This is a genomic window from Virgibacillus halodenitrificans JCM 12304 (assembly GCF_001310895.1).
GTDB classification, from domain to species: Bacteria; Bacillota; Bacilli; order Bacillales; family Amphibacillaceae; genus Virgibacillus_Q; species Virgibacillus_Q halodenitrificans.
In genome coordinates this window covers 1-57,671 of record NZ_BAZS01000008.1, presented here as the reverse complement: position 1 = coordinate 57,671, position 57,671 = coordinate 1, and the positions used below count along the sequence as shown (strand labels likewise).

General features: G+C 36.6%; 57 protein-coding genes, 2 pseudogenes, 1 riboswitch and 2 other annotated features (1 of these 62 running past the window's edge). Of the genes and pseudogenes, 46 read left to right on the top strand and 13 right to left on the bottom strand.

The features are described 5' to 3' along the window. Window positions 1-255, bottom strand: partial view of a prepilin-type N-terminal cleavage/methylation domain-containing protein gene (locus JCM12304_RS06540; protein WP_060679202.1) — the start only. 609 nt of this gene lie to the left of the window's left edge; 255 of the gene's 864 nt are visible here — the first part of the coding sequence; it begins with the start codon at window positions 253-255; the stop codon falls past the left edge of the window. A gap of 80 nt (window positions 256-335) precedes the next feature. On the opposite strand from JCM12304_RS06540, the gene JCM12304_RS06535 reads away from it, so the two are divergent. The 12 genes and pseudogenes from JCM12304_RS06535 to JCM12304_RS06480 all read left to right on the top strand — a co-directional run bounded on the left by JCM12304_RS06535 (window position 336) and on the right by JCM12304_RS06480 (window position 10,233). Then, window positions 336-737, top strand: coding sequence for a prepilin-type N-terminal cleavage/methylation domain-containing protein (locus JCM12304_RS06535; protein ID WP_172675260.1), 402 nt, complete (start codon window positions 336-338; stop codon window positions 735-737). Beyond that, a complete protein-coding gene (locus tag JCM12304_RS06530; RefSeq protein ID WP_060679200.1) occupies window positions 734-1,153 on the top strand; it encodes a hypothetical protein in 420 nt (139 codons plus the stop codon). Before JCM12304_RS06535 ends, JCM12304_RS06530 begins: the two co-directional genes overlap by 4 nt. A gap of 13 nt (window positions 1,154-1,166) precedes the next feature. Beyond that, entirely contained in the window at window positions 1,167-2,795 is a 1,629-nt protein-coding gene (locus tag JCM12304_RS06525; RefSeq protein WP_019378584.1) for a GspE/PulE family protein, read from the top strand. A gap of 12 nt (window positions 2,796-2,807) precedes the next feature. Beyond that, window positions 2,808-3,848: a type IV pilus twitching motility protein PilT gene (locus JCM12304_RS06520; protein ID WP_019378585.1), complete on the top strand. Its 1,041-nt coding sequence runs from the start codon at window positions 2,808-2,810 to the stop codon at window positions 3,846-3,848. Window positions 3,849-3,850: 2 nt separating this feature from the next. Beyond that, a complete protein-coding gene (locus JCM12304_RS06515; RefSeq protein WP_060679198.1) occupies window positions 3,851-5,050 on the top strand; it encodes a type II secretion system F family protein in 1,200 nt (399 codons plus the stop codon). 43 nt (window positions 5,051-5,093) lie between these two features. After that, window positions 5,094-5,177: riboswitch (cyclic di-GMP riboswitch) on the top strand. A 34-nt stretch (window positions 5,178-5,211) separates the two neighbouring features. Beyond that, window positions 5,212-5,571, top strand: a complete 360-nt coding sequence (locus JCM12304_RS06510; RefSeq protein ID WP_060679196.1) for a prepilin-type N-terminal cleavage/methylation domain-containing protein — start codon at window positions 5,212-5,214, stop codon at window positions 5,569-5,571. Window positions 5,572-5,657: 86 nt separating this feature from the next. Beyond that, window positions 5,658-6,413 (top strand): prepilin peptidase, encoded by a 756-nt coding sequence (locus JCM12304_RS06505; protein WP_060679194.1) that lies wholly within the window; start codon window positions 5,658-5,660, stop codon window positions 6,411-6,413. Between the two features lie 18 nt (window positions 6,414-6,431). Further along, window positions 6,432-7,349 (top strand): type IV pilus biogenesis protein PilM, encoded by a 918-nt coding sequence (gene pilM, locus JCM12304_RS06500; RefSeq protein ID WP_060679192.1) that lies wholly within the window; start codon window positions 6,432-6,434, stop codon window positions 7,347-7,349. Window positions 7,350-7,361: 12 nt separating this feature from the next. Beyond that, window positions 7,362-7,913 (top strand): hypothetical protein, encoded by a 552-nt coding sequence (locus tag JCM12304_RS06495; RefSeq protein WP_060679190.1) that lies wholly within the window; start codon window positions 7,362-7,364, stop codon window positions 7,911-7,913. Continuing rightward, window positions 7,894-8,436: a type 4a pilus biogenesis protein PilO gene (locus JCM12304_RS06490; protein WP_060679188.1), complete on the top strand. Its 543-nt coding sequence runs from the start codon at window positions 7,894-7,896 to the stop codon at window positions 8,434-8,436. The genes JCM12304_RS06495 and JCM12304_RS06490 overlap by 20 nt, the downstream gene beginning before the upstream one ends. Before the next feature lie 191 nt (window positions 8,437-8,627). Then, window positions 8,628-8,855 (top strand): hypothetical protein, encoded by a 228-nt coding sequence (locus JCM12304_RS06485; RefSeq protein ID WP_019378592.1) that lies wholly within the window; start codon window positions 8,628-8,630, stop codon window positions 8,853-8,855. A gap of 71 nt (window positions 8,856-8,926) precedes the next feature. Next, window positions 8,927-10,233, top strand: a pseudogene (locus JCM12304_RS06480) (DRTGG domain-containing protein). A 154-nt stretch (window positions 10,234-10,387) separates the two neighbouring features. On the opposite strand, the gene JCM12304_RS06475 reads toward JCM12304_RS06480, so the two are convergent. Then, entirely contained in the window at window positions 10,388-10,681 is a 294-nt protein-coding gene (locus JCM12304_RS06475) for a YtpI family protein (protein ID WP_019378594.1), read from the bottom strand. A gap of 157 nt (window positions 10,682-10,838) precedes the next feature. Between JCM12304_RS06475 and JCM12304_RS06470 the strand changes: the two genes are divergently transcribed. Beyond that, window positions 10,839-11,780 carry a DHH family phosphoesterase gene (locus tag JCM12304_RS06470; protein ID WP_060679186.1) on the top strand — a complete coding sequence of 314 codons (942 nt, stop codon included), beginning with the start codon at window positions 10,839-10,841 and terminating at the stop codon, window positions 11,778-11,780. Between the two features lie 64 nt (window positions 11,781-11,844). Here JCM12304_RS06470 and JCM12304_RS06465 read toward each other — a convergent pair whose 3' ends face one another. The 3 genes from JCM12304_RS06465 to ytrH all read right to left on the bottom strand — a co-directional run bounded on the left by JCM12304_RS06465 (window position 11,845) and on the right by ytrH (window position 13,003). Beyond that, a complete protein-coding gene (locus JCM12304_RS06465) occupies window positions 11,845-12,042 on the bottom strand; it encodes a YtzJ family protein (protein ID WP_019378596.1) in 198 nt (65 codons plus the stop codon). A gap of 122 nt (window positions 12,043-12,164) precedes the next feature. Then, entirely contained in the window at window positions 12,165-12,671 is a 507-nt protein-coding gene (ytrI, locus tag JCM12304_RS06460) for a sporulation membrane protein YtrI (RefSeq protein WP_019378597.1), read from the bottom strand. Beyond that, entirely contained in the window at window positions 12,671-13,003 is a 333-nt protein-coding gene (gene ytrH / locus JCM12304_RS06455) for a sporulation membrane protein YtrH (protein WP_019378598.1), read from the bottom strand. The genes ytrI and ytrH overlap by 1 nt, the downstream gene beginning before the upstream one ends. A gap of 141 nt (window positions 13,004-13,144) precedes the next feature. On the opposite strand from ytrH, the gene dnaE reads away from it, so the two are divergent. The 8 genes and pseudogenes from dnaE to JCM12304_RS06415 all read left to right on the top strand — a co-directional run bounded on the left by dnaE (window position 13,145) and on the right by JCM12304_RS06415 (window position 23,901). Beyond that, a complete protein-coding gene (dnaE, locus tag JCM12304_RS06450; protein ID WP_060679184.1) occupies window positions 13,145-16,495 on the top strand; it encodes a DNA polymerase III subunit alpha in 3,351 nt (1,116 codons plus the stop codon). A 122-nt stretch (window positions 16,496-16,617) separates the two neighbouring features. Further along, the gene (gene ystJ / locus JCM12304_RS06445) at window positions 16,618-17,853 is read left to right on the top strand and encodes an NADP-dependent malic enzyme (RefSeq protein ID WP_019378600.1); all 1,236 of its coding nucleotides are present in this window, start codon (window positions 16,618-16,620) and stop codon (window positions 17,851-17,853) included. 23 nt (window positions 17,854-17,876) lie between these two features. Beyond that, the gene (locus JCM12304_RS06440) at window positions 17,877-18,500 is read left to right on the top strand and encodes a FadR/GntR family transcriptional regulator (RefSeq protein ID WP_082387995.1); all 624 of its coding nucleotides are present in this window, start codon (window positions 17,877-17,879) and stop codon (window positions 18,498-18,500) included. Window positions 18,501-18,665: 165 nt separating this feature from the next. Continuing rightward, window positions 18,666-19,538 carry an acetyl-CoA carboxylase, carboxyltransferase subunit beta gene (accD, locus tag JCM12304_RS06435; protein WP_060679182.1) on the top strand — a complete coding sequence of 291 codons (873 nt, stop codon included), beginning with the start codon at window positions 18,666-18,668 and terminating at the stop codon, window positions 19,536-19,538. Beyond that, complete coding sequence (accA, locus tag JCM12304_RS06430) at window positions 19,522-20,493, top strand: acetyl-CoA carboxylase carboxyl transferase subunit alpha (protein WP_139342797.1); 972 nt, start codon at window positions 19,522-19,524, stop codon at window positions 20,491-20,493. The genes accD and accA overlap by 17 nt, the downstream gene beginning before the upstream one ends. 202 nt (window positions 20,494-20,695) lie before the next feature. Continuing rightward, window positions 20,696-21,655 (top strand): 6-phosphofructokinase, encoded by a 960-nt coding sequence (pfkA, locus tag JCM12304_RS06425; protein WP_019378604.1) that lies wholly within the window; start codon window positions 20,696-20,698, stop codon window positions 21,653-21,655. A 25-nt stretch (window positions 21,656-21,680) separates the two neighbouring features. Then, a pseudogene (gene pyk, locus JCM12304_RS06420) lies at window positions 21,681-23,440 on the top strand (pyruvate kinase). Window positions 23,441-23,511: 71 nt separating this feature from the next. Next, a complete protein-coding gene (locus JCM12304_RS06415; RefSeq protein WP_060679178.1) occupies window positions 23,512-23,901 on the top strand; it encodes an FxsA family protein in 390 nt (129 codons plus the stop codon). A 2-nt stretch (window positions 23,902-23,903) separates the two neighbouring features. Here JCM12304_RS06415 and ytvI read toward each other — a convergent pair whose 3' ends face one another. Continuing rightward, the gene (gene ytvI / locus JCM12304_RS06410) at window positions 23,904-25,013 is read right to left on the bottom strand and encodes a sporulation integral membrane protein YtvI (protein ID WP_060679175.1); all 1,110 of its coding nucleotides are present in this window, start codon (window positions 25,011-25,013) and stop codon (window positions 23,904-23,906) included. A gap of 286 nt (window positions 25,014-25,299) precedes the next feature. Here ytvI and citZ point away from each other — a divergent pair, with 286 nt between their 5' ends. The 22 genes from citZ (at window position 25,300) to JCM12304_RS06300 (ending at window position 48,167) form a co-directional block, all read left to right on the top strand. Continuing rightward, window positions 25,300-26,415 (top strand): citrate synthase, encoded by a 1,116-nt coding sequence (citZ, locus tag JCM12304_RS06405; protein WP_019378608.1) that lies wholly within the window; start codon window positions 25,300-25,302, stop codon window positions 26,413-26,415. Between the two features lie 163 nt (window positions 26,416-26,578). Then, window positions 26,579-27,850 carry an NADP-dependent isocitrate dehydrogenase gene (icd, locus tag JCM12304_RS06400; RefSeq protein WP_019378609.1) on the top strand — a complete coding sequence of 424 codons (1,272 nt, stop codon included), beginning with the start codon at window positions 26,579-26,581 and terminating at the stop codon, window positions 27,848-27,850. A gap of 30 nt (window positions 27,851-27,880) precedes the next feature. Then, complete coding sequence (mdh, locus tag JCM12304_RS06395; protein ID WP_019378610.1) at window positions 27,881-28,819, top strand: malate dehydrogenase; 939 nt, start codon at window positions 27,881-27,883, stop codon at window positions 28,817-28,819. Window positions 28,820-29,068: 249 nt separating this feature from the next. Next, window positions 29,069-29,545, top strand: a complete 477-nt coding sequence (locus tag JCM12304_RS06390; protein WP_019378611.1) for a MaoC/PaaZ C-terminal domain-containing protein — start codon at window positions 29,069-29,071, stop codon at window positions 29,543-29,545. Window positions 29,546-29,802: 257 nt separating this feature from the next. Further along, complete coding sequence (locus tag JCM12304_RS06385; protein WP_019378612.1) at window positions 29,803-30,498, top strand: response regulator transcription factor; 696 nt, start codon at window positions 29,803-29,805, stop codon at window positions 30,496-30,498. Then, complete coding sequence (pnpS, locus tag JCM12304_RS06380; RefSeq protein ID WP_019378613.1) at window positions 30,495-31,871, top strand: two-component system histidine kinase PnpS; 1,377 nt, start codon at window positions 30,495-30,497, stop codon at window positions 31,869-31,871. The genes JCM12304_RS06385 and pnpS overlap by 4 nt, the downstream gene beginning before the upstream one ends. A 243-nt stretch (window positions 31,872-32,114) precedes the next feature. Next, entirely contained in the window at window positions 32,115-34,754 is a 2,640-nt protein-coding gene (polA, locus tag JCM12304_RS06375; protein ID WP_019378614.1) for a DNA polymerase I, read from the top strand. Between the two features lie 14 nt (window positions 34,755-34,768). Next, window positions 34,769-35,596 carry a DNA-formamidopyrimidine glycosylase gene (mutM, locus tag JCM12304_RS06370; RefSeq protein WP_019378615.1) on the top strand — a complete coding sequence of 276 codons (828 nt, stop codon included), beginning with the start codon at window positions 34,769-34,771 and terminating at the stop codon, window positions 35,594-35,596. Window positions 35,597-35,610: 14 nt separating this feature from the next. Beyond that, the gene (gene coaE / locus JCM12304_RS06365; RefSeq protein WP_019378616.1) at window positions 35,611-36,210 is read left to right on the top strand and encodes a dephospho-CoA kinase; all 600 of its coding nucleotides are present in this window, start codon (window positions 35,611-35,613) and stop codon (window positions 36,208-36,210) included. Window positions 36,211-36,752: 542 nt separating this feature from the next. Then, complete coding sequence (locus JCM12304_RS06360) at window positions 36,753-37,784, top strand: glyceraldehyde-3-phosphate dehydrogenase (RefSeq protein ID WP_019376727.1); 1,032 nt, start codon at window positions 36,753-36,755, stop codon at window positions 37,782-37,784. Window positions 37,785-38,006: 222 nt separating this feature from the next. Next, window positions 38,007-38,387, top strand: coding sequence for an adenosylmethionine decarboxylase (speD, locus tag JCM12304_RS06355; protein WP_019376728.1), 381 nt, complete (start codon window positions 38,007-38,009; stop codon window positions 38,385-38,387). Between the two features lie 257 nt (window positions 38,388-38,644). Next, window positions 38,645-39,034, top strand: a complete 390-nt coding sequence (locus JCM12304_RS06350) for a hypothetical protein (protein ID WP_019376729.1) — start codon at window positions 38,645-38,647, stop codon at window positions 39,032-39,034. Between the two features lie 34 nt (window positions 39,035-39,068). Further along, the gene (nrdR, locus tag JCM12304_RS06345) at window positions 39,069-39,551 is read left to right on the top strand and encodes a transcriptional regulator NrdR (protein WP_019376730.1); all 483 of its coding nucleotides are present in this window, start codon (window positions 39,069-39,071) and stop codon (window positions 39,549-39,551) included. 36 nt (window positions 39,552-39,587) lie between these two features. Next, a complete protein-coding gene (locus tag JCM12304_RS06340) occupies window positions 39,588-40,922 on the top strand; it encodes a replication initiation and membrane attachment family protein (protein ID WP_060679173.1) in 1,335 nt (444 codons plus the stop codon). 21 nt (window positions 40,923-40,943) lie between these two features. Then, a complete protein-coding gene (gene dnaI, locus JCM12304_RS06335; RefSeq protein ID WP_060679171.1) occupies window positions 40,944-41,870 on the top strand; it encodes a primosomal protein DnaI in 927 nt (308 codons plus the stop codon). Window positions 41,871-42,284: 414 nt separating this feature from the next. After that, window positions 42,285-43,136: a sporulation protein YtxC gene (gene ytxC, locus JCM12304_RS06330; protein ID WP_060679169.1), complete on the top strand. Its 852-nt coding sequence runs from the start codon at window positions 42,285-42,287 to the stop codon at window positions 43,134-43,136. A gap of 57 nt (window positions 43,137-43,193) precedes the next feature. Next, window positions 43,194-43,415 (top strand) — a binding site (T-box leader). Window positions 43,416-43,465: 50 nt separating this feature from the next. Next, complete coding sequence (thrS, locus tag JCM12304_RS06325; protein ID WP_060679167.1) at window positions 43,466-45,409, top strand: threonine--tRNA ligase; 1,944 nt, start codon at window positions 43,466-43,468, stop codon at window positions 45,407-45,409. Window positions 45,410-45,780: 371 nt separating this feature from the next. Next, window positions 45,781-45,906 (top strand) — a sequence feature (ribosomal protein L20 leader region). Window positions 45,907-45,974: 68 nt separating this feature from the next. Further along, window positions 45,975-46,478 carry a translation initiation factor IF-3 gene (gene infC, locus JCM12304_RS06320; RefSeq protein WP_019376736.1) on the top strand — a complete coding sequence of 168 codons (504 nt, stop codon included), beginning with the start codon at window positions 45,975-45,977 and terminating at the stop codon, window positions 46,476-46,478. Between the two features lie 31 nt (window positions 46,479-46,509). Beyond that, complete coding sequence (rpmI, locus tag JCM12304_RS06315) at window positions 46,510-46,707, top strand: 50S ribosomal protein L35 (protein WP_019376737.1); 198 nt, start codon at window positions 46,510-46,512, stop codon at window positions 46,705-46,707. 69 nt (window positions 46,708-46,776) lie between these two features. Then, window positions 46,777-47,133 carry a 50S ribosomal protein L20 gene (rplT, locus tag JCM12304_RS06310; RefSeq protein ID WP_019376738.1) on the top strand — a complete coding sequence of 119 codons (357 nt, stop codon included), beginning with the start codon at window positions 46,777-46,779 and terminating at the stop codon, window positions 47,131-47,133. Between the two features lie 65 nt (window positions 47,134-47,198). Then, window positions 47,199-47,477, top strand: coding sequence for a DUF1294 domain-containing protein (locus tag JCM12304_RS06305; protein ID WP_060679165.1), 279 nt, complete (start codon window positions 47,199-47,201; stop codon window positions 47,475-47,477). Window positions 47,478-47,555: 78 nt separating this feature from the next. After that, entirely contained in the window at window positions 47,556-48,167 is a 612-nt protein-coding gene (locus JCM12304_RS06300; RefSeq protein ID WP_019376740.1) for a TVP38/TMEM64 family protein, read from the top strand. A 182-nt stretch (window positions 48,168-48,349) separates the two neighbouring features. On the opposite strand, the gene JCM12304_RS06295 is transcribed toward JCM12304_RS06300, so the two are convergent. After that, entirely contained in the window at window positions 48,350-48,742 is a 393-nt protein-coding gene (locus JCM12304_RS06295; RefSeq protein ID WP_019376741.1) for a hypothetical protein, read from the bottom strand. Window positions 48,743-48,940: 198 nt separating this feature from the next. Between JCM12304_RS06295 and JCM12304_RS06290 the strand changes: the two genes are divergently transcribed. Next, window positions 48,941-49,426 carry a dUTP diphosphatase gene (locus JCM12304_RS06290; RefSeq protein ID WP_019376742.1) on the top strand — a complete coding sequence of 162 codons (486 nt, stop codon included), beginning with the start codon at window positions 48,941-48,943 and terminating at the stop codon, window positions 49,424-49,426. An 81-nt stretch (window positions 49,427-49,507) separates the two neighbouring features. Then, entirely contained in the window at window positions 49,508-50,593 is a 1,086-nt protein-coding gene (locus JCM12304_RS06285; RefSeq protein WP_019376743.1) for a M42 family metallopeptidase, read from the top strand. A 155-nt stretch (window positions 50,594-50,748) separates the two neighbouring features. Here the strand turns inward: JCM12304_RS06285 and JCM12304_RS06280 are convergent, their stop codons facing one another. The 6 genes from JCM12304_RS06280 to sspI all read right to left on the bottom strand — a co-directional run bounded on the left by JCM12304_RS06280 (window position 50,749) and on the right by sspI (window position 56,783). Further along, complete coding sequence (locus tag JCM12304_RS06280; RefSeq protein ID WP_060679163.1) at window positions 50,749-51,372, bottom strand: lytic transglycosylase domain-containing protein; 624 nt, start codon at window positions 51,370-51,372, stop codon at window positions 50,749-50,751. Window positions 51,373-51,504: 132 nt separating this feature from the next. Beyond that, complete coding sequence (locus JCM12304_RS06275) at window positions 51,505-52,176, bottom strand: ABC transporter ATP-binding protein (RefSeq protein WP_019376745.1); 672 nt, start codon at window positions 52,174-52,176, stop codon at window positions 51,505-51,507. Beyond that, entirely contained in the window at window positions 52,163-53,302 is a 1,140-nt protein-coding gene (locus JCM12304_RS06270; RefSeq protein WP_060679161.1) for an ABC transporter permease, read from the bottom strand. The genes JCM12304_RS06275 and JCM12304_RS06270 overlap by 14 nt, the downstream gene beginning before the upstream one ends. Beyond that, on the bottom strand, window positions 53,299-54,522 hold the full coding sequence (locus JCM12304_RS06265) for an ABC transporter permease (protein WP_060679159.1): 1,224 nt from the start codon (window positions 54,520-54,522) through the stop codon (window positions 53,299-53,301). Before JCM12304_RS06265 ends, JCM12304_RS06270 begins: the two co-directional genes overlap by 4 nt. A 39-nt stretch (window positions 54,523-54,561) precedes the next feature. Continuing rightward, entirely contained in the window at window positions 54,562-56,136 is a 1,575-nt protein-coding gene (locus tag JCM12304_RS06260) for a flagellar basal body-associated FliL family protein (protein WP_060679157.1), read from the bottom strand. Between the two features lie 422 nt (window positions 56,137-56,558). After that, window positions 56,559-56,783, bottom strand: coding sequence for a small acid-soluble spore protein SspI (sspI, locus tag JCM12304_RS06255; protein WP_019376749.1), 225 nt, complete (start codon window positions 56,781-56,783; stop codon window positions 56,559-56,561). Window positions 56,784-56,887: 104 nt separating this feature from the next. Here sspI and JCM12304_RS06250 point away from each other — a divergent pair, with 104 nt between their 5' ends. Next, entirely contained in the window at window positions 56,888-57,625 is a 738-nt protein-coding gene (locus JCM12304_RS06250) for a TrmH family RNA methyltransferase (RefSeq protein ID WP_060679155.1), read from the top strand. Window positions 57,626-57,671: the final 46 nt, after the last annotated feature.

Here is a 57,671-nt window from a genome sequence, read left to right as displayed (position 1 = left end):
AGTGACTTTCAGTGGAGTATCCGGAGGTAAACATATTTTATTGGTATCCTTGGTATAAAATTGACTGCGCAGATCACTCATCACCACATTTGCTTCTTGTTTAAGTGAGATGGATGCGCTTGTTTTCTGTTCACTACCCATTAATTGCACAATGACACCAGAAGACAATGCAACGATCAATCCAAACAGGGCAAGTGCTGCCAGCAGCTCTACTAATGTCATTCCTTTTTCACTTTTAAATTGGCATATTCTCATGTTTCCACTTCCAATACATGCTATAATAGGATAAAAGTCACAGTTAAGGCGTGAATCTATTGTATACTAAATTCAAACAAATGAATAGTAGCGGTTTTACACTTATAGAAATTATAGCAGCGATTACTATATTAGGAATTGTTATTGCCGTTATGTTACCAATTTTTCCACAAATATTTAGTTGGTCAAATATGACAGAGGACGAGCTTAGCTCCAGTAACCTGCTAGGTCAAGTTGCCCATGATATTAAAGAACTGAACATCGAACAACTACCATCTTGTCCCTCTACTAAATCACTGGGGGAATTTATAACATATAAAGCATCCTATGAATTAAACAATAATACGTACACAGCCCGGGTTGAAGTTTGCCAATCTGAAAAAGAAGCGGAATTAGGATTAACGAGGGCAAATATCGAAATTTCCCAAGACGGAAAAAAAATTAGCGAATCATATACATACATAACAGGTGATGACTCATGAAGTATTTAAAGAACAGCAACGGTGCGGCGCTCGTATTGACATTAATGATCATTACCCTGCTTTTATTGTTTATTCTTACGCTTTTTTTACAGGTTACCAACACGAATAAGCAGGTGAATCGAATGGAGCAACAGCATGATGCCAGGTTGATTGCCGAGATGGGGGTAACTTATCTTCGGGCTGCAATGGATAATCTTGAAGAGGATGAACAGGAGATCAGTAATTATCTTGAAGAAATAGTAAAGGAAGCAAATAACATAGGAGACCTTGGAGGCGGGCGTCATTTTACATTAGAGGTAGAAATACCGGAGATAAATGAAGCAGCGAGCCCAATTGAAATTACGTACACCAGTATCGGAGTAAGCGGTGACAGAACAGAAGAAGTGGAAGATACTATTAAGATTACCTATGAATAAGGCGGTGAATGGAATGATAACAAGAAAACGGCTAGGTGACTTGCTGAAGGACGCAGGTTTGGTTACGGAAGAACAGGTCATGGAAGCATTGGAAACCAAGAAAGAGGATCAAAAATTAGGAGATGCCTTACTCGAACACGGCTATATTACGGAAAGACAGTTAATTGAAGTATTAGAATTTCAACTCGGAATACCGCACGTCTCTTTGTACCGTTATCCTGTCGATGAAAATGTCTTACAGTTTGTGTCAAGAGATGTGGCCCAAAAAAATTATATCATCCCATTAAAATTTCAGGATAATAGTTTAATGATCGCTATGAAGGACCCGATGGATTACTATATTATAGATGATCTCGAACTATCTACCGGTTTTCCTATTTCTCCGGTAATTGCTGCTAAAGACGATATTCTTTTTGCTATTAATAAATATTATTTTAAATCGGAGAAAGCTAATATCAGCGATTCGGAGGGAACACCAACAGATGAAGCGCCAATTATAAGGCTATTGGATCAGCTTCTCACCACAGGTATTCAATTAAAGGCAAGTGATATACATATCGATCCACAGGAACAGCATGTCAATATCCGTTATCGTATTGATGGGAGACTTCAGACAGAAAACACAGTACCAAAACAGATGCAAAATGCTTTAATTGCGAGAATTAAAATACTTGCAGATCTTAATATTACCCAAAACAGATTACCACAGGATGGACGAATCAAAACAACAGTAGGAGTCACGCCTGTTGATTTGCGGATTTCTTGTCTGCCGACTGTACACGGAGAAAAAATAGTAGTCCGAATTTTGGATTTAAACAATGCGTTAATGAACCTGGACGATTTAACTTTTTCCAAGCAAAATATGATCACATACCAGGAATTGATTCAACAGCCATCTGGTTTAATTCTGTTAACAGGCCCAACTGGATCTGGAAAAACCTCGACATTGTATGCATCGATTCAGCGTCTTAACAAAGATAATGTGAATATTATTACCGTTGAGGATCCGGTTGAATTTCAGATGGAAGGAATCAATCAGGTGCAAGTAAATAGTGCGGTCGGTTTAACTTTTGCCAATGGATTAAGATCCATCTTAAGACAGGATCCTAACATCATTATGGTCGGAGAGATCCGTGACCAGGAAACAGCGGAGATTGCTATCCGTGCCTCATTGACAGGGCACCTTGTATTTAGCACGATACATACGAACAGTGCGATTGATACCATTCCAAGGTTGATTGATATGGGGGTAGAACCTTATCTGGTTGTTTCCTCCTTGTCAGGTATTGTAGCACAGCGTCTTGTCCGGAAAATTTGCCGGGATTGCAGAACGGAAAGAGAACCATCAAAAATGGAAAAAGAAATATTTGAGAAAAATGGAATGGAAGTAGAGCGTGTATATTATGGCGAAGGATGTAATGTTTGCCATCAGCAGGGCTATAGAGGGAGAATCGCCGTACAGGAGGTCCTTACAGTGGATGAAACAATACGCAGTATGCTGCTAAATAATCGTTCTGTTTCAGAGATCCGTGCCTATGTAGCAGCACGAAATTTTCAATTTTTAATTCACGATGGATTAGATAAAATTAAGCAAGGACTCACTTCTATGGAAGAAATTATGCAGGTTTCCATCCGGCTATAAGGAGGCCCTTTAATGAAACTACAATTTGACAAATGGTTAACAGAAGCATATCACCAACAAGCCTCTGATATTCATCTAACGATAGGAAAAGCGCCTATCTTCCGTATAAATGGGAATTTGATTGAACAGGATATGGAGAAGCTACGGCCGACAGAAACAAAACAAATTGTTTATTCCATTTTATCAGAGGAAAAATGGAAGCAATTAGAGCGAGAAAGAGAGCTGGATTTCTCTTATGGAATTAATGGAGTCTCCCGCTTTCGGATAAACACCTTTTATCAACGAGGAGAGCTTTCCTTAGCGATTCGGATTGTTCCTAGAGGCATTCCGTCCATTGACGAACTCGGACTTCCACCCATTTTGAAAGAAGTAGTGAAACAGCCACAAGGTCTTGTGCTCGTTACAGGTCCTACGGGGAGCGGAAAAAGTACTACCCTTGCGTCGATGATCGATCATCTCAATCATTCGGTACGAAAACATATTATTACATTGGAGGACCCGATTGAATATATGCATAGACATCGGCAGTCGGTTATTGATCAACGGGAAGTTGGGATTGATACAGCCAATTTTGCCAATGGTTTACGGGCAAGTCTGAGGCAGGATCCGGATATTATTCTTGTTGGGGAAATGCGTGATTTGGAAACTATTTCTACAGCAATTACCGCTGCGGAAACAGGGCATCTGGTATTAGGTACCTTACATACGAAAGATGCTGTCTCGACAATTGAGCGAATTATCGATGTCTTTCCACCAGAGCAACAGGCCCAAATTCGTATCCAGCTTTCTACCATTTTGTCAGCAGTCATTTCCCAACGACTTCTCATTACGAAGGACGAGCAAGGCCGCAGAGTGGCAACGGAAATTATGATTAGTACTTCTGCAGTGAAAAATCTCATTCGCAATGAAAAACTCCATCAGCTCCAAAACGTGTTGCAAACCTCGCGGGAATTGGGAATGCATACATTGGAAATGGATTTGAAAAGGCTAGTACATGAAGGTCAAATTGCTTATGAGACAGCTGCTCCATTCCTTCCCGAAAGGAGTTACTAGCAATGAACTTTCAATACTCGGGAAAACGACTTTCTGGTCAAAAGGTGAAAGGGCAAATCGACGCAGATACAAGACAGGCAGCGCTCGTGAAATTAGAGCAGTCTGGGTTGATTATTTTACGGATAGAGGAAACAAAGCCATGGAATAAAGATATCATTCTTAATAAACGAATTAAAAATAAAGATTTTGTCATATTCCTACGTCACTATGCAACCTTGATTCATGCTGGAATTTCTATTTCTGATGCCACCAAAACAATGATTATGCAGACAGGGAACTATGCATTACGAACTGCACTTACAGATATAGATAAGCAGTTGGATCAGGGACAAGCTTTATCTAAGGCAGCAGCACGTCACCCAAAAGTGTTTCCAAGTTTACTAGTTAATATGATTCATGCAGGGGAAGCGAGTGGGAAGCTGGACGATATTCTTAATCAGATGGCAGATTATTATGAGAAAGAGTATCGAAATAAACAGAAGATCATTTCCGCGTTACTTTATCCAGCCGTAGTAGGAATAGTTACATTAGTTTTAAGTATCTTTTTACTTGTGTTTATTGTCCCCCAATTTGTCACGATGTTTCGTTCTTTTGGTGAAGAGATACCTGCATATACGAAATTTGTTTTGTCATTAAGCGAATGGGCAGGCCTATTCTGGTGGTTGGTTCCAGTCTTAGGTGTATTAGGATTTATCTTATATAAATACTTCATTCAATATGATCCTTTTCGTTATCGGATAGATGTAGGTAAGCTGAAGTTTCCGTTTATCGGAGTGCTCGTTCACAAGGGTGCGTTGGTAAGAATGACACAAACGTTAAGCACCTTAGTAAACAGTGCAGTGCCTATCCTGGAAGCAGTGGGAATTACCGAGAAAGTTGTCGGTAACCGAGTAATCGAAGAAGTATTGGTAAAGGCAAGAGATTCCCTGGAAGTAGGGGAATCAATAACCGAACCGATGAAGAAACATTGGGCTTTCCCTGCGCTTATCATTCAAATGATACAAATTGGAGAAAAAACAGGAACTCTTGATCATATGCTAACAAAAGCTGCCGAATTTTATGAAGAAGAAGTGGAGCAGTTATCCAATCGGATTAAGACACTGATTGAACCATTGATGATTATTATTCTTACCGTGATTGTCGGCGGCATTATTACCGCCGTAGTTATCCCAATGTTTTCTCTATTTGAAAACATTCAATAAAATGGTAGATTTCAGTAAGATTATATATTATAATATACCTAGGAATAAAGTAGGAAGTGATGAGTGATTACCTGTATATGGGCACTTTGGTAATCAGGAGCGAGTAGTGCAACCGGCCGACTTCATTTAATAGATACATATTAAAGAGAGGCGGGATTTTTATGCTTACACGTATGAAAAAAATGTTGAAAAAACAAAAAGGATTTACATTGGTGGAGTTACTGGCAGTTATTGCAATTTTAGCGATTATTGTGGCGATTGCGGTTCCAACGATAGGGAATGTGATTAGTAAATCAAAAGATGAAGCTAATAAAGCAAATATTGAATTATTTGAAAATGCAGCTAAATTAGCTGATGTTAGTGGAGTGTCGGCTGGAGATGATAATGAATATTCAATAGAGGAATTAACAAGTGCGGGATTTTTAGATATCGAAGAGGGCACTACTATTGAGGGAACTGTTAAAGTTGTTGAAGAAGATGGCGTTAAAAAATTCATACATTCTAGCAAGTCAACTGATTAAATCAATTAATTCGTCCCGGCACATCCCGTGCGCGGGGCGTTTCTTCAATTACATAGGTTAATAGAATCATACAAGGAGCTTACATTATGCAACTAGCCATCATATTGTCATTCTTTTTATTCGGCCTCATCTTTGGCTCGTTTTTTAATGTTGTCGGATTGCGCCTTCCAAAAGAGATCCCCTTCGCTAATGACCGGTCGATTTGTCCCCGGTGCAAAAAACAACTTAGCTGGTATGAAAATATTCCGGTTGTTTCTTTTATTATACAGGAAGGGGAGTGCCGCCATTGCCATCAACCGATCTCTTTTATTTACCCGATTACCGAGGTAATCACTGGAATAGGTTTTGCGTTGAGCTATGCTATTTTTGGCTGGCAAATCGAGCTTGCTATTGCCTTATTATTTGTGTCGATGCTCATGATCCTTTTTGTCGCAGATATTACTTATATGCTCATCCCAGATAAGGTGCTGCTCTTTTTTTTACCTTTGTTTATTATACTGAGAGTAGTAGAGCCGCTTGTCCCTTGGTGGTCAAGTATAGTTGGAGCAATAGTTGGCACTGTGCTGCTCGCAGCAATCATTTTAATTAGTCGTGGTGGCATGGGCGCTGGAGATATGAAGCTGTTTGGTCTACTGGGGATTGTGCTCGGACTGAAAGGTGTTTTACTCGCTTTCTTTCTTTCCTGTACGATAGGTGCAATTATCGGTATTATCTTGCTTCTGTCGGGGAAAATTGATCGCAAGCAGCCGATTCCGTTTGGGCCTTATATTGTAGCAGCAAGTCTGCTCACATATTTTTACGGTGACAATCTAATAAACTGGTACGTTACGATACTTTTATAAGCAGGTGGTGAATACACGATGGGTTTATTAACAAATGACAGAGTCAATATTGTAATAACGAATTATCTTTTACGTTATTCTTACTATCGCATGCCTGCAGCAGATGGTCTTGTGAGTTATGGAGAAATTGAACTGCCGGAGGGAACGTTGAGAGAGGGGAAAGTCGAGAATAAATCGGTGCTTGTGGAAATGATTAACAAACTGATTCATGAGAAAAAATGGCGAAAAAAGAAGCTTTTCTTTTCTTTGCCGGATGATACAGTCGTGATTCGAAATATAGAGATACCTGCTTCATTAGCTAGAAATGAGGCAAAGGACTATGTAAGAACTCAACTGGGGAACAAAATATATCTTCCTTTTTCCAATCCAGTAATTGCCCTTGATTTTCATGATGTGACACCAGAAAGTGAAGAATATCAGCAAGTGTTGCTATACGCCTATCCGCAAGATAAATTAACTGCTTTTGAAGAGGTGTTTGACAAAGCGGGTTTTAAAGTGATTGGGGCGGATCTGACTTCCTTGTCGGTATACCGTTATTATTATCAGACAAGAGAAGAGCCATCAAGGCATGTGTTATTAGCGCATTGGAATCGTGACAGCTTAGGGATATCAATATTTCAAGAACATAAAGCAATCTTCACAAGGTATATAACAATTGATCCTCTGCTGTTTAGTGAACAAGAAGCGAATATTACCGTAATGTTGGATGATTATATTCTGGAAATCAACCGCATTATTGATTTTTATCGTTACTCGATCACCAAAGGAAATGAGCAGATTGAGCAAATAGTGCTTGCAGGGGACTTTCCATTATTGGAAGAAGCACAAAGAAAAATAGCTGATCAGGCAACAATTCCAATAGATCGTTTTGCGAAAGAAGAATTACCTGTGAAATATGTGGATGTAATGGGGTTGGGATTGAAGACAGATGGCTAAAGGGGATGACGTATGAATACCGAAATAAACTTTCTTGAAAAGCAGCCTTGGAAATATCGGAAAACAGTTTTCTTTGTCGCCCTCTTTTTACTTCTTCTGACGATCGCTGTCTCCATGTTATATATTCAAAAGAGCCGGCTTGAAGCTGAATTAACAGAGGAGAAAATTAAGATAGCAAAGGTGGAAGCACAGTTGCTGGAAATCAATAAGGCAACAGTAAATCAACAGCAATTAAATAACATAAAAGAAGAGATAGAAATCATTCGCACGGAGGAAATTCCTGTGGTTACCTCCTATTATAGCAGTTTGGAAGGATTGAAGAATCCTAATCAGCTGGTTAGCTTTGAACATACGGACGAAAACCGGCTAGTCATGGATGCAATTTTTTCTACAGTAGAAGAAGCAGCAAATTATATGGAAGACGTTCAGGAGAAGAAGTACATCCTTCGTACAGAACTCACTGCGATGACAAAGTTGGATGAAAATTATCAGGCAACAATAACCATTATCGTGGACGAGGATGCCCTGAGAGAGGAGCTAGGTGATGCGGAAGGAATGGACTAAAAACCATACATATATTACGTTGGGAATTGTTGCGGCAGTTATAATGATCTATATTATTTCGTTTATCACGCTTATCAAACCTGCTCAGGAAGAAGTTGGAACAGAGGTACAAAAAGTTTCCATGTATGAAAAGCAATTGCAAAAGGTTGACTCACAAGCGAATAGTAAAAATGAGTTAACTGAAGAGGACAAAGCTCTTAATCTGCTTGTGCCGCCTAAAAAGTCACCAGATGATGTTCTGCGCAAACTCCAGCAAGCGGCCACAGCTGCAAAAGTGACCATTGAATATGTCGGAACAGAAGGACAGGAACAGCTGGAAAAAGGTAAGGATGAGCAGACAGAGAGCCTCCCACAGGAACAATATGTGATCGATGTTTATGCCGGGAAATTAAATGACATTCATCATTTTCTCGACGGAATCCAAAAGAGTGAACGGCTAATTACAATTGACACATTATCCATCCAACAAACTGCAGATCAAGCGACTGCCAGCCTGCAAATAAAAACTTATGCTCAAAGATAGCCAGATTTCTGGCTATCTTTTTTTGGTATGTAAGTTATAAAATTTGGATATTTTGTATGAAATTCATTTTATAGCCCATACAGCCTCAAGCATTTTTTGTGATGTAATTACCTTTTTCGTATAGACAATATCCACCGTGTTCTACTTTCTCTATATTCTCATATAGATAAATAGGAAGGAGGAGAAGGGACATGCGTCATTATGTCGTATTGCGTTTATTACTGGCAGCATTTCTACTATATGTTGCTTGGCCAATTATTCCACAAGAAACAGGATTTGTGGCCAAGCTTTTTTGGGGTGGTTGGTTAGCCTTTTTTATTTTGGTAGTTGGAGGGAATTTTGCTGCTCTTTTACAAATGGTAACCCCTCCTGTTATGGAACAGAAAGAGTTGAGAAGACGTCAAGCCTCTAATCATTGAGTTTATGTACTTTCAACTGTATAATAAAATATACAGATAATATTAGTACAGTTGAAAGTTGGTGGGCCTCGGTGGCTACAAAACATGAACAAATCATTCAGCATATTTTGGCATTGGAAGTAGGCCATAAAATATCTGTCCGGCAAATTGCCAAGGAATTGAATGTAAGTGATGGTACGGCATACCGCGCCATTAAAGAAGCGGAAAATCAAGGTATTGTATCAACAATTGAACGTGTTGGGACAATTCGGATTGAGACAAAAAAGAAAGAAAACTTTGAGCGTCTTACGTTTGCAGAAGTAATTAATATTGTTGATGGCCAGGTACTTGGAGGCGAGAAGGACTGCATAAAACATTAAATAAATTCATCATTGGTGCAATGCAGCTTGATGCCATGCTTCGTTACACAGAAGCAGATTCATTGGTCATTGTTGGAAATAGAATAAAAGCACAGGAACTGGCCCTGGGAGAGGGGGCAGCGGTCTTAATTACAGGTGGTTTCGATACAGAGGAATATATTAAGCAGTTGGCGGATGAAAAGCAGCTGCCTATTATCTCCACAAGCTATGATACGTTTACTGTTGCAGCAATGATCAATCGAGCCATTTATGATCAGCTCATTAAAAAGGAAATTGTTTATGTAGGCGATATATTTACTTCCTATGATGAATCCTTTTATCTGACTGCAAGAGATACGATAGCTGATTGGTATCGACTGAATGATCAATCCGGCCATACTCGTTTTCCAGTTGTGGATGACAAAAAGCGAGTTATAGGGATGGTAACCTCAAAGGATATTGTAGGTAAAGCAAATGATGTGCATATTGAAAAAGTAATGAGCAAGGATCCGCAAGTAGTACAAGCTAAAACTTCGCTTGCTTCCGTCTCTCACTTAATGGTTTGGGAAGGAATCGAGGTTGTACCAGTAGTTGATCAGGCTCATGAATTACAAGGGATTATTTCCAGACAGGATGTTTTGAAGGCATTACAACAAATCCAAAAACAGCCTCAGGTTGGAGAGACGATTAATGACATCGTTGCTCGTAATCTTACCCATACAGAAGACAGTGAGATTGTATTTGAAACAGAAGTTACCCCCCAAATGACAAACCAGCTTGGTACACTATCCAATGGTGTATTCACCACATTAATTACAGAGGCAAGTAGCAGGCTGTTGCAGTATTATAAAAAAGGTGATTTAGTAGTTGAAAATCTATCCGTATTTTTTATAAAACCAGTACAAATTGATAGTAAAATAACAATTAAGCCTAAGCTGCTGGAAGCGGGCCGTGTATATGCCAAATTGGATGTAGAGGTCTTAACAGGAAGAAAAGTAGTCGGCAAAGGACTGATTATGGCACAATTAATTGATAGATAAAAAACAGAGGCAGGCATAAAAAATTTATACATTAGAAAATCCGAACCGATTCGTACTACTAATGAATCATGGTTCGGATTTATTTTTGTAATTAGCGGAGGGAAAATGTGCAGACTCCTCGCGAATTATTCCTTTATTGTAGGAGCTTGGACTTTTATTTGGGATTCAAACGCCTATATTCACTACGGTAGTGCTTGACTTCCTTCATTCCTCTTAATAACTGCATTCCACCCAAAATCAGAAAAACGATGCCAATAAAAAGAGAAATTCTTGTCTGATAAAAAATATACTGATTTATCCCAAAAAAGAAAACGAAACTACCAAGACATATTCGGGATTTTGCGTTAAAATAAGCTTGAGTTAATTTATCTTCACTTTTTAATATGGCGACTTTATAATATACATATAAAACAAGTGAAAGTACGATGATGATTGGAAATATAAACATATAACCTCTCCTACTATCTTTTTAATATCCTCATATATTGTAACTTTTTTTATCAGGATAGGAAAGAGAAAGCTTGCTTTGTGGCCGCAAATATTAGTGATAATTCTTAAGGTATGGAAGTAGAGCTAAGGAGAGTAGTTGAGATGGGAGTCATAAAATGATTACAAGACAAATTTTAGATGATATTAGAGCATTTGATACTATTATTATTCACAGGCATGTACGACCAGATCCTGATGCACTTGGTTCTCAAGGGGCATTAATGGAATTAATTAAGGAGAATTTCCCTGAGAAGAAAGTCTATGTCGTTGGGGAAGAGGATCCATCTCTAACATTTCTTGTGCGAATGGATACGATTGAGGAGGAAGTGTACGAAGGCGCATTAGTTATCGTTTGTGATACCGCAAATGCTGCTCGAATTTGTGATCAGAGATATGATTTAGGTGAGAAACTGATCAAGATCGACCACCATCCAAATGTGGATACCTATGGTGACTTAAGGTGGGTAGATACAAATGCGAGTTCAACAAGTGAAATGATTTATGAGTTTTATCTTGAATTACAAGATCAATTGTCAATGAATGTAAAGGCAGCAAGACTTATTTATGCAGGAATTGTCGGTGATACAGGAAGATTTTTATTCCCTAGTACTACGACAAAGACATTCCATTATGCTGCTGAGCTTGTAGCCTATGATTTTGACCGTACGGCTCTTTATGATGGTATCTACAGTATGAAGGAATCCATAGCAAGAATGCGAGGGTATATATTAACAAATTACACATTGTCTCCAGAAGGGATGAGTACGGTTAAATTAACAAGGGACATATTGAATGAATTTGGGGTCAGTCCTGTAGATACCGGTCAGCTAGTTGGTGTATTAGGAGAAGTGGAAGGTATAAAGGCATGGGTCTTCTTTATTGAAGAAGAGGATCTCATACGGGTACGATTCCGTTCAAAAGGACCTATAGTGAATGATATTGCTGCGAAATATAATGGTGGAGGTCATCCTATGGCTGCAGGTGCATCTGTACCAACATGGGAAGAAGCGGAAAAAGTTATCAATGACCTACACATAGCATGTTCTGATTATAAATAAAAAAGTGTGCTGATTTCATAATGGAGGGAGGAAATCAGCACACTTTCTATATGGTTTGAAATTACTAGCTTGTTTTACTGTCAGGCATTGGGATAAACCAGCAACCTGTTCTTGTATCATCACAATAGACATGAAGATGCTCCTTCTCAATTTCCCGTTTAATCAACCTAATTAGTTCTCCGGATTCAGCATAAGCGGTGCGACCTTGTTTTAATTGTCTGAGTTTTTCATCTCGTAATCTTCTCTCATTCATGATTAACATCCCAATCTCTCCTTTCCCGTTCATTAGTATATGAATAAATTAGTTATTTGTCTCTAATTCTATTTTATTTCATTTTTTTGTACTTTGCCATTCGTTTTCAAATATTTCATGAAACGTTCACATTAATCAGCAAGTTCTGCATGAAGTGTTAACTTCACTGTTTGGGAGATGATCGCTAGCTTCTCCACTTTAAATGAATAAGTAAATTCATCTACAGTAAAGTTTTTGTTCTCGATAGAGGAAATTAGAAGATCATCACTTTTGTCAATAATGGAAATATCTCTACCTATAATATGTTTTATTTCCTTTTTCACCATTTCTTCTAAATCATGAACGATTAACCGGTCTAAACGATATTCATTCTTATTAGCGATGTTAATTTCTATAGTTTCAACAGTAAGAGGTTCCTTCGATTTTTCGTTTAAATCTTTTTTATCCTGAAGAAGCGCCTCGTTTAAATCTCTTAACTCGGTTAATTCTGTGCGATATTCCCGATTTTCTTTTAAGAGTTGCTCATACATCTCACCATACATATATATAAGCGTACAGTAGGCTATAACACCACCGAATAACATACCTACAAAGAAACGTTGCCAAGTGACTTTTTTATGGTATGGAGGGATATGCATTATGTGATTTCCTCCTGAATTAGCCATTCAATTAATAAGATAGCTGTTTTAACTCCTCCCATTGCAGAAACAATAAATAAAATCTGTTTCACCAAATCCAAGGTAGAACCATCCAATAGCCCCTTCTCGAAATTAGCAATCGCATCAAATGTACCCCCAATAGCAGCTACAATGGCCCATATACGTAAGCTTTTAGCGATTCTGTTGATAGCGGTTATAGGCGCTTCCCCAGTAAGAAAAGATCCGATACTCCCGATTATGGCTCCACCAATAATGACACCAAACGCAATAAAGTAACAATGAATAAACGATGCAAAAAAACGTTCTTCCACTACATACACACTCCTTCTAGGACATGCTTCTATTATTTTATGAAAAGATAAGGATGGTTATGATAATCTCACAGGTAATCCGTATGCATGTTCTCTGGAGATTGTTATAATAGAAGGTAGAGAACTAGAAGGCGGGATATTATGTCATACACTCATTTACAGGTGAGAACAGGTTATAGCCTGATGAACAGCACTATAACCATTGATAAATTAGTAAATAAAGCAAATGAACTTCAGTTTAATACACTTGCCTTAACAGATGAAAATGTGTTGTACGGTGCTGTCTCTTTTTATAAAGCTTGTGTACAGAAGGGGATAAAGCCAATCATCGGTATGGTTACAAGTATTCTATTAGAAGACGGCTCACTGGAGTCCTGTATTTTATTAGCTAAAAATAATACTGGCTATCATGATTTGATGAAGCTTAGTACATTCTTGCAGGAGAATAAAAGTAGCCATATAACCTTAGATCAACTATCTCACTATACCAATGAATTGTTTGGTATTATTCCTGCTGCCCAATCACAACTGACTTCTTTAATAAAGGCAGAAGATCCCGATATTAATTCCTATATCCATACAAGACAAGCTGTGTTTCCGGATGAAAGTTTTTATATTGGCATTGCAGATCATGGAACAGAGGATGAGAGAATTATTAACTACAAGCTTCATCATTTTTACCAGATTCAGCCTTTTCCTGTGGTAGCATTACAGGATGTTCGTTATCTAAACGAAAAAGATGAAGTGGCATTTGATTGCTTACAAGCTATGAAGCAGGGGAAAGAATGGGATATGCGTTTGTCGGGACCTGAAGTAAGACAACGTTATTTAAAATCACCATCAGAAATGCTGGGGCTGTTCCAACAGACTTGGCCTGAGGCATATAAGCATAATCAGCAAATCAGTGCTAACTGTGTGGTAACCTTTGACTTTACCAAGCGTATGATTCCTGCATATCCATTGAATGTTAATGAAGATGTACATACGTATTTGGAGAAGGAATGCTGGAATCGATTAGATAGAAGGTACCAAACAATTACAAAAGAAATAACGGAAAGATTAACGTATGAACTACAAGTCATTAAATCCATGAAATTCAGTGATTATTTTTTAATCGTGTCTGATTTTATAGCATATGCGAAAAAAAATAACATACTGGTGGGGCCAGGGAGAGGGTCGGCTGCTGGGTCGTTAGTAGCATATGTCCTAGGCATTACTGATGTCGATCCGATCCGTTTTGATCTGCTTTTTGAAAGGTTTCTGAACCCGGAGAGAGTAACAATGCCAGATATTGATATAGATTTTTCGGATAGAAGAAGAGATGAAGTAATTGATTATGTGAAAGAAAAATATGGGGAAAAGCATGTTGCACAAATCATTACTTTTGGAACATTTGCAGCGAGATCATTAATTAGGGAACTTTTAAAAACACTAAATATCGGACAGGAAGATAGTAACTTTGTTTTAAAAAACCTCCAAGGTCATAAACGAATTATTGACATTATCAATGAATCAGGCGAGCTTAAAGCTTATGTTAAACAATCGGAAAAGTTAAAGGTTTTGTTTTCTATAGCTACAAAATTAGAAGGAATTCCCAGACATATTTCTACACATGCAGCAGGAATAGTAATTAGCGAAGAACCGCTCATGGAACATATTCCTTTAACCGTTGGGGCTAATGAAGGACTCCTGACCCAATATCCAATGAATGATTTAGAAGCAGTAGGATTGTTAAAAATTGATTTATTGGGGTTGCGAAATCTTACACTTTTAGAAAAAATGAAAGAAACAATTTATTACTCCACTCGAAGGAGAATAGATTTGGAGCATCTTCCTGAACAGGACGAAAAGACGTTTCAACTTCTAAAAGCGGGGAATACAAATGGGGTTTTTCAATTTGAATCTCAAGGTATGCAACAAGTACTTAAACGATTGAAACCCACTGAATTTGAAGATCTCGTTGCGGTTAATGCTTTGTATCGTCCCGGTCCAATGGATTATATTCCTACTTATATTAACAGGAAGCACCGAATGGAAGAGACTACCTATCCACATCCAGATCTTGCCCCCATTCTAAGCAAAACGTATGGCGTATTAGTATATCAGGAACAAATTATGCAAATAGCTCATCAGATTGCCGGTTTTACCCTTGGTGAGGCCGATATTTTACGGAGAGCTGTCAGTAAGAAACAGCAGGAAGTGATGGGAGAGCAAAAAGAAGCGTTTATTAAAGGCTGTCTGTCTAATGGTTACGATAAAACAGTCGCAGAGGAAATTTTTGATTGGATTGTTAAGTTTTCCAATTATGGGTTTAACCGAAGCCATGCGGTAGCTTATAGTAAAATTTCTTATCAGCTGGCCTATTTTAAAGCGCATTTTCCTGCACATTTCTTTGCAGAGTTATTAAGTTCTATTGCTGGTCAGCAAGAAAAAATACAGCAATATATTAAAGAAATAAAAGGGCTTGGAGTGGAAGTTGCGCCTCCATCGATAAATCACAGTTTTGGAAAATATTCTGTGGAAGGGAATAAAGTACGAATTGGGCTGTTAAGTATTAAAGGAATTGGTAATCAAGTAATTAGAGAGATTATCCGTATTCGAAAAGATGGACGATTTAAAAATATATTTGATTTTTGCATGCGAGTACCTCTGAAAATTATTAATCGGAAAATATTGGAGAACCTCATTATGGCTGGAGCTTTTGATGAAACCTATGAAAATCGGGCAAGTCTGCTTGCATCCATAGATCAGGCATTGGAACAAGGAGAACTATTCAGGGAATTTAATGATCAACCCAGCTTATTCCAGGACAAATTGGAATTGGAAGCAAATTATGTAGACATTGAAGACTTTAGCCAATTTAAAAAATTGACAGATGAAAAAGAATTGGTAGGAATATATCTATCAAGTCATCCACTTAAAAGTTACCGAAATAAATTGCAACAAGGAGGGTTCACTACACTACTTAAGGCAGAACAGTTGGTTGGGCGAAGAAATAGCAAAGCGGGGGCAGTTATCCAATCCATGAAAGTGATACGAACGAAGCGTGGAGACTCCATGGCGTTTCTTACCTTAGGGGATGAGACAGGAGAAATGGAGGCGGTTATGTTTCCGGATTTATATCGAGATGTGAGCAGATGGATAAAGGAGGAACAACTGGTAGCTATAACAGGTAAGGTAGAAAACAGAAGCGGTAGATTACAATGGGTACTGGGAGATATGAAGCCATTGGATGAAGTGGAGCTGCCGCATGTTGATAACCGAAGGCTGTTTATAAAGCTCTCCCCTCATAATAAAGAAGAAGGGTTAGTGCTTATTAAAAAAATAGCAAGGCGATATCCAGGGACTACTCCAGTTTTAGTATATTTGGAACATGATCGAATCACATACCAATTAAAAGATGTTGCCATTCATCCAACAACGGAATGTTTAAACGAAATGACAGGCCATTTTGGAAAAACATGTGTAGTTTTGGATAACAAGAGCAAGTAATCAATACTTTACACATAAATACCATCTGTTATAATTAAGAAGTTAAGGGTGGTCTGACCACTTTGCGTGCGTATAAAATTATTAAAATACAATTAGATATGGGATAAGGAGTGGTAATTGAAATGGCAAGCTTAAGAGATGAAGCATTGCATATTCATAAAGTAAATAAAGGGAAATTAACAACGAACTCAAAAATTCCGGTTCGTAATGCTAAGGATTTAAGTCTTGCTTACTCTCCTGGTGTGGCAGAACCATGTAAAGAGATATATGAACGTAAAGAAACAGTATATGATTATACAATGAAAGGAAATATGGTTGCAGTTGTGAGTGATGGTTCTGCTGTATTGGGTTTAGGAAATATTGGTCCTGAGGCTGCGTTGCCAGTAATGGAAGGGAAGTCTGTCTTGTTTAAAAGCTTCGCAGGAGTAGATTCCTTCCCTATCTGTCTGAATACCCATGATATAGAAGAAATTGTTCAAACAGTTAAGCTAATGGAACCAACATTCGGAGGCGTAAATCTGGAAGATATAGCAGCACCTAATTGCTTTGTCATAGAAGAGCGTCTAAAGAAAGAAACGAATATACCAATCTTTCATGATGATCAGCATGGAACAGCTATTGTAACAGTAGCAGGATTGATTAATGCATTAAAATTGGTAGGGAAATCTTTCTCTGATATTAAAGTAGTGGCAAACGGAGCAGGTGCCGCTGGTATAGCAATTATTAAATTATTATATAGCTTCGGTGTTCGCGAAATGATTATGTGTGATTCAAAAGGAGCCATCTTTGAAGATCGCCCATACGGTATGAATGAAGTGAAAGAGAATGTCGCTAAATTTACTAATCTGGCAAAAAAAGAAGGGTCTCTTGAAGAAATGTTAGAGGATGCGGATGTATTTATTGGTGTATCTGTAGGTGGTGCCTTAACTTCTGATATGGTAAAGAAAATGAACGAAGATGCAATAATTTTTGCTATGGCTAATCCTGATCCGGAAATCATGCCTGAAAATGCAAAAGAGGCTGGGGCAAGAGTTATAGGTACCGGTAGATCTGACTTTCCAAACCAGGTGAATAATGTGTTGGCTTTCCCCGGTATTTTCCGTGGTGCGCTAGATGTCCGGGCAACTAGGATTAATGAGAAAATGAAAGTAGCAGCTGCCGAAGCAATCGCTTCTCTAATTGGAGAGGACGAGTTAAATGAAGATTATGTAATTCCAGCTCCTTTTGATGCCCGTGTTGCACCAATTGTTGCCAAAAGTGTGGCCCAAGCGGCAATGGAATCCGGTGTAGCAAGAATTGAAGTTGACCCTGAGGAAGTCGCAGAGAAAACTCGGAGATTAACTCAGATTGATCAATAAAATGTGGTTTAAGGGAGTGAACCATGGCAGTGCCCATGTCACCTAAGCAAAAAGTATATCAGGAAATTCTTCAGGAAATCCGGAAATTTATTGACCATCATGATTTGAAGCCTGGAGATAAATTACCCTCTGAACGGGAATTAGCTGATAGGCTTCAAGCAGGGAGATCATCAATCAGAGAAGCTTTAAGAGCAATGGAATTATTGGGATTAATTGAGACGAAGCATGGGGAAGGTACCTTTATAAGTACGTACCGACCTTATCAGACAGTTGAAATCCTTTCTTCTTTTATTTTGCAAGGGAATGGTACCAAAAAAGATTTATTAATTTCTAAACGTATAATAGAAAAGGAATGTGCTAAGTTAGCTTATAAACAGCTAACTGAAGATGATCTGCAGAAGATGGAGAACTTATTAACTGATTCAAAAATGAGTGATACTGAAAGACATACTGCTTTTTTCACTCATTTAGCTGTCAAAACAGATAATCTTTTGATGCAGAGAATATGGCAATTAATGGATGAATTCTCTGTTACAATGCCAGAACAAAAACTAGTAGATTCATTTTATGTAGAATTAGTTGATATATACAAAAGAAATGTATATATGGAGATCGAGAATCTATTTGAAAAATATACATGTTCGTAATTAAGATTAATTTATGAGCTCGACGTTTTATGACAGTCTTTTTAAAAGAAATGTATTATAGTGAAGGAAAAGTGTAGCTAAGTTGTAAGGGCAGAAACTTTAATAGGCTTTTAGCTTAAAGCTTGCTTTGCAGCTATAGGTTTGGTTCGAAAAGGAGGAGTCATCTTGCTTAAGGATTTTTTTGGCAAGCGAAAAAAGTATGCATCCATACCAAGTGAACAGGCAAAAACAGATGTTCCCGAAGGATTAATGCAGAAATGCAAAGGATGTCATAAAATTTATTATAGAAAAGAAATGAAGAAAAACGTAAATGTTTGTCCTAATTGTAACTATCATCATACATTAACTGCTTGGGAGCGTATTGATTCCTTATTTGATGAAAATAGTTTTCAAGAATGGGACAAGCAGTTGATTACGAGTAATCCGCTTGATTTTCCGGACTATGAAGAGAAAATGAAAAAAGACCGTGAAAAAACAGGCTTGAATGAAGGTGTGGTTACAGGAGAAGGAACAATAGAAGGCCATCGCGTAGCTTTTGCTGTGATGGATTCAACTTTCCGAATGGGATCCATGGGTTCTGTGGTAGGCGAGAAGATCGCACGTGCGATTGAAAATGCTAAGGATGAATCCATTCCTTTTATTATTTTTACTGCGTCTGGAGGGGCCCGAATGCAAGAGGGCGTGCTCAGCTTAATGCAAATGACTAAGACGTCTATTGCTATTAAACGATTCAGTAAAGCAGGTGGATTAATGGTTTCTGTTATGACGCACCCAACAACAGGTGGTGTATCTGCTAGTTTTGCTTCATTAGGAGATTATAATTTTGCTGAACCTGGTGCCTTAATTGGTTTCGCCGGGAGAAGAATCATTGAGCAAACTATTCGCGAAAAACTGCCTGATGATTTCCAAACAGCTGAATTTCAATTAAAACATGGCCAATTGGATAAAGTAGTTCATCGACACCAGTTGAAGCATGTATTATCTACTTTACTTCAGCTACATCAGAAGGGTGGGAAGTCACTTGAAACAAATTCTTGACTTTGAAAAGCCAATTGTCAACTTAAGAGAAAAAATTGCTGAATTGAAGAATTTTACGCAGGATAGTGATATTGATTTATCTGAAGAGATTTCTACCCTCGAAAAGAGACTATCTAAACTGGAAGAGGACATTTACGGTAATTTAAAACCTTGGGACCGTGTATCAATGGCAAGACACCAAGACAGACCAACTACATTGGAATATATTGAAAATCTCTTTACTGATTTTATAGAGTTCCATGGTGATCGGTTATTCGGCGATGATGAAGCAATAGTAGCGGGAATTGCATTTTATAAAGAAAAGCCTGTAACTGTAATCGGCCACCAGCGGGGAAAAGGCACGAAAGAGAATATACGCAGAAACTTTGGTATGCCTCATCCCGAAGGTTACCGCAAAGCCTTGCGTCATATGAAACAAGCAGAGAAATTTGACCGACCGATTATTTGCTTTATTGATACAAAGGGGGCTTATCCTGGTAGAGCGGCAGAAGAACGTGGCCAAAGTGAAGCCATCGCCAGAAACCTTATGGAGATGGCCGGTCTAACTGTTCCTATTATTTGTGTAGTCATCGGTGAAGGTGGTAGTGGTGGTGCGCTTGCGCTTGGAGTTGGAGATCACATTCACATGCTGGAGAATTCTACATACTCAGTTATCTCTCCAGAAGGTGCAGCTGCCCTGTTATGGAAAGACTCTGGTCAAGCAAAAAAAGCTGCTGAAACCATGAAAATTACCTCTTACGATTTGAAAGAGCTAGGTGTTATTGATACGATTATTCAAGAACCAAAAGGGGGAGCTCATCGAGACTTGGAAGAGCAAGCCAGAAATATGGATGCAGTACTGGAAAAATCATTGCAGCAATTAGAAGCATATTCAAAAGATGAGCTACTTGAACAAAGATGGGAAAAGTACAAGAAGATCGGTGATTATAAGTTGGATCAATCAATAGACTTATGATCTTCAAAGAGGCTGACATATTGTTAGTCTCTTTCGCTGTTGTAAGTAAATCCTGCCTTTACTCTCCTATTCAGGTTAGTATCTTACTTTTTTCCATTCGTTATGGGAATTATGCTATTGATTGCTATTTTAACGTTTTCGTTTTATCTTTAAGTAAGGAACATTAAACTAGAAAATCCGCTCAACAGAGGTGAATTTTATAATGAAACGAATTGGAGTTCTAACTAGTGGTGGGGATGCGCCAGGTATGAATGCTGCGATTAGAGCAGTAGTCAGAAAAGCAATTTTTCATGACTTAGAAGTGTATGGTATAAAATATGGTTACCAGGGTCTTATGGAAGGAAATATATTTAAAATGGAGGTCGGCTCTGTAGGTGATATTATTCACCGTGGTGGTACTATACTTTATTCTGCCAGAAGTGATGAATTTAAAACGCCTGAGGGTCAAGCAAGGGGAATTCAACAACTTGAAAAATTCGGGATAGAGGGACTAATTGTCATTGGAGGGGACGGAAGTTTTCGTGGAGCTCAAAAGTTAACTGAGAGAGGATACCCATGTATAGGAGTTCCTGGAACAATTGATAATGATATAGCTGGAACTGATTTCACCATTGGCTTTGATACGGCATTAAATACTGTTATTGAAGCTATTGATAAAATTCGTGATACAGCTACCTCTCATGAAAGAACCTATGTAATAGAAGTAATGGGCCGTGATGCTGGTGATTTGGCTTTATGGGCCGGGTTGGCAGATGGAGCTGAGAGTATACTCATCCCTGAAAGAAAGGATGATTTCTCAGAAGTCATTCAAAAGTTGCAACGCGGACGTGAAAGAGGGAAGAAGCACAGTATCATTGTACTTGCTGAAGGCGTTGGATCCGGATTTAAGTATGGTGAGCGTATTCATCAAGCAACAAGTCTGGAAACGCGTGTAACCGTCTTGGGACACATTCAACGAGGTGGTTCGCCAACTGCTTCTGACCGTGTATTAGCTAGCAGGCTTGGAGCTTATGCTGTTGATTTATTATTAGCTGGAAAAGCAGGTCGGACAGTCGGTATTCAAAACAATCACTTAGTTGACCACGACATCCTCGAAGTATTAAAAAAACAACATACAATTAATGAAGATATGTACAAATTATCACAAGAGCTTTCGATCTAAACAGGTGTAGGAAAGGATGTTTATCATGAGAAATACCAAAATAGTATGTACGATTGGTCCAGCCTCCGAAACAATAGAAAAATTGGAAAAGTTAATTGAGGCAGGTATGAATGTTGCCCGACTTAACTTTTCTCATGGAGATTTTGAGGAGCATGGAGCAAGAATCCAAAATATAAGACAAGCTGCTGAAAATACCGGGAAAACTGTAGCAATTCTCTTGGATACAAAGGGACCTGAAATAAGAACAGGTAATTTTAAAAATGGTCAGGCGGATATTGAGAAAAACAGTACTGTTTACGTATCTATGAAAGAAACAGAGGGTACTGCAGAGCGTTTTTCAGTAACATATGAAGGATTAATAAACGATGTACATGTTGGTTCAAAAATACTTTTGGATGATGGATTAATTGAACTAGAGGTAAAAGATATTGATCAGGAAAACCAAGAGTTACAAACAGTAGCTTTAAATAGCGGTTTAATTAAAAATAAAAAAGGTGTTAATGTACCAAACGTGTCGGTGAATTTACCTGGGATTACAGAGAAAGATTCAAAAGATATTGAGTTTGGAATTGAGCAAGGCATTGACTTTATTGCAGCTTCATTCGTAAGACGCCCGTCTGATATTCTTGAAATACAGGAGTTACTTGAAAAGCATGAAGCTACTCATATTAATATTATACCTAAGATAGAGAACCAGGAGGGTGTAGATAATATAGATAGTATTCTGGAGGTAAGTGATGGCTTGATGGTTGCACGCGGTGACTTAGGTGTGGAAATTCCTGCTGAAGATGTACCATTGGTTCAAAAAAGATTAATTAAAAAATGCAATACTGCAGGTAAGCCCGTTATTACTGCTACACAAATGCTTGACTCCATGCAAAGGAATCCTCGTCCTACCAGAGCTGAGGCTTCCGATGTAGCCAACGCTATTTTTGATGGCACAGATGCATTATGCTTTCAGGGGAAACAGCAGCTGGAGAATATCCTGTAGAGTCTGTGCAAACAATGCATAATATTGCAGTAAAGGCAGAAACAGGGCTTGATCACAATTCAATCTTAAAAGATCGGTCGAAACATGTAGACATGACTATTACTGATGCGATTAGTCAGTCAGTAACGCATTCCGCAATGAATTTGGCAGTGAGTGCTATAATTACTCCAACGGAAAGTGGACATACTGCTCGCATGATTTCAAAATACAGACCACAAGCGCCAATTATTGCTGTCACGTTTTCTGATATCGTTAACCGTAGACTTTCTTTAGTATGGGGTGTCCATGCTGTAATGGGAGGCAAAGCTCATTCTACTGATGAAATGCTTGATATAGCAATTGACCGTGGATTAAGTACTGGATTGGTAGAACATGGGAGCCGAGTAATCATTACAGCTGGTGTACCTGTAGGAGAAAGTGGTACAACTAATCTTATGAAAGTTCATGTAATCGGAGATATCATCGCAAAAGGTCAAGGTATTGGCCGACGTACTGCTTATGGAAAAGCAGTGATTGCTAAAAACAGTAAAGAAGCCATCGAGAAGTTGAGCGAAGGAGATATTCTTGTCACATATGGGACAGACCGTGACATGATGCCAGCTATTGAAAAAGCAGGTGGTATTATTACAGAAGAAGGTGGTCTAACCTCCCACGCTGCAGTGGTAGGTTTAAGTTTGGGTATCCCGGTCATAGTTGGTGTCAAGGAAGTATTTGATACAATTAAGGATGGCCAAGATATAACGGTTGATGGGACAAAAGGAGATATCTACAAAGGCCATACAAAAGTCTTGTAAGGTTTTATAAGAAAAAGAAGGGGCTTCCCTTCTTTTTCTTTACATTATTGAGAGAAAGAAGAGGTGAGATTATGCGTTGGTTAATGCTAACCTTATTAGTTTTGTCTGCCCTGGAAATTGGTGTGTTTATTTGGATCGGCGGATTGATTGGTCCGTGGTGGGTTGTCCTTTTAATAATATTAACTGGCATTATCGGTATTACGCTTGCAAAACAGCAAGGAATTGAAACATGGAATCGTGCCCAGCTCTCTATAAGTAATGGACAAATGCCTACTGCTTATATCATGGATGGAATTTGTATCTTTACTGGAGCAGTATTCTTATTCACACCAGGCTTTATCACAGATGCCGTTGGCTTTTTACTTGTGCTTCCATATACACGCGGAATGTTCAGAGACAGTATTCAGAAATTACTTAAACGATTAGTTGAAAATAAGACAATTATTTATAAGAAGTGGTAGTACTAGCCGCTTCTTATAAATAACCACACCTTTTTCAATATGTCTGCCTGATAGATGACATTTAAAATTATTAAAAAAACCGGTGTGAGAAGAAACCCCATAATTCCCCATAATTGAACCCCTGCAAATAAGGTTATTAAAGCTACTAACGGATGTATGCCGATACTCGATGATAAGACTTTTGGTTCGATAACTTGCCTTACAATAATCACTATCATATATAGAATAACTAAACGAATAGTAAGTGTATATTCGGCTGTAATATATAAAAATAAAATCCATGGAATGAAAATAATCCCTGTTCCAATATAGGGCAGTAAATCTACAACGATTGCGAATAAGGAAATAGTAAAAGCATGCTTTATATTTAAAATTGTTAAACCAACAAAAATAATTATTGCGGAAATAATCACAAGTATTATTTGGGCTTTGATAAAACCAAGGGTAGTTTTTTTAAATTGGGTAATAAGTTCTCGAATGATCGAATGTAACTGCACCGGCATTGCTTTACTTACCATATACTTAAGGTTGTTTAAATCATTAGTAATAATAAATGTTGCTAATAATAGAAAAATAATAATAGTTATGGAGCCAGGGAGCATTGTCAGATAGGACGGAATTTTAAGTAACAGATCTTGTGAAATGGCAGAACCGGATTCAGCAATACTATTTGTTGCTTGCTTCAAGTATTCCTCAATAGCGGATTGATACCCATTTTCCAAACTATTAAAAATAGATAATAGTTTTTCATAAAAAGGGAGAATTTTTAATTGAATAAATTCATTTAATTGCTGTATTGCTTGTCGAAAATATGTAGGTACATGTTCCGCTAGGTACACTGTCCCCTGAATAACTTCTGTAATAAGGAGAAAGATGCCTCCAATCATAATTAAAAATATTAATATAATAGCACTAAACGTAGCTGCAATTCTTGGGAATTTAAGTTTTTTTTCCATAAAACTCACTAAAGGGTGAATAATAATAGCCAGAATGGTGGCTATTATTATTGGAAGTAGAATAGAGCCTGTATAGCGTATAAGGATATATAGAATGAGTATTGAGAAAACGACAATAAGGAATCTTGCAATCTGTGGAAAGAGTTGCTTGTACATAAAAATAACCCCATTTTATAGAAGATTTTTTCTATATATATGAGACACAAAAGAGGGTTAGGACATTATTTATTAATATTTAACTGTGACTTACTGAAGAAAATATCTATTTTTTTAGCAAATAAGGTAGGTTGAATAAATTAATTGATGAATTTAATCGGTTTCAATTCACATTGTTCTCATTATACTTTATAATGTTCATGGGGGATGACAATGTACTATTTTAATATATTGTCTTGAATAGATAGTATCCTATGAACAATTTATGAAAAGGAGAGGGTTTGTTATGACAACAACAAAAGGGCTTGAAGGGGTTGTAGCAACTCAGTCATCAATTAGCTCAATTATTGATGATCAACTGACTTATGTTGGTTATAAGATCGATGATCTAGCCGAAAATTCTAGTTTTGAGGAAGTAGTTTATTTATTATGGAATCAAAAGCTACCAAATAAGTCGGAATTAGATGAATTGAAAGCAGATTTGGCAGCTGAAATGAGCTTACCTGAAGCTGTTATTAATCATCTTCGGTCATATGATCTTTCCACGGTTCACCCGATGGCAGCATTACGTACTGCGATATCACTGCTCGGATTATACGATGAAGAAGCAGACGTTATGGAAGAGGATGCTAATAAGCGAAAAGCTGTAAGAATCCAAGCGAAAATTGCAACGATTGTGACAGCATTTGCTCGTATCAGACAGGGTAAAGATCCTGTTCAACCAAAAAAGGAATATTCCTATGCAGAAAACTTCTTATATATGCTAAATGGCAAAGCGCCGGAAGATATAGAAGTTGAAGCGATTAACAAAGCTTTAGTCCTTCACGCAGATCATGAATTAAATGCATCCACATTTACTGCAAGAGTATGTGTTGCTACTTTATCTGATATTTATTCAGGAGTCACAGCAGCAATTGGTGCATTGAAGGGGCCTCTTCATGGTGGAGCGAATGAGCGAGTAATGAAAATGCTTACTGAAATAGGGGAAGAAGAGAATGCAATCCCTTATATTAAAGAGAGATTAAATAACAAAGAAAAAATTATGGGTATGGGACACCGTGTGTATAGAAGTGGTGATCCTCGCGCGAAGTTTTTAAAAGAAATGTCTCGACAATTAACTGAACTAACAGGACAATCAAAATGGTATAATATGTCTGTTAAAATTGAAGAGTATATTAAAGAAAATAAAGGACTTCCGGCGAATGTAGATTTCTATTCTGCATCGGTTTACCATAGCTTAGGTATAGATCATGATCTATTTACACCTATTTTTGCAGTTAGTCGTGTTTCTGGTTGGATCGCACATATCTTGGAACAATACGATAACAATCGGTTAATTCGACCTCGCGCAGAGTATGTAGGTCCAGAATCACCGGAATATGTTTCCATTGAACAGCGCTAAATAGCAGTCAAGTTAAGCCGGTGATCCCGGCTTTTAGGATGCTCTTTTGTAGAAATAATATAAACATCATGCAGTTTATTCCTGCATGAAGACTTTACATTCTCTATTTGTTATAATGCAAATGTAAAATAATTAGCCAGATAAATTTACAGGAGGTTTTATTATGAGTCAGGGAGAAAAAATCATTGTAGAAAACGGTAAGATGAATGTACCTAATAATCCTATTATTCCATTTATCGAAGGGGACGGCACAGGCCCGGATATTTGGGCAGCAGCTAAGAAAGTAATTGAAGCCTCTGTTGAGAAAGCATACAATGGCGAGAAACAAATTGATTGGATGGAAGTGTACGCAGGGCAAAAAGCGTATGATAAAACTGGCGAATGGCTTCCACAAGATACGCTTGATAAAATAAATGAATATAAAATTGCAATTAAAGGTCCTCTTACAACACCAATTGGTGGCGGTATTCGTTCTTTAAACGTTGCTTTACGTCAAGAACTCGACTTATTTACTTGTCTTCGCCCAGTGCGTTACTTTGAAGGTGTTCCTTCTCCAGTAAAACGTCCTGAAGAAGTAGATATGGTTATCTTCCGTGAAAATACAGAAGATATTTATGCAGGTATTGAGTGGCAAAAAGGTTCTGATGAAGTTAAAAAAGTAATTGATTTCCTTAAAAATGAAATGAACGTAAATAATATTCGTTTTCCTGAAACATCCGGCATCGGAGTTAAGCCTGTTTCTGAAGAAGGCACAAAACGTCTAGTACGTTCAGCAATTGAATATGCGCTAAATGAAGGCCGTAAAAGTGTTACTTTAGTACATAAAGGTAACATCATGAAATTTACAGAAGGTGCTTTTAAAGCATGGGGATATGAAGTGGCTGAACAAGAATTCGGTGACAAAGTATTCACATGGGCTGAATATGACCGTATCGTAGAAAAAGATGGCAAAGATGCTGCAAATAAAGCTCAAGATGAGGCAGTAGCTGCGGGTAAGATTGTTGTTAAGGATGCAATTGCAGATATTTTCTTACAACAAATCTTAACACGTCCAAAAGAGTTTGACGTAGTAGCTACAATGAACTTAAATGGTGACTATATTTCTGATGCGCTTGCTGCACAGGTCGGTGGAATTGGAATTGCGCCAGGAGCCAATATTAACTATGCTACTGGACATGCTATTTTCGAAGCAACTCACGGAACTGCACCTAAATATGCAGGCATGGATAAAGTAAATCCATCATCTGTAATACTTTCAGCTGTATTGATGCTTGAACATTTAGAGTGGAGAGAGGCAGCAGATCTCATTACAAAAGCAATGGATAAGACAATTGCATCTAAAGTAGTAACATATGATTTTGCCCGTTTAATGGATGGAGCTAAAGAAGTAAAATGCTCTGAGTTTGGTGATGAGCTAATTAAGAATATGGACTAAATATATTCCCAGATTAGGAGGATTTCCAAAATGGCTATTAAAAGAAACAAAATTTCAGTGATCGGTTCCGGATTTACTGGTGCGACAACAGCATTAATGCTTGCACAGAAGGAATTGGGTGATGTGGTTCTTGTAGATATTCCAAATATGGAAGATCCAACGAAGGGAAAAGCGCTTGATATGCTAGAAGCTAGTCCTGTGCAAGGTTTTGATGCAAACATAATTGGTACATCCAATTATGAAGAAACAAAGGATTCTGATCTGGTTATTATTACAGCAGGAATTGCACGTAAACCAGGTATGAGTCGTGATGACTTGGTGAATACGAATGCTAAAATAATGAAGACAGTTGCACAGGAAGTGAAAAAATATTCACCAGATACGTACGTAATCGTATTATCTAATCCTGTAGATGCTATGACTTATACGTTCTTCAAGGAATCTGGTTTTCCTAAAGAACGTGTCATTGGGCAATCTGGTGTGCTGGATACTGCTCGTTTCCGTACGTTTGTTGCACAGGAATTAAATTTATCTGTAAAAGATATTACGGGTTTTGTTTTAGGTGGCCACGGTGATGATATGGTACCGTTAATACGGTATTCCTATGCTGGAGGTATACCTTTAGAAAAATTAATTTCTAAAGATCGTTTAGATGCTATTGTTGATCGCACGCGCAAGGGTGGCGGAGAAATCGTAGGGTTGCTTGGAAACGGAAGTGCTTATTATGCTCCAGCCGCTTCTCTTACAGTTATGGCTGAAGCTATTCTTAAAGATCAACGCCGCGTATTACCATCAATTGCTTATCTTGAAGGTGAGTATGGTTATACTAATATTTATCTTGGTGTACCAACTGTATTAGGCGGAAAAGGCATTGAAGAAATTATTGAGTTAGACCTGACAGATGAAGAAAGAGCTGCTTTAGATAAATCAGCAGAGTCTGTAAAAAATGTTCTAAACGTTTTAAAATAACTTAGATGAAAAAGTCCTGTACTCCATAATGGTGTACAGGCTTTTTTTAAGATAGGAAAAGTTCTTATGCATATATCGGAACTTTCAAATCTAGTACTGATCTAGAATTTACGGTCCAAAGTTTTTTAAAATGAAAATGCAATATGGCAATGCAAAAAGAACAGAAACTTTTTTGAAAACATATTTATTAGGCAAAAAGCAAAGATTTTGATATAATAGAAAACGCTTACATTAATGGAGGTGGGGAATATGTTAGGTAAAAAAAGAATGCTGGGAAAAGAGATAAAAGATTTGAAAGTCGGAGATAGCTATACAGCAGTTAAGATGATTAATGATAGAGATTTACTCCTCTATTTGGGATTAACTGATGATGCCAACCCGCTATACATACAACACGATTATGCGTCACAAACACCGTATGAAAAGCCAATTGTCCCATCTGTAATGCTTTTTGGAATGATCTCCTCTTTGATTTCCATGCATTTGCCTGGTCCTGGCAGTCATATCACACAACATGAAATGACATTTCCTAAAATTGTTCACCATAATACAGAAATAAAATTGCACGTTGAAATAATAGCAATTGATCAGGGAAACCATCAGATAGCCATGTCTGTAAATGGTTTTGACAATACAGGGGATACTGTAATTCAAGGAAAAGTACAGGTTTGTCCTTCCTACAAACCTAACTCACTAATAGCCAATTCTTTAGAAAATTTCTTTTAACAGGTTACTTTACTGTTGCTACTTAATTATGTTTAGAAATTTCAATGATACCAGAGTGAAGACTAAATTCATCCCAAACGAGGATTAAGTGGTATATGGACGTTCATATTTTAGAAACTGAATAAGGCAAAAAGATGTAGCCTCTCTATGTAAAAAAAAATTTACAAATGGCTATTATGTTCACATTCCTCATTATTCATTGTAAGATAGAGTCAACGAAAGAAATTCCGTTGTTTTGGAGAAATGGAGGATGTGAAATGCAGCCGCAGGTTCTGATCGTTGATGATGAGAAGTCAATTGTTACTTTATTAAAGTTTAATATGGAGAAAGCCGGGTTTCTAACAGATGTAGCTTATAACGGTAATGAAGCAGTTAGCAAGGCAACTGAAACTGAATATGACCTCATAATACTAGACTTAATGCTTCCCGGCATGGATGGTATGGAGGTTTGTAAATATTTGCGGGCAAATAAAATTGATACTCCTATACTTATGTTAACAGCGAAAGATGACGAGTTCGATAAAGTATTAGGACTGGAACTTGGGGCCGATGATTATTTAACAAAACCTTTTAGCCCTAAAGAAGTTATTGCTCGTGTTAAAGCTATCTTAAGAAGAGTAAATAAAGATGATAAAGTAGTATTTCAAGCGATTCGTATAGGAGATTTAATTGTTTATCCAGAACGCTATGAGGCAGAAATGTACAATAAAATAATCACATTTACTAGAAAAGAATTTGAATTACTGCATTACCTTGCTAAACATAAAGGAAAAGTTATCTCCCGTGATCAATTGCTAAGCGGAGTATGGGACTATGACTTCGTTGGCGATACCCGAATTGTTGATGTGCATGTCTCCCATCTGAGAGAAAAAATCGAGCCAGACACAAAAAAACCTACTTATATAAAAACAATCCGAGGACTCGGCTATAAATTGGAGGTACCAACATCATGAGAGCTTTGTTTTCAAAACCGCTTATCTCCTATGTGATTGGAATACTGTTAGTGATAACGACTACCGGTTTTGTTCTATCACAGGTTATCGAAAACTTCTTTATACTAATAGCGGTTTTATTGATCGAATTTATTATATTTCTGTTATTTTTGCTACATTTCTATGATAAATATATGAAGCCCATTAAGAAGGCAACAAAAACAGTTGATGAGATTGTAAAGGGTAATTACAGAGCGAGATTCCACCATCCGGTAAATGATACAATCGGTCAGCTAAGCAAAAGAATTAATGCTTTGGCCAGAAATCTAAGTGAACTGTCCATACAGGAGCAAATGCAATCAGAACAATTATCCACTGTCATTGACAATACCGAAAGTGGATTGATATTAATCGATTCAAAAGGCTATATTCATCTGGTGAACCGAAAGATCATAGATATGTTTGGAGGTACACCAAAAGATTACCGTGGATACTTATATTATGATGTTCTGGAAAATGAAGTTATCCATGAAGCGGTACAAAAAGCTTTTTTATATGAAAAAAACATAAAATATGCCTTCACCAATTACAAGAATAAAGATAAGTTTTATTTAGAAATTGTTGGTGCACCTATTTTTAATGAACGCAATATGCTTAAAGGTGCAGTTCTGGTTATCTATGATATTACAGAGATGAAAAAGCTTGAACTCATGCGTAAGGATTTTGTGGCTAATGTCTCTCATGAGTTAAAAACTCCTATTACTTCTATTAAAGGGTTTGCTGAAACTTTAATGGAAACACCGTTGACAGACGGAGATACGCATAATGAGTTTCTGTCTATTATTTATAATGAAAGTCATCGCTTGCAGTTGCTAATAGAAGATTTATTAATCTTATCAAAACTTGAAAAAGAAGATTTTAAATTAGATCTTGAAGAAATAGATGCTGAACAACTTATGGAAGATATCTCGCCATTAATTAAACATCAAGCTCAAGAAAAAGGAATTCATTTAGCTTTAAACATTCAAGAAGTAAATACTTTTGAGGCTGACAAGGAAAGAGTAAAGCAAGTAATTATTAATCTCTTGGATAATGCTTTTAACTATACACCTAAGGGTGGCAATGTAAGTCTTTCCATTGGTTCAAAAGAAGAACAATTTTACATCCAAGTTAAAGATACAGGTATAGGAATTGAGCAAGAAGCTCTCCCGAGAATATTTGAGAGATTTTATCGGGTGGACAAAGCGAGAAGCAGGAATACTGGTGGCACTGGATTGGGGTTAGCCATAGTAAAACATATCGTGGAAGTGCATCATGGAGATATAAAAATAGAAAGTGAACAGGATACTGGAACAACAATAACAGTATTTCTACCACAAGATAATCCTTTGTAAAAAACATCCTCCTTGGAGGATGTTTTTTAGTTCAAGCATTATGGTAATTTCCGAATAGTAAACTCAAAAACAATTTTGCAGGACTGTATAAGGCTTATTCTGAAAAAACACTAGTAAGAAGGACCACTTTTGTATTTATTTACCGCGCTTTTTAGGCTATTAGTGGAATGCGTTATTATTTTTTCTTTTATCCCTCCATAATGATAAAATAAAGACAAAGATTATTGATGGAGGGAAACGCTTATGGCGAATAAACTAGTTCTTATTGATGGCAATAGTATTATCTATCGCTCCTTTTTTGCATTGCCATTATTAAATAACGATAAAGGTGTTTATACAAACGCAGTTTATGGTTTTACTACAATGCTACTTCGAATTTTAGAGGAAGAAAAGCCCACACATATGCTCGTCGCTTTTGATGCTGGAAAGACAACCTTCCGTCATGCAACCTACAAAGAGTATAAAGGTGGTAGACAAAAGACTCCACCAGAATTATCAGAGCAATTTCCTTTGTTAAAAGAAGTCCTGGATGCTTTTCAAATTTCCCATTATGAATTGCCGAACTATGAAGCTGATGACATTATTGGCACACTATCACAAGAAGCTAAAAAGGAAAATTGGAATGTTACCGTAATCTCGGGTGATAAAGATTTGTTACAACTAGTTTCTGATAAGGTAACCGTCAACCTTACGAAAAAAGGTATTAGTGATGTGGAAAGCTATACACCTGCTTTCTTAAAAGAAAAAATGGAGATTACTCAAGAGCAAATTATAGATTTAAAGGCATTGATGGGGGATAGCTCGGATAATATTCCCGGTGTGCCGGGAGTGGGACAAAAGACGGCAACAAAATTACTTAAGCAGTTTGAAACCTTGGAAAAGGTCTATGATCATGTTGATGAGATAAGTGGTAAGAAACTGAAAGAAAAATTGGTTAACCATAAAGAAGATGCATTTATGAGTAAAGAACTCGTTACTATTAATTGCAGTTCACCGATAGATATTTCACTTGAAAATATCGATTATGAAGGATATGAGGCAAGTAAGGTTAGTGAAATTTTTAAAGACCTTGGATTCAATTCACTCTTAGATAAGGTAGGAGGCTTAGACGACGAGGAAGAAAAGGAAAAAGAGGTTCTTAAAGATATTGACTACCAAATTATAGATGACCTTACTCCGGAAATGATAACAGGAGAAGAAGCATTGGTTGTTGAGATGCTTGGTGATAACTATCATCAGGCAGATATTGAAGGAATTGGAATTACGAATGAACAAGGTTCATACTTTCTGTCTGTAGAGTCAATGCTTACGTCTTCTTTCTTTAAAGAGTGGGCAGAAAATCATCAGCAAGAAAAATATGTCTTCGACGCGAAACAAACATTGGTGGCGTTATTAAGACAGAACATCCACATCAAGGGAATTAAGTTTGATATGCTTTTAACTTCCTATTTATTAAACCCGTCGGAAAATAATCATGAAATACCGGCAATTGCCCATCGGATGGGTAAAAAAGATGTATTCTTCGACGAAGAGATTTATGGAAAGGGTGCGAAAAGGAAAGTACCTGAGCAGGCAATCTTAGCTGAGCATATTGTTAGAAAAACAAATGCCTTATTTGCATTAAAAGAAAAGATGGACGAACAACTGAAAGACAATCAGCAATATGAATTATGTAAGGAACTTGAAATGCCCCTCGCTTTGATTCTTGGCGAAATGGAACACAGAGGGGTCCATGTGGATATAGAAAAATTAGAAGAAATGGGAACAAATTTAAAACAACGTTTAACTGATCTAGAGAAGGAAGTCTATGAATTGGCCGGTGAAAACTTTAATTTAAATTCCCCTAAGCAGCTTGGACCAATTTTATTTGAAAAACTAAAGCTACCTGTGATCAAAAAGACAAAGACAGGTTATTCAACAGCTGCAGATGTATTGGAGCAATTGGAAGAAGAGCATGAAATTATTCCAAAGCTTTTGTTATATAGACAACTAGGCAAGCTTCAATCCACGTATATTGAGGGATTAATGAAAGTTACGGACAAACAAACACACAAGATCCATACGAGGTTTAATCAAGCATTGACACAGACAGGCAGATTGAGTTCGATTGAGCCTAATCTGCAAAATATTCCGATACGCCTGGAAGAAGGCAGGAAAATTAGACAAGCGTTTGTACCAGCCAAGGAAAATTGGATTATGTTTGCTGCCGATTACTCACAAATTGAACTTCGCGTTTTAGCCCATATTGCTGAGGATGAAAAATTGATTGACGCTTTTAATAATAATCTGGATATTCATACACAGACAGCGATGGACGTATTTCATGTAAAAAAGGAAGAAGTAACCTCAAACATGAGACGACACGCAAAAGCAGTCAATTTTGGAATTGTATACGGTATTAGTGATTATGGACTTTCTCAAAGTTTGGGGATAACCCGTAAAGAGGCAAAGCAATTTATTGAACGCTATTTTGAAAGTTACCCTGGTGTGAAACAATATATGGATGAAATTATTTCCGAAGCTAAGCAAAAAGGGTTTGTAACAACATTAATGAATCGAAGAAGATATCTACCTGAAATTACGAGTAGAAACTTTAATTTAAGAAGCTTTGCAGAACGGACTGCAATGAACACTCCGATACAGGGGAGTGCTGCGGATATCATAAAAAAAGCGATGATAGATTTAGATGGAAAATTGAAGGAATCTGATTTGGAAGCTAGAATGCTACTTCAAGTTCATGATGAGTTAATTATAGAAGCACCAAAAGAAGAATTAGAACAATTAAAAGAAATAGTACCTGCAATTATGGAAAATACTGTAGATTTAGTTGTACCATTAAAAGTAGATTATGCCTACGGTAATAGCTGGTTCGATGCTAAGTAAGGAGAAAAGTTAAGATGCCTGAGTTGCCAGAAGTTGAAACAATTAGAAAAACACTAAAAAACTTAGTACTAAATAAAAAGATTGAGAAAGTAAAGGTATATTGGCCCAAAATTATTAAGCAGCCAGATGATGTAGAGGAGTTTAAGCATATTCTCTCTGGTCAGACCATTCGTGATATAAAAAGAAAAGGGAAGTTTCTATTATTTCAATTGGATGATTACTATTTAGTTTCCCATTTAAGAATGGAAGGAAAATATAGTGTAAACAAACCGATTGAGCCAGTAAAAAAGCACACACACGTTGTCTTTTGTTTTGAGGATGGTGACGAGCTGAGATATAATGATGTGCGTAAATTCGGCACAATGCATGTGTATCCTATTGGAGAAGAATTAAATGAGAAACCGCTAAACCAATTGGGCCCTGACCCATTTGAAGATGCTTTTACGTTTGACTACTTTTATTCCAAGCTGAAAAAGACTGATCGAACGATAAAAGCAGCATTGCTGGATCAGTCAATACTCGCTGGTTTGGGTAATATTTATGTGGATGAAACATTATTTAAAGCAGGTATTCATCCTTTAAAGCGTTCAAGTAAGTTAACCAAGAAAGAAATAAAGGCGATACAGGAAGCTGCAATTTATACGCTCGCAGGAGCTGTTAAACTAGGTGGTACAACAATTCGTTCCTATGTAAATGGGCAGGGGCAGATGGGGATGTTTCAACAAGAGCTCTTTGTATACGGGCAGGAAAATAAACCATGTAAAACATGTGGCAAGCCAATTGTGAAAATGAAAGTAGGCGGCAGAGGCACACACATTTGCCCTACATGTCAAAAAAATTAGGAGGTGGGATGGAGATGGCTCTTACGATAGGTTTAACAGGAAGTATCGCAAGTGGAAAGAGTACTGTTTCTCTTATGTTCGATGATTATAATATTCCTGTAGTTGATGCGGACAAGCTATCTAGAGAAGTCGTTAAGCCTGGTGAAAAAGCTTACGAGCAAATCATTGATACGTTTGGAAAAGACATTCTAAGAGAGGATAAATCTCTAGATAGAAAAAAATTAGGTGCTCTCATTTTTGCTGATGAAAATAAAAGGAATAAGTTGAATAGTATTGTCCATCCAGCTGTTCGTGAGAAAATGGTTCAGAGAAGAGATGGCTTTTTACAAGCTGGTTCTAAATGTGTAGTTTTAGACATCCCACTTTTATTTGAGAGTAAATTAACTCATTTTGTTGATAAAACAGTTGTTGTATATGTAGACGAAGAGATACAGCTTAAGCGATTAATGGAAAGAGATAACTATTCTGCAGAAGAAGCCTTACAGCGTATTCGGTCGCAAATGCCTGTTAAAGAAAAAGCAGCATTAGCAGATGCTGTTATAGATAATAACGGGTCGAAATTTGAAACATACGAACAATTGGAGAAACTTTTAAAAAGCTGGGAAGTCATTTAAAAAAGTCGGGATTTCCCGGCTTTTTTTGTGGTCGAAAATATAGAGTTTTACAGTAATACGTAAAATGGATAAACTACAACGTAACTTGGTAGTACTTCGGAAAATACACTTCGCTTTCCGTGGGCAACGCTTCAGCTTCCTCGGAGAAAGCGGCTGAGGCCATGCCGGGCGGCAAAGAAGACACTGTGAGGTTACGAACAGATGTCGCGCTTGTACCCGGAGGTGTGAAAGCGTCCGCCTGAAACGGAAATCAATGGGGCACTTCTCCTCAAATATTTTACTGAGCTTTTCATCAATAAAGTTACTTCGAAGTTTTCTCCTAATGCGAAGAAAGTGAAATTATGGGAGAAAACTTATACTTCAACATTTGTATTACATACATTTTTGCTTGTTCTTCACAAAAAAGTGTCAATATTTAACGAAATTATATGAATACTTAAACATGTATTAAAAGCAAAATTAAAGGTCACATTTAAACTTTAATATGTTATACTAATTAATATAAAAGACAAATAAGTGTAACACATATAGGAGGACCTTAAATGAATAAAACTCGAATTGCTATTAATGGTTTTGGCCGTATTGGCAGAATGGTATTTCGTCAAGCGATTAATGATGATCAATTAGAGGTTATTGCAATTAACGCAAGCTATCCTCCGGAAACGCTTGCCCATCTTATTAAATATGACAGTGTCCACGGGATTTTTCAAGGTGAAGTGAAAGCGCTTGAAAATGGTCTGGAAATAAATCAAAAACAAATTAAAATAGTAAATTCTAGAGAACCTGAAAAACTTCCGTGGGAAGAATTGAATATAGATGTGGTTATCGAAGCAACTGGTAAATTTAAAACGAAGGAAACAGCAGGCCTTCACATAAAAGCCGGAGCGAAGAAAGTTGTTATTACAGCACCTGGTAAGCAAGTAGATAATACAATTGTGATGGGAGTAAACGAAGAAACATACCATCCGGATAAAGATGATGTTATCTCAAATGCTTCTTGTACAACCAATTGCTTGGCTCCTATAGCAAAAGTAATTGATGATCATTTTAAAATTGTAAACGGGCTAATGACAACAGTACACTCTTTTACAAATGATCAAAAAAATATTGATAATCCTCATAAGGATTTACGTCGTGCACGTGGCTGCACACAGTCTATTATTCCTACATCAACTGGTGCTGCAAAAGCTCTTGGAGAAGTAATGCCACATTTAAATGGAAAATTACATGGAATGGCACTTCGAGTACCAACGCCAAATGTTTCTCTTGTAGATCTGGTGGTGGATGTGGAAAAGGCTGTATCAGTTGAAGAAGTGAATAAAGTATTTAAAAATGTAGCGCAAGGTGAATTAAATGGAATTATTAAATATACTGAAGAGCCGTTAGTTTCTATTGACTACACAACAACTGAATTTTCCGCAATTGTAGATGGCTTGTCTACAATAGTAATGGAAAACAATAAAATAAAGGTTTTAGCCTGGTATGATAATGAATGGGGTTATTCAAAACGAGTTGTGGATTTAGCTAGATATGTAGGAACATATTTGCACCAAAAACAAGTTAAAATCTCTTAAATATTTACTTTATTGAGAGTATTGATCATGATAAATTATTATCATGATCAATACTCTTTATTATTAAAAATATATTGCAAATGTGGGAAAAACCGTTTATACTTTTCGTTGTACTTCCTGAATAGTATTAGTTCTGCTTAAAGGGTTAGGACCTCATCGGACTAACTTTCCCCCGTGGCAGGAGTGAATGGCAGGAAGAAATTTGATAAAAGGGGGATTCCTATGGATACAATGGGAAGACATGTCATTGCAGAACTATGGGGATGCAATATTGAAAAGTTAAATGATATGGGATTAATTGAACGCATATTTGTAAATGCAGCATTAAAAGCTGGGGCTGAAATACGTGAGGTAGCGTTTCATAAGTTTGCTCCTCATGGTGTGAGTGGGGTAGTTATTATTTCTGAATCACACCTAACCATTCACAGCTTTCCGGAGCATGGATATGCAAGTATTGATGTGTATACTTGTGGAGATATTATTGATCCTAACGTTGCAGCTGAATATATAGCAGAAGCACTTGAATCGGATACATGTGAGAAAGTTGAAATACCTAGAGGTATGGGACCAATTAAAGTAAACCAATTTCAAAAAGTTTTATAAATAATCTGGGTTGAATGTTCTAAATAGGAGCATCAACCCTTTGTTTTTTTGTCTTAAATTACCATTTAAAAACGATAAATTACAATGTAACCTTAAAGTTTATATTAAGCTTTCACGAGTTTCTCCTCTAATCCTGCAACTATTATTTTAAGTATAATTTCTTCTTTTTAGATACTTTCCATTCTATTCTAATAGAGGATTTATCGAAATCATGATAAAATAGTAATACTATACATAAAAATCGATATCCCAATGAGGTGAGAAAAATAGGCTTACGTCAGAAGGTTAACAAATATTTTGGTAATCAAGCAGAAACAAGGGAAAATCACTGGGATCCATCACTTCAAACACATTATTATAAAATAACTAAAGACAAAGGGTTTCAATACCTTGTTGATTTCTTTGAAAAATCCTCTGTTTACGAAGTTCACGCAATGTCCAAGGAACATGGAGAAATTAGTTTACAAGTGAAAAAGGGAAGAAATGCTTTTATTGTAGCAACAGTGATTATGGTTAGGCCATACTATACAGCAATTGACTTTTCGGTAACAACAGAGTCCTTTCTTCCTATTGATTTTGGTTACAGTAGTAAAATTATATATACCCTATATAATGATATCAATAAAGAATTAACATTAATTACCTAGAAGATTGCAGACAAAATGAATGGGGTTGAACAACGTGAAATGTTCAAATTGCGGTAATAAAAGTACAAAAGTTTTAGACTCTCGTCCAATCGAAGAAGGTAGCTCTATCCGTAGACGTCGTGAGTGCGAACAATGCGGATTTCGCTTTACGACCTTTGAACGTGTGGAAGAAGTACCGTTAATTGTAGTGAAAAAAGAGGGTGCTCGCCAGGAATTTAGTAGGGAAAAATTAATTAGAGGCTTAATTAAGGCTTGTGAAAAACGCCCTGTTCCACTTGAAAAATTAGAGTCAACTGGATTAGATGTAGAAAGAGAATTGCGCAATACTGGTCTATCAGAGGTAGACAGTAAGGAAATTGGTGAAATGGTCATGGACCGTTTATCTGAAATAGATGAGGTAGCATATGTGAGGTTTGCCTCTGTGTATCGTCAATTTAAAGACATTACAGTTTTTCTTGATGAACTAAAGGATCTGATTAATACAGATAAAGAAGATCATCAGGAAGATAAAAAATAGAACGTAAATATAAGCAATGGAAAGGGTTAGAGATCTATGAATTATATCGGAAAAATATTACCGGTTGATGGATATTTTGTCGAATTAAAGAATGACTTGCCAACAGAATATAACCTCTCTTTAACACATTTGTATCAGCCTTTAATCGGTATTCATGCGATTTCATTATTTCAAACTCTTTTAAATGAAAGAATGTTTACTGCAAATACGCCACAAACACATCATACTCTGATGAATTACTTAAATCTGCCATTGGACGAGGTATATCGTTCAAGAATAAAGTTGGAAGCTATGGGGTTACTGAAAACTTATGTTAGCCAGTCCTCTCAGGCAACTATATATACATACCAATTACAAAGCCCTTTTTCCCCTGCTGGCTTTTTTAATGATGCCATGCTTACACAACTCCTGTATCACCATATTGGTGAGGAGAAGTTTTCCCTCTTAGAAAAGCATTTCTCCAAGAAAAAGGATAGGCAAACAGATGTTGAAGTGACAGCAACCTTCAATGAGGTATTTCAAACTTTTACACCTACAATGGAAGGGGCTCCTGCTAATCAATCCTTGGAGGAAGAAGCTCAACAGATGACACAACTAGATTTCTCCTGGATGGAAAACATGTTAAGACAACGTATGATTCCGATTAACAGGGTTTTAACTAAAGAGAATCGCAGGTTGATAATGCAAATGATGAATTTATATGATCTTGCTTCCTTTGAAGTGGAAAAGTCAGTCTTGTGGGCACTATCAGAAGATAATATTTTAAATCAAGATGAATTTAAAAGTGCATGTCATGATTTGTTTAAAACAAAGAATAACCAACAATCCGTAAGATTAACAGAAAAGCAAAATAGAAAGAAAACGATACGTGATAGACCACTTACGAAAGAAGAACAGCTAATTTATGAGCTCGAAACAATTTCTCCAAAACAATTACTGGAAGATTTATCGAATGGTAAGCAGGCTTCTGAACAGGATATGAAAGTTATTCGTGAGGTGATGACATCACAGGGTCTTCCAGCTCCAGTGATGAATGTGTTGATCCATTATGTGCTGTTGCAATCTAATATGAAGCTTTCCAAAGCTTATATCGAGACGATAGCAAGCCATTGGTCCAGAGCGAACTTACAGACTGCTAAGGATGCAATGGAGTTTGCTAAAAAAGAAAAAGAGCGATATCAGGGTAAGCAAAAGAGTAATAAGAATAATTCCTATCGCAATAAGTCTACTGAAGTAATTCCGGATTGGTTTAAAGACAGGAATAAGAAAAAATCAACAGAAGCAGAGGATATAGAAGATGTAGACAAGCAGAAAGAGCAGGAGGAAATAGAAGCGTTGCTTCGTCAGTACTCTGTTAGTAATGAAAAATAATTTGTCTCAAGGATGATTTTTATGAAACCAGTACAAACAGCTTTACAAAAATGGATGAGAGAAAATGAAAATTTCAAGGAAACTTATGCCCGTGTGAAGCAGGAAGTAGTCAATGATCCTGAAATTAAAGAATTTCTTTCTTTGCATCCAGAGCTCACTCAAAAAGAGATTGATAAAAATCTAATAAAGCTTTATGAATACAAGTCACAGACCAAGCAATGTACGGCATGCAAATCCTTTGATTCGTGTGTGAATATGCTTCAGGGATACTCACCGATTTTACATGTGGAAAATAATGAAATACATTTGTCTTATGAAAAATGCCATAGTCGCCTTGACTATGAAAAGCAAAAGAAAAAGCAAAAGCTTATTCAAAGTCTGTATATGCCTAAAGAAATTATGGAAGCTACCATAGCTGATATCGATAGTAATCCCGAAAGAAGCAATGCAGTACGTGAATTGCTCTCCTTTGTTGAACGAGCTAAAAATGGGGTTCCTCAAAAGGGAATCTATTTTTACGGACCATTTGGTGTAGGAAAAACATATTTTCTAGGTGCACTGGCAAATAAATTAAAAGAATTTAATGTTTCTTCTACGCTCATCTATATGCCTGAATTCGTAAGAGAAATAAAAGCTTCCATGAAAGATGATTCTTTTAATGATAAAGTTGAATTCTTCAAAAAAGCAGATGTGCTGATGCTTGATGACATCGGAGCTGAAATGCAATCTGCCTGGTTCCGTGATGAAATTCTTGGTTCTATTCTTCAATACAGAATGATGGAGCGACTTCCGGTATTCTTTACTTCCAATTATAGCTTGGACCAGTTGGAGAAGCATCTCGCAACTACAAGAGGGGGAGTTGAATTAGTGAAGGCCGGTAGAATCATTGAACGAATGAAACAGGTATGTAAAGAAGTAGAAATAAAGGGTGAAAACCGAAGGAATTAATATGTTGAAGGGCTAGTAAAAAAGCAAATAAAATGCTTTTTTTACTAGCTTTTCTTTGTAAGGATGAATATAAATTTGCCTCGAAATTATTTGTTTGAGTTTTCTCATGAGCCATTTATAAATTCTAAAGTAAATTTCCGGGATTGTAAACGGACCTTCTTGGAAAAAATGTGGTAAATTATCCTGTTGTGGATACTCTGGATCAACTGCTGATTAACTTTTTCTACCTCGATTATCTCTCATTGCTGTCGATAGTTTTTGTTGTACGAACTTTACTTCCTGCTATAAAAAATTCTTTGCTTGCAGATCTTTTAGTTTTTACTAATTTCATTTACTAGTTTTCCTGATTATTCATTTTTTCTCATCTTTGTCCATATAATGTAACAGTTTGGTGTTGGGTGAGGGTGATGTTTATTGCTGGAGGTTTATTTAGAATCTGATAAAGAAGTAAGCTACTTTTGTGACCGCTTGTTTTATTATGATCCACATATTGAATTGTGCTGGAAAAGAAATGAAGATTGGGGGAATCATCTATGTGTTGATAAAAATGCCCCTGCGGATGATTTAACTATAACAAATGCTCGGGCTATGGTAGATGTGTTTATCAAATATCGTTTAAGATCATGTTTAAAAGAAATTATCTATAATTATTATTACTACACGAATGCTGACGAAGTGGAACGTATATTGGATCTGGCCCAATGGATAGTGAGAGGTGATGATAAAGACAGCAGGAAAGTTAGAAATGACAAGGATCCCAGCAATTTATTAATGTCTTTATTCATAGCAAATTTTAAAAATATCGCTACAATACATTTCGATTCTATAGTTAAGTTTGGTTTAAAGAGCTTTAAAGAAAAACTTGTTTACTATGTTGGATTAGCTATTGATGAATTTAAGCGTGAGGAAGAACATCAGGAATTTGTTAATATGCTTCGTGAATATATTATTAAAAAAGATCCAATAATAACAGAGATACATGTATTACAAGGAGATTCTTTCACATTTTATCATTCTGACGGAAAGAGTATGTCACCGATAGAACTTCATAGCATCATGCAGAAGGAACCGTTGTACATGGTAGGTCTAGATGAAGAAGAAATGAATTTGGCTCCTCTGATCGCAATGGCACCTGCAAAGGTAAATATCTATGGAGATAAGCCTGATGATCCAAAAACATTGACAGTAATAAATGTTTTTCAAGAAAGAGCCAGTCTTTTTCCTTATAGAAACTTTCCATTTCTTTATAAAATTAAAAAACAATGAATAAAGACTTGATTTTAAAACATTGTAGGGCTATAATACTCATTATAAATCTATTACTTAAAAGTATGGAAAAGGACAAGATTAATTGTTCCTGGATGTACCAGAGAAGGAAGCCAATGGCTGGGAGCTTCCGCATCACACACAATTAATTACCACCTTTGAACTCTGCTATCGAATATGTAGTAAATAGCAGCGTCTTATCTGCGTTAAAGATACCAAAGCCGTATATATTACGGAAATTAGGGTGGAACCACGACGTGACCAACGCTCGTCCCTTTGCTGAATAGCAGAGGGATGGGCGTTTTTTAATTGAAAAAGGAGTGAATATAATGGCAGCAGAAATCTCAATTATTTTTCCAGATGGAGCAGAAAAACAATTTCCCCAAGGTACAACAGGGGAAGAGATAGCAGGGTCAATTTCTTCAGGATTAAAAAAGCAAGCAGTTGCTATTAAGCTAAATGGTGAGCTTGTTGACTTAAAACGTGAATTACAGACAGGCGGCAAAATTGAAATTATAACGTATAAAAACCAAGAAGGTATTGAAGTAATGCGCCATTCAACGGCACATCTTATGGCACATGCAATTAAAAGACTTTTTAAAGAGGTAAATTTCGGAGTTGGGCCTGTAATTGAAGAAGGATTTTATTACGATATGGATATGGAGCATACAATTACTCCAGAGGACCTTCCTAAAATTGAAAAGGAAATGAAACGTATTGCAGATGAAAGCCTTGATATCATTAGAGTAGAGGTTTCCCGAGAGGAAGCCAAAGAAATGTTTAAAGATGATCACTTGAAGCTTGAACTAATAGACGCTATTCCAGCAGATGAACAAGTGACTATTTATAAACAAGGAGACTTCTTTGACCTGTGCAGAGGCATTCATGTGCCATCAACAAATAAAATAAAAGCATTTAAACTGCTTAGCATATCTGGGGCTTATTGGCGTGGTGATAGCAATAATCAACAGCTCCAACGTATATATGGAACTTCATTTGAGAAACAGAGCCAAGTGGATGAGTATCTCAGGATTCTTGAAGAAAGAAAAGAAAGAGACCACCGAAAGCTTGGTAAAGAGCTAGATATTTTTACAGTCTCACAAAAAGTAGGGCAAGGATTGCCGCTCTGGTTGCCGAAAGGGGCTACAATACGGCGTACAATTGAGCGGTATATTGTAGACGTTGAAGAAAAGCTAGGGTACGACCATGTATATACTCCTGTTTTAGGGAGCAAAGAGTTATATGAGACTAGTGGGCACTGGGAGCATTATCAGGAGGATATGTTCCCACCGATGGAAATGGATAATGAAACATTAGTTTTGCGTCCAATGAATTGCCCACATCATATGATGGTATTTAAGAATCAATTATGGAGCTATCGTCAATTGCCTGTAAGGATTGCAGAATTAGGCACAATGCACCGTTATGAGATGAGCGGAGCATTAGCAGGTCTTCAACGTGTACGTGCTATGACTCTAAATGATGCACATATTTTTGCCCGTCCGGATCAGTTGAAAGATGAGTTTGTTCGCGTAATCGAACTGATTCAACGTGTATATAAGGATTTCGGAATTAATGATTACTATTTCCGCCTATCTTATCGAGATCCTGAAGATAAAGAGAAGTACATCGACAATGATGAAATGTGGGAAAAAACACAATCTACTTTAAAACAAACAATGGAAGAGTTAAATTTGGACTATGTGGAAGCAGAAGGGGAAGCGGCATTCTATGGTCCTAAGCTTGATGTGCAAGTCAAAACAGCTTTAGGAAAAGATGAAACCTTATCTACCGTGCAGTTAGACGTGCTCTTACCTGAGCGTTTTGATTTAACTTATATTGGTGAGGATGGGAAGGAACATCGCCCAGTAGTCATCCACCGTGGAGTTGTATCTACAATGGAACGATTTGTAGCCTTTTTAATTGAAGAGTACAAGGGAGCATTCCCGACTTGGCTTGCCCCAGTTCAAGTGAAGGTGATTCCAGTATCACCACAGGTACACTTGGATTACGCAAAATCAGTTGCTGATAAATTAAGATTACAAAATATCAGGGTATCGATTGATGAGCGTGACGAGAAGATTGGATACAAAATACGTGAGGCACAAACACAAAAGATTCCTTTTGCCTTAGTCCTCGGTGATAATGAAATTGAAGAAAATGCAGTTAACGTTCGTCGTTATGGTGAAAAAAATTCAGAAACAATAGCATATGATGAATTTGAAACATTAATTAATAAAGAAATAGACGAAAAAATACTAAATAAACGATAGATAACAATCCCAGGCAGTAAATAACTGCCTGGGATTTTTTAGGTTCTAATAGAAACAGAAAAAATAATTTTTCCTTTTAATCGTTTTAGAAAAACAAACCTTAGCGGTGATATTTAGCTATTTTATATTAATTGGAAAATAAATTTTTCTCCTACTATGAATGTACGAGAAAATATTTATATTCCAACATTTGCATTAAAAGTACAAAGTGTAAAAGATTACTTAAGGGAAGTTATTAATAACCCGTGTATCTTGACTAAAGTCCACAAAGAAGATATATTATAATTATTCTTTAAAGCATACATTCAAAGTATGTTTGACAAGAAACAACCAAGATGTTATTATAAATGGGTTGGAAAAATTAAATGATCTGAGACAAGTAGAAGCACCCGCTTCTCACCTGATCGACACCTTGAGGTAGTTGACTGGTTCTGAACTCTTTTAATAAATTATTGGAGACGTGTGGGTGCAGTATGTACCGACACTTTTTTAATGACAAAATATTCGCTTGTCAATGATGATCAGCTCAAAAATAATTTGGAGGTGGCTGGCTATTAGCAAAGATATGAATGTCAATGAGAAGATTCGTGCTAGAGAAGTGCGTCTTATCGATTCAAATGGTGATCAGCTTGGGGTGAAATCACGTCAGGAAGCATTGGAAATTGCGCAAACAAGAAACCTTGACCTTGTTTTAGTTGCTCCAAATGCAAAACCACCAGTTTGTCGAATCATGGACTATGGGAAATATCGCTTTGAACAGCAAAAGAAAGAAAAAGAGGCTCGGAAAAAGCAAAAAGTTATTAATGTTAAAGAAGTACGCTTTACACCAGGAATTGGCGAACATGATTATGAAACAAAACTGAAAAACGCTAGAAAGTTCCTGGAAAAAGGAGATAAAGTAAAAGCTGCAGTACGTTTCCGTGGCCGTGCAATTACGCATAAGGAACTAGGACGTGAAGTCTTAGACCGTATGGCTGAAGATGTGAAAGATGTAGCTACAATTGAAACAAAGCCAAAAATGGAAGGCCGTAACATGTTTATGATGTTGGCTCCATTAAATGAAAAATAATCATTCAAGTCTATACTAGGAGGAAATCAACATGCCTAAAATGAAAACCCATAAAGGTTCTCAAAAACGCTTTAAAAAAACTGGTTCGGGAAAATTAAAACGTGCACATGCTTACACAAGCCACATGTTTGCACACAAATCCCAAAAGCAAAAAAGAAAGCTTCGTAAATCTGCAATGGTATCTTCTGGAGATTTCAAACGCATTAAAACAATGCTTCCTTATAAATAAGGTCGGCTTTTATAAAAACTACTTTCATATAATAAAATCAGATTGTACTTGTATTAGGAGGGAATTAATATGCCACGTGTAAAAGGTGGAACAGTAACGCGTCAACGTCGTAAACGCGTCCTTAAATTAGCAAAAGGTTATTATGGTTCAAAAAGAACGTTATTCAAAACAGCAAAACAACAGGTGATTAAATCAGGTCAGTACGCTTATCGTGATCGCAGACAGAAAAAGCGCGACTTCCGTAAATTATGGATTTCTCGTATTAACGCTGCTGCTCGTTTGAATGATATTTCATATAGCAAATTAATGCACGGTCTTAAAGTAGCAGGTATCGACATTAATCGTAAAATGCTTTCCGATCTTGCCATTAATGATGAAAAAGCTTTTGCTCAATTAGTAGAAAAAGCAAAAACAGCTGTAAAGTAATAGATCAAGAGAGGCTAAATTCTTCGTGTGAAGGGTTTAGTCTCTTTTACTAAGGAGCCGGTATAATGAACGATCTAAGTGGAGTGTTATTTTACCTTATAGGAGTAAATATTTTTACATACATATTAATGGGTATGGATAAACAAAAAGCCATAAAGAAAAAGTATCGAATACCTGAACGGACGTTTTGGTTATTATCTTTGTTGGGTGGAGCTCTGGGTGTCCTACTAGGGATGAAGGCCTTTCGTCATAAAACCAAGCACAAATCATTTCAATATGGTGCACCCATTTTGCTGATTGTGAATATAGTTTGTTTTGTATATTTGTTTTTTTACATGTCATAAAGGCTCGTCTATTGTCATATATATTAAGAGGAGGTGATATGCAGCTTAGAAAATCAGCTAGAGAATGGGGGAAATTGAATGGAGATGCTTGGTAATCATCTTATGGCAATCATTGAAACAGGTGGGCTCTTTGCTCCTATCTTGTTCATTAGCTTTCATTTACTAAGACCTTTATTTTTCCTGCCAGTTGTATTTATCTGTATTACGGGAGGAGTTCTTTTCGGAGCTCTAGCGGGTACACTTTACTCATTAATTGGAATTACTTTATCTAGTATCATTTTTTATTTTGTAATTAGATGGATGCCGAGGACCTCAAACAAGCTACTCTTTGTAAAACAAAAAATAGTTGGTAAGAATAGAGAATTGACTACTCCACAAATTGCCTTACTCCGTCTTGTTCCGTTTATACATTTTCATTTATTATCCTTATGCTTACTTGAAATATCGGCGAGCTTTAAGGATTATACGAAATCATCACTTATCTCTAATATTCCTATTGCATTTGTTTATACTTCAGTTGGGGGCTGGATATCTAACCTGACTCCAATAACCGTCTTTCTATTTCTTTTATTATTACTTCCTGTTTTGTACCTGTTAAGAAGGAAAGAAATTAATATTAAATGGCAGGATTTCTTTCAAGTTAGTGCAGAACAAAAGCCCAAACGTTTTGAAGTAAGAAAGGTCGGCTAATTTCGCTTGGTTCTCACTTCTAATAAGATATTCAAAATCTTAATGAGGTAGTTTGTCATGAAGAATTATTGATTAAGGAAGAATGCTTCAAGTTTGATATTGCTATTTTAGGAGTAGCATTGTTCTACAGAATTTAAATGTAATGTTCCTACACAAAAACTCATCCGAACTGGATGAGTTTTTTATTCTAACGTTGTAAGTAGTAATTTATTTATAGGGTGTTTCCAGGTGATTTTAGCATAGGGATAACGTAGTAAAATTTCATTTTCAAGAAAATACAAATCATCTCTGGTTAATCCGCGAAGTTCTAAATGATCGTTAACAGTAATGTTAATATTGACAACTTCAAATGAATCCTCGGTTGTGCCAAGATATTTTTCCCCTTCGAAGAAGCATCCTTTATATACAAACTGAAGGTTTTTTTTGCTATTGTTTGCTTGATCAACGAAATAAAACTCTTTAGATTCCTTAGCAATTCGTAGCTTTCGCTGTGGGTTTTTGTAGTATTGCACCCAGGTGTATATTAATAAGGCAATGGAAACCAATATAAGAATTCTAAATAAGACAACAATCATATCTGACACGTCTCCCTGCTATTTATTACTCTTTATACGAATGACTTCAACAGAAGGTTTCATATTCAGTACATTTACTTTTATTTTATAAAAAAAAGAAAGACTGAGAAAGTATAAAGCTTTTAGCCGGGTTTTAACTATAACTAACTTCTTCATCCGTGATACAATCAATAAAAAGAGAAAAAGAGGGATCTGTCATTGAATTGGAAACAATTATATAATATGCAAAAGGAATTGGATCGATATATTGAAAAAAATAACAATCTGGAAAACAAAAATGTATTTCAAGAGAAACACCTTGCATTATTAGTAGAGCTTGGCGAGCTGGCAAATGAAACTCGTTGTTTTAAATTCTGGAGTCAGAAACCAAGGAATGAAAAGCACATTATCCTGGAAGAATACGTAGACGGCATTCATTTTATATTATCCCTTGGTATAGAAAATGATTATTATTATATGAGTGAAAAGAAGACTATGCCAACATTTACTGAAACAGAGCAATTCATCAAAGTTTTTCAAGCATGTACGTTATTTCACTCTTTTCCCACAGAAGAAAATTATCAAGCGATGTTTGAAAGTTATCTTCAGCTTGGTAAATTGCTTGGCTTTACCGAAGAAGATATTCAAAGAGCATATCTACAAAAAAACGAAGTTAATTTTAAACGTCAGGATACGGGGTACTAGGTAAGATATACTAAATATTTTATTATTTCTTAAAAAGAGTTTATAATTAGAAATGACAGATAAAGGGAGGAATTAGTACATATGGCTAAATTAGATGAAACATTAACGATGCTTAAAGATCTTACAGATGCAAGAGGTATACCAGGGAATGAAAAAGAAGCAAGGGACGTTATGGAGAAGTATATTACCCCTTATGCTGATGAAGTGTTTACAGATAACTTAGGTAGTTTAATTGCCAAAAAAACTGGTAATGAAAATGGGCCTAAAATTATGGTTGCTGGTCATCTGGACGAGGTTGGCTTTATGGTAACACGAATTGATGACAAGGGATTTGTTTATTTCCAGACAGTCGGTGGCTGGTGGAGTCAGGTCATGCTTGCACAACGTGTAACAATCATGGGAAAGAACGGAGATGTTACTGGTGTAATTGGTTCAAAGCCTCCGCACATCTTATCACCTGAAGCTCGCAAAAAACCTGTAGATATTAAAGACATGTTCATTGATATCGGTGCTTCAAGTAAAGAAGAAGCTGAAGATTTTGGTGTGAAACCAGGAGATTCAATTGTGCCATATTTTGAGTTTACCCAATTGAAGAATGAAAAAATGTTACTAGCTAAAGCTTGGGACAACCGAATTGGTTGTGCTATTGCAATTGAAGTTTTGAAGCAATTGAAAGATGTAGACCATCCTAACATCGTATATGGAGTTGGGACCATTCAGGAAGAAGTAGGCTTACGTGGCGCACGCACATCAACACATAAAATTAAACCTGACATTGGCTTTGGGGTAGATGTTGGAATTGCAGGCGATACGCCAGGGATTTCCGATCACGAAGCAGATAGTAAACTAGGAAAAGGACCACAAATTATACTTTACGATGCATCCATGATTTCACATAAAGGAGTGCGGGATCTGGTAGTTAATACGGCAGATGAAAACAATATCCCTTACCAGTATGCTTCTATGGCAGGAGGGGGTACAGATTCGGGATCTATCCATTTAACTGCAAATGGCGTACCTTCTTTGTCTATTACTGTAGCAACAAGGTATATCCATTCACATGCAGCTATTTTACACCGTGATGACTTCGAAAATGCAGTTAAACTCATTGTAGAAACAATTAAGAAACTTGACGCAAACACTGTAAAAGATATTGTACTTGCATAAATACGTATACTCTAGCAATCATTATGTGTATGGTTTTATGCCTGAGACTAAAGCAAAGAGATTATAAGCCTGAAAATCGTATAGATACAGAAAAAGCCGAGCTAATTCGAAATCTTATAATAGATTCGAATAAAGTTCGGCTTTTTGGCATTTTATTATATGTATGCCTTCATTATTTTTGAAACATAATTTTGTGTTTCTTTAAATGGAGGTATTCCCTGATATTTATCTACATTACCTGGTCCAGCGTTGTATGCTGCTAACGCCAGTTCCACTTTTCCATTGTACCGTTGAAGCATTTGGCTTAGATATTTTGTACCGCCCTCTATATTCTGTTGCGAATCATAAGGGTTAGTTACTCCCAAGCCTCTGGCTGTGGCCGGCATTAATTGCATTAAACCCTGTGCACCCGCATTACTTCGCGCTTCATTATTATAGTTCGATTCGGCTTTTATAACAGCATGAATAAGGCCCTCATCCACGCCGTATTTGCTGGCAGCATTTTTAATATAGGCATAAATAGAATCAGTGCCCTCTTTGGTGCTGGAGCTATTCTCTGGAAGTACAGTAATCGGGTACGTAGTATGTGCGGATGATGGGATGTATTTTTGCTGCATAAAAGTATTATTATAGTTGGTTGCGTTGTTAATTTTTTCTTGTAATAGCTGTTTGAATGCCAAATCAGCAAATACGCTATTACTACTTGTGTTTTGTTTTCCAGATGCCACCATAGCCATGGCCTGATGTTGAATCATTTGTTGCAGTACGCTAATTTCCATTGTCAAGCCCCTTTGCTTATAGGGTTAGTATTACTCTTATCTATTTTACTATATTATTCCATTTAAGCAATATGAATTAATCTATTTCATAAACTTTTTTAATTATTTATCCAGTTGCTTATATTATCTATTCTAAAACACTATTAATTCAGTTCCGGTTTTGGCTAGAATTTCTTCATAAAATGGATCCTCTCCAATACATACCACCCGGTCACAAAGAGAAGTTATTTCATCCATATCGTGTGAGATATAAATAACTATTTTACCATGCTCTTTTGCCTGCAATTGTAAATAGTTACCAATCTCTTTACGTGACTTAAGATCAATCCCCACTGTAGGCTCATCTAATAGTAATAGGGGAGGGTCATGAATTAAGCTAATAGCTAAATTCAATTTACGCTTCATTCCACCTGATAGTGTATGCACTGGCTCATCCCACTTATCGAGGCTCATGTCTAAGCATAGTTGTTTTAACTCCCCTGTTGATTTTCTTATCCATGATAGTTTTTCAAAAAATAACATATTTTCTTTTACTGTAAATTCCTCCCATAATGCTAATTCTTGTGGAACAAAGCCAATTTGTTTTCTAATCTCTTTTTTATGTCTCGCATAATTGCTTTCTCCTAATATTATCGACCCTGAAGTTGGCTTATCAATGGTTGCTAGTAATTGAATTAAAGTAGATTTACCAGCACCATTTTCACCTACCAACCCGATGATCTCTCCTTTTTCTATAGATAATGAGATATTATTCAGTATTTGTTTTTTACCATAGGATTTAGATAATGAATCAATAGTTAGCATCAAATTTCCCCTTTCTTCCATACCAAAACATAACAATTACTGATAGCAGAATGAACCAGAAAAAACCTATTTTATTATGTAAAAAAGGCTGTAACGGGTGAAGTGAAGAAATAACGCTAATTTTTTCTGGAAGTCTATCTAATGGAACAATACTTCCACTTGTTATCGCCATAATTAAAGACAAAGTAAATGAAAAAACATAATATAAATAGACATTTTTAAATGATAGCGCAAGTGTAAAAGCAGCCATTATTAGAGTCAGACGAAGCATAACCAAACTAATAATAAAGGTAAGGGAAGTAGGCTGATTTAGAAATATAGTGAACAAGCTTATAGAAATAAAATCAAATAAAAGAAATAAGGACAGATAAATAATGCTGTTTTGAATGGCGTACATTTTAAAAGAATATTTAGTAAAGGTAAAACGTTTGTATATAGAAGAGTTTTTCTCCTTTATTAACCAATCAAATAGTAAAAGCGTAGATAAAAAGCTGAAAATTGCCCATATTCCCCATGGATTTACTAGGGAACTTTTATTTTCACCAGAAGATGCTTTAGTCCTTGTGAAAGAAAAAGAGGTTTGAAGCAAATTCTCCTGCTTCTCAATTTCTTTACTTTTTTCCACGATTTCATTCATCGTCCAAATTGAGGGTGAATCATATTCTTTGCTAAGCTGTTGAACCGTAAATGCGGCTTTAATGCGTCCAGTATCCTGTTGGATAATTGCCTGAATTGCTTCAGAAACGGGTATATAGCCAAAAGATAAGTCTGAACGAATTCCTGTAATTAATCTGTTTCTGCTTCCTTTTAATATTTTTTCTGTATAACCTTCTTTAATAATAAAGGCACTGTCCAGCTTATGAATTTCTAATTGGTGCAATGCTTCTTCTTCTGTCATTATCTCAACTTGCAAGGAAGAAGTGTTGCTTAATTCCTTGAGTAGTCGGTCTGTATAATCTGTTTGTTCCTGTAGTACAATACCCACAGGGATTTTTGCATTTCCTTGAGTGGTACTTATTAACATTATAATACTGAAGGTCAATATGATCGGTAATAACATCCAAAACAGAAGCATCCCTTTTTGACGTTTCCAGAGAAGCAGACGAGTATTTAATATTGCTCTCATAAATATGTACGCTCCTTTATCTGTGCCACTCCTATAAGAGTTAGAATTACTGCTGACATGAGTAGGAATAAAGGTAAATAGTCGGCAAATAAGCGTTGTTCGAGTACAATTTGCTGAAGCCAGTAAAAAGCCTCCGTGGAGGGGCTGTATTGCAAGATGTCCTGTAAAATTAAAGGAAAATAGATTGTAGGTATAAGCGCCCCGCTGATAAGCAACATAAATCCTGTCAAGCCTGCTTGAATAAGCAATCGTAGTTTTGCTGATGAAATAATTATTTCCACAAAAGCCATCAGAACCAAAAATATTATACCGTATAAGAAGCAGATAAGGGTGATTCGTACTACATTTTCAGTTGGGATGCTCCAATTAAGCAAATAATTTAAAATGGAAAATAGTATACCAGCTAAGAAAGTACTGAATAGTCCTGTAACCATTATTTTTGCAATCAGCTGTTGCATTTCAGATACACCATATAAACTCATCCGTGTTTTTAAGAGAGGGGGCTCTTCCTTTCCCAATAAACTATACATACCCAACATCCATAAGGTAAAAATGATAAACCAACTACCTAGTCCGTAATAGTGAAGAGGTGCAGAGGTTGTTTGATTAGAAATCTTCTCTTCTGAAATAATCTTGTCCTTGCCAATCGTATAAAATAAAAATTCTTTAAACTGCTCAAAAACTAAATCGTTTCTTGTTGTATCTGCGATATTCATATTTTTTGCGTATTGATTTATGGTTAATATATTTGCTTGAGAAGCTCGTATATGCCTTGTAATACTTTCAATTAATTGCTTAACCATATGACTTTCAATAGGTTTTTGGGGGTTGCCGATTATAGGTATTGTAACGGAATTGCCTTTATATAAATCTGTAGTAAAGTTACTTGGAAAAACAATATAGGCAGTTAAGTCATTTGATTGAAGGGAAGCTTCGGCAGTTTGCTCTTTCATCCCTTTTAATTGAATAAAAGAACCTAGTTGGGAAGACTCTTCAATTAGATCAACAACTAATTGAGTCTCTTTGGATTGCTCCATGTCCACTAAGCCAACTTGAATAGGAGTGGTCTCAGAGGGGGAGAAAAGAGAGATGGTGATCGTAATCACTAAACCAATGATAATAATGGGGAGAAGTAAAAGGAGAGGAAGTGATAGCCACTTCCTCTTAAGATATCTTACATTATTAGTAAAAAATAAGATAATATTTCTTATGAAATGCATACGAGCACTTCCAATCCTGAAAATTAAGTATTGAAGCTATTAAAATCCTAAATTACCACTGCCTGCTAAGATTCCAAAAATCCACTGTTGGAATTTTGGTGTGACATCTGTTTCCATATAGTTCATAATTTCGTCAGCACTCATGCCACCTAGATCTTTGACATCTTCATCTGAAGGTATTTCCACTTTTTCAATCGTCTTTCCTTCTGTTACGATGTGAAGACCGAACATATCTTGACTCAGCCCTGGAGCTTCAAGAGAAAAATCATGTTCTGCTTTCATTTGGTCTTTTTCGTAATTAGCTTCCCCGTCCCAGATTAGGCTGCCTCCAGTTCCAGATGCATCTTCATAGGAGAACTTACGCGTGAAATCGCGCTTTCCATCTTTTAACGTTTCTGATCCGTCATAAGCTAGTGCCATATCTTCAATGGATAGATTGATAGAGTCTTTTGCTTTTTGGTCCTTCCATGATAATTCACCTGAAAGGTTCATATTTCCTTCACTAAAGTTATCAGAGAAACCGAGGTCATAGTTAAATGATTGAGTTTCAGATTTTAGTAATTGTGAGCCTTTAACTGTAAAAGCAACAAGTTCGTCTTTTGACGGACCCATTTCCAGTTTCAAGTCACGCTGAACAACTTTATCATCATTGACCCAAATAATTGAAGTTAACCCTTCTGGGATTTGAAAATCTTTTAATGATACTTTCGCTTCTTTAATACCAGTTTCAAAGTCTTTCATCATTTGATTGATATCTTGAGTAGCTGGTGTTCCTAACTGCTGAAGGGCGATTTGCTCTTCTATTATTTTCTTTAATTTTTCATCGTCTTTCATTTTATCTAATACTTTTGTAATAAGTGTTTTTAATTGATCCTCTGTTAAATGAAATTTAATTTTTTCGCTCTTAAGGGATTCACTTTGCACTTTAACCGTTTCTTCAGTAGTTTCAAACGCTTCCTCAGGAATTTCTTCATAAATCATTTTGCCATATTCTTCTTTGAGGTATTCTAAGTCTTCCGCATTCTTAGCGCTCTCAAATAGAGAATCCAGGTTAAGAGATTCTTCACCTGTAAAGGTTGCTGGGTCCATTTCATGGAGAAGGGAGCCCAAGTCCTCATCTTTTATTTGTAATAATTCCTCGATAAATGGTAGCCCAACCAATAGCTTTTCAGCAGTTATGTAAACATTAAAGTTATCGATCTCTACCCCGCCAATATTTGCTTTTAACTTAGCACTCATTTTCTTTGCTTCCATGTCTGCTTCACTTGTAAGCGTGACGGTGGAATTATTAATGAATTGGGACGGGTCAAATGTTCCCGTTCCTACAGCTGCAGGATCATTATATTCTGCTGATAATTCCATTGTTGATTGTGTTGGATTTTCTTCTGTTTGTTCTACCCACTCTAACTCCGGTTGATACCTGTTTTCCACTTCTTCCACAACGAAATCAAGTGTATTCTTCTCTGCCAGAAAATATTTTTGTTTATCAGAAAGATTAAGCAATACAAAGGCAGCTACACTTCCGCCAATAACCAAGACGAGCGCTACAATGATTGCGATCATCCCTTTTGAGACACCTTTCTTTCTTACCCCATCGTTTGTTGACTCTGTCATGCCATTTCTCCTCTCTTTATGTAGCTTATTATTATATCTATGATAAAGATAGACAAGTAATAATAAAGCATCTTCACTTTTTATATCACTTACTAAATATATAGTCAAATTGTTCTAAAAAACATTTATATTTTAGTGTATGAAAGGTCTCGGATGTCTTGAAACAAAGAGATTTTGTTAGTGAGAAATACCTATAATTTAATTATCAATCTAAAATTTTCTTCGGTATTTAAAAAGAAAGCTTTTAAAACATAAACATATTGGGTCTAAAGAATTAATTTTTAAGAAAGAGGGGAGGCACTGAAGATAAGTTGTAAGTTTTATAATAAAAAAAGCAACAAGAAAATCCGAACTATGATTTCATATTATATGAATCGTTCGGATTTTCATTATCAAATTAGTTTGTTACACCATCATTTAAGTTATTGGGTATTTGTAGCATGTTTAACACCTTGCTCTAATGCGTCGATCATTTCCTGTTTTTCCTGTTCATCTGACTGTTGCCAAATCAATTCAAATAGTACGCCAAGACCTGGTAGCATTTTCTCTTCACCTGCTTGAATGGCATCCACTATTGTAGCTTCAAGTTGGTCCTGATTATTCGTGGCAATATTGGACAGAATAGCTTTTCTTAGATTTAAGTTCATTGCATTTCACTCCTTTTAAGTAAAAGTAAACTAGAGATAGTTTGACCTAACTCTGCTGAAATATGTATGATATAGTAAATAATAAACAATAAGGAAGGCCTAAAATGATTACATCAGTTAAAAATGAAAAGATAAAAGGGTTGCGAAAACTTCAGAAGAGAAGGGAGCGAGAAGCTAGTCAAAAGTTTTTGGTAGAAGGCTTTCACTTAGTTGAGGAGGCTAGGGAGAGTGATTGGGTTATAGAGGAATTAATTATTCAGGAAGGTACGGATATTCCTGAATGGTGTTATCAATACAAGCTTTTTGAAGTTAGCTCAAATGTCTTCCAACATTTTTCCCAAATGAAAACACCTCAGGGGATTGCAGCAGTTGTGAGGATGAACGAGATAAAAGAGGTTAAAGGAAACTATATGCTTTTAATTGATTCCATTCAAGATCCTGGTAATCTAGGGACGATGATTCGTACTGCTGAAGCGGCGGGTTATGATGGTATTATTTTAGGAAATGATACAGTGGATATGTTCAATGATAAAGTGATTCGTGCCACACAGGGATCTATCTTTCATATTCCGGTGATTAAGGAGAATTTAGAAGAAAAGGTAGCAGACCTTAAGAAAAAAGGCTTTCAAATTTGGGCAACTGCTTTAAAGAATGCGAAGAAATATAATGAAGTAAATGTGGGAGATAAAGTAGCTTTAATCGTTGGAAACGAGGGTGCTGGCGTAAAGGATCCCCTTCTTCAGTTGGCAGACTCCATTGTTACTATTCCGATCTATGGAAAGGCAGAATCACTCAATGTAAGTATTGCAGCAGGAATATTAATGTATTATACCAAGAGTTAGATTTGCATTATTTAATAAATAAAATTATAATAACTAAAGATCTAAT

Bases quoted from the DNA above. Each gene is read 5' to 3' on its own strand.
- JCM12304_RS06535 (WP_172675260.1), top strand. From the start codon at position 336: ATGAATAGTAGCGGTTTTACACTTATAGAAATTATAGCAGCGATTACT.
- JCM12304_RS06530 (WP_060679200.1), top strand. From the start codon at position 734: ATGAAGTATTTAAAGAACAGCAACGGTGCGGCGCTCGTATTGACATTA.
- JCM12304_RS06525 (WP_019378584.1), top strand. From the start codon at position 1,167: ATGATAACAAGAAAACGGCTAGGTGACTTGCTGAAGGACGCAGGTTTG.
- JCM12304_RS06520 (WP_019378585.1), top strand. From the start codon at position 2,808: ATGAAACTACAATTTGACAAATGGTTAACAGAAGCATATCACCAACAA.
- JCM12304_RS06515 (WP_060679198.1), top strand. From the start codon at position 3,851: ATGAACTTTCAATACTCGGGAAAACGACTTTCTGGTCAAAAGGTGAAA.
- JCM12304_RS06510 (WP_060679196.1), top strand. From the start codon at position 5,212: ATGCTTACACGTATGAAAAAAATGTTGAAAAAACAAAAAGGATTTACA.
- JCM12304_RS06505 (WP_060679194.1), top strand. From the start codon at position 5,658: ATGCAACTAGCCATCATATTGTCATTCTTTTTATTCGGCCTCATCTTT.
- pilM (WP_060679192.1), top strand. From the start codon at position 6,432: ATGGGTTTATTAACAAATGACAGAGTCAATATTGTAATAACGAATTAT.
- JCM12304_RS06495 (WP_060679190.1), top strand. From the start codon at position 7,362: ATGAATACCGAAATAAACTTTCTTGAAAAGCAGCCTTGGAAATATCGG.
- JCM12304_RS06490 (WP_060679188.1), top strand. From the start codon at position 7,894: ATGCGGAAGGAATGGACTAAAAACCATACATATATTACGTTGGGAATT.
- JCM12304_RS06485 (WP_019378592.1), top strand. From the start codon at position 8,628: ATGCGTCATTATGTCGTATTGCGTTTATTACTGGCAGCATTTCTACTA.
- JCM12304_RS06475 (WP_019378594.1), bottom strand. From the start codon at position 10,681: ATGTTTATATTTCCAATCATCATCGTACTTTCACTTGTTTTATATGTA.
- JCM12304_RS06470 (WP_060679186.1), top strand. From the start codon at position 10,839: ATGATTACAAGACAAATTTTAGATGATATTAGAGCATTTGATACTATT.
- JCM12304_RS06465 (WP_019378596.1), bottom strand. From the start codon at position 12,042: ATGTTAATCATGAATGAGAGAAGATTACGAGATGAAAAACTCAGACAA.
- ytrI (WP_019378597.1), bottom strand. From the start codon at position 12,671: ATGCATATCCCTCCATACCATAAAAAAGTCACTTGGCAACGTTTCTTT.
- dnaE (WP_060679184.1), top strand. From the start codon at position 13,145: ATGTCATACACTCATTTACAGGTGAGAACAGGTTATAGCCTGATGAAC.
- ystJ (WP_019378600.1), top strand. From the start codon at position 16,618: ATGGCAAGCTTAAGAGATGAAGCATTGCATATTCATAAAGTAAATAAA.
- JCM12304_RS06440 (WP_082387995.1), top strand. From the start codon at position 17,877: ATGGCAGTGCCCATGTCACCTAAGCAAAAAGTATATCAGGAAATTCTT.
- pfkA (WP_019378604.1), top strand. From the start codon at position 20,696: ATGAAACGAATTGGAGTTCTAACTAGTGGTGGGGATGCGCCAGGTATG.
- JCM12304_RS06415 (WP_060679178.1), top strand. From the start codon at position 23,512: ATGCGTTGGTTAATGCTAACCTTATTAGTTTTGTCTGCCCTGGAAATT.
- ytvI (WP_060679175.1), bottom strand. From the start codon at position 25,013: ATGTACAAGCAACTCTTTCCACAGATTGCAAGATTCCTTATTGTCGTT.
- citZ (WP_019378608.1), top strand. From the start codon at position 25,300: ATGACAACAACAAAAGGGCTTGAAGGGGTTGTAGCAACTCAGTCATCA.
- icd (WP_019378609.1), top strand. From the start codon at position 26,579: ATGAGTCAGGGAGAAAAAATCATTGTAGAAAACGGTAAGATGAATGTA.
- mdh (WP_019378610.1), top strand. From the start codon at position 27,881: ATGGCTATTAAAAGAAACAAAATTTCAGTGATCGGTTCCGGATTTACT.
- JCM12304_RS06390 (WP_019378611.1), top strand. From the start codon at position 29,069: ATGTTAGGTAAAAAAAGAATGCTGGGAAAAGAGATAAAAGATTTGAAA.
- JCM12304_RS06385 (WP_019378612.1), top strand. From the start codon at position 29,803: ATGCAGCCGCAGGTTCTGATCGTTGATGATGAGAAGTCAATTGTTACT.
- pnpS (WP_019378613.1), top strand. From the start codon at position 30,495: ATGAGAGCTTTGTTTTCAAAACCGCTTATCTCCTATGTGATTGGAATA.
- polA (WP_019378614.1), top strand. From the start codon at position 32,115: ATGGCGAATAAACTAGTTCTTATTGATGGCAATAGTATTATCTATCGC.
- mutM (WP_019378615.1), top strand. From the start codon at position 34,769: ATGCCTGAGTTGCCAGAAGTTGAAACAATTAGAAAAACACTAAAAAAC.
- coaE (WP_019378616.1), top strand. From the start codon at position 35,611: ATGGCTCTTACGATAGGTTTAACAGGAAGTATCGCAAGTGGAAAGAGT.
- JCM12304_RS06360 (WP_019376727.1), top strand. From the start codon at position 36,753: ATGAATAAAACTCGAATTGCTATTAATGGTTTTGGCCGTATTGGCAGA.
- speD (WP_019376728.1), top strand. From the start codon at position 38,007: ATGGATACAATGGGAAGACATGTCATTGCAGAACTATGGGGATGCAAT.
- JCM12304_RS06340 (WP_060679173.1), top strand. From the start codon at position 39,588: ATGAATTATATCGGAAAAATATTACCGGTTGATGGATATTTTGTCGAA.
- dnaI (WP_060679171.1), top strand. From the start codon at position 40,944: ATGAAACCAGTACAAACAGCTTTACAAAAATGGATGAGAGAAAATGAA.
- thrS (WP_060679167.1), top strand. From the start codon at position 43,466: ATGGCAGCAGAAATCTCAATTATTTTTCCAGATGGAGCAGAAAAACAA.
- infC (WP_019376736.1), top strand. From the start codon at position 45,975: ATGAATGTCAATGAGAAGATTCGTGCTAGAGAAGTGCGTCTTATCGAT.
- rpmI (WP_019376737.1), top strand. From the start codon at position 46,510: ATGCCTAAAATGAAAACCCATAAAGGTTCTCAAAAACGCTTTAAAAAA.
- rplT (WP_019376738.1), top strand. From the start codon at position 46,777: ATGCCACGTGTAAAAGGTGGAACAGTAACGCGTCAACGTCGTAAACGC.
- JCM12304_RS06305 (WP_060679165.1), top strand. From the start codon at position 47,199: ATGAACGATCTAAGTGGAGTGTTATTTTACCTTATAGGAGTAAATATT.
- JCM12304_RS06300 (WP_019376740.1), top strand. From the start codon at position 47,556: ATGGAGATGCTTGGTAATCATCTTATGGCAATCATTGAAACAGGTGGG.
- JCM12304_RS06295 (WP_019376741.1), bottom strand. From the start codon at position 48,742: ATGATTGTTGTCTTATTTAGAATTCTTATATTGGTTTCCATTGCCTTA.
- JCM12304_RS06285 (WP_019376743.1), top strand. From the start codon at position 49,508: ATGGCTAAATTAGATGAAACATTAACGATGCTTAAAGATCTTACAGAT.
- JCM12304_RS06280 (WP_060679163.1), bottom strand. From the start codon at position 51,372: ATGGAAATTAGCGTACTGCAACAAATGATTCAACATCAGGCCATGGCT.
- JCM12304_RS06275 (WP_019376745.1), bottom strand. From the start codon at position 52,176: ATGCTAACTATTGATTCATTATCTAAATCCTATGGTAAAAAACAAATA.
- JCM12304_RS06270 (WP_060679161.1), bottom strand. From the start codon at position 53,302: ATGAGAGCAATATTAAATACTCGTCTGCTTCTCTGGAAACGTCAAAAA.
- JCM12304_RS06265 (WP_060679159.1), bottom strand. From the start codon at position 54,522: ATGCATTTCATAAGAAATATTATCTTATTTTTTACTAATAATGTAAGA.
- JCM12304_RS06260 (WP_060679157.1), bottom strand. From the start codon at position 56,136: ATGACAGAGTCAACAAACGATGGGGTAAGAAAGAAAGGTGTCTCAAAA.
- sspI (WP_019376749.1), bottom strand. From the start codon at position 56,783: ATGAACTTAAATCTAAGAAAAGCTATTCTGTCCAATATTGCCACGAAT.
- JCM12304_RS06250 (WP_060679155.1), top strand. From the start codon at position 56,888: ATGATTACATCAGTTAAAAATGAAAAGATAAAAGGGTTGCGAAAACTT.